Source organism: Pseudomonas sp. P42 (genome assembly GCF_017973755.1).
Lineage (GTDB): Bacteria > Pseudomonadota > Gammaproteobacteria > Pseudomonadales > Pseudomonadaceae > Aquipseudomonas > Aquipseudomonas iridis.
In genome coordinates, this window is the sequence record NZ_JACOPU010000003.1 from 115,344 (window position 1) to 173,014 (window position 57,671).

At 59.8% G+C, this 57,671-nt stretch carries 49 protein-coding genes (1 of these 49 only partly in view); 25 read left to right on the forward strand and 24 right to left on the reverse strand.

Features of this window, described 5'->3' with window-relative positions; genetic code table 11:
- Positions 1-97: 97 nt before the first annotated feature.
- From purU to H8B20_RS09935, 7 genes are all read right to left on the reverse strand, one after another.
- A complete protein-coding gene (gene purU, locus H8B20_RS09905) occupies positions 98-955 on the reverse strand; it encodes a formyltetrahydrofolate deformylase (protein WP_042561445.1) in 858 nt (285 codons plus the stop codon).
- Between the two features lie 200 nt (positions 956-1,155).
- Positions 1,156-1,788, reverse strand: coding sequence for a sarcosine oxidase subunit gamma (locus tag H8B20_RS09910; protein ID WP_042561446.1), 633 nt, complete (start codon positions 1,786-1,788; stop codon positions 1,156-1,158).
- A 144-nt stretch (positions 1,789-1,932) separates the two neighbouring features.
- Positions 1,933-4,950: a sarcosine oxidase subunit alpha gene (locus H8B20_RS09915; RefSeq protein ID WP_210623042.1), complete on the reverse strand. Its 3,018-nt coding sequence runs from the start codon at positions 4,948-4,950 to the stop codon at positions 1,933-1,935.
- Positions 4,947-5,276: a sarcosine oxidase subunit delta gene (locus H8B20_RS09920; RefSeq protein WP_042561448.1), complete on the reverse strand. Its 330-nt coding sequence runs from the start codon at positions 5,274-5,276 to the stop codon at positions 4,947-4,949. The genes H8B20_RS09915 and H8B20_RS09920 overlap by 4 nt, the downstream gene beginning before the upstream one ends.
- A 13-nt stretch (positions 5,277-5,289) precedes the next feature.
- Positions 5,290-6,540 carry a sarcosine oxidase subunit beta gene (locus H8B20_RS09925; protein ID WP_210623043.1) on the reverse strand — a complete coding sequence of 417 codons (1,251 nt, stop codon included), beginning with the start codon at positions 6,538-6,540 and terminating at the stop codon, positions 5,290-5,292.
- Positions 6,541-6,560: 20 nt separating this feature from the next.
- Complete coding sequence (gene glyA, locus H8B20_RS09930; protein ID WP_042561450.1) at positions 6,561-7,814, reverse strand: serine hydroxymethyltransferase; 1,254 nt, start codon at positions 7,812-7,814, stop codon at positions 6,561-6,563.
- Between the two features lie 274 nt (positions 7,815-8,088).
- Entirely contained in the window at positions 8,089-8,799 is a 711-nt protein-coding gene (locus tag H8B20_RS09935) for a TraX family protein (RefSeq protein ID WP_210623044.1), read from the reverse strand.
- A 127-nt stretch (positions 8,800-8,926) separates the two neighbouring features.
- Here H8B20_RS09935 and H8B20_RS09940 point away from each other — a divergent pair, with 127 nt between their 5' ends.
- Together H8B20_RS09940 and H8B20_RS09945 are read left to right on the forward strand one after the other, a co-directional pair.
- Complete coding sequence (locus H8B20_RS09940) at positions 8,927-9,967, forward strand: threonine aldolase family protein (protein ID WP_042561452.1); 1,041 nt, start codon at positions 8,927-8,929, stop codon at positions 9,965-9,967.
- A 165-nt stretch (positions 9,968-10,132) separates the two neighbouring features.
- Positions 10,133-10,957 (forward strand): SDR family oxidoreductase, encoded by an 825-nt coding sequence (locus H8B20_RS09945; RefSeq protein WP_042561453.1) that lies wholly within the window; start codon positions 10,133-10,135, stop codon positions 10,955-10,957.
- Between the two features lie 121 nt (positions 10,958-11,078).
- Here the strand turns inward: H8B20_RS09945 and gbcB are convergent, their stop codons facing one another.
- Positions 11,079-12,179 (reverse strand): glycine-betaine demethylase subunit GbcB, encoded by a 1,101-nt coding sequence (gene gbcB, locus H8B20_RS09950; protein ID WP_042561454.1) that lies wholly within the window; start codon positions 12,177-12,179, stop codon positions 11,079-11,081.
- A gap of 296 nt (positions 12,180-12,475) precedes the next feature.
- Between gbcB and gbcA the strand changes: the two genes are divergently transcribed.
- The gene (gene gbcA / locus H8B20_RS09955) at positions 12,476-13,771 is read left to right on the forward strand and encodes an aromatic ring-hydroxylating oxygenase subunit alpha (RefSeq protein WP_210623045.1); all 1,296 of its coding nucleotides are present in this window, start codon (positions 12,476-12,478) and stop codon (positions 13,769-13,771) included.
- A gap of 68 nt (positions 13,772-13,839) precedes the next feature.
- Here the strand turns inward: gbcA and H8B20_RS09960 are convergent, their stop codons facing one another.
- Positions 13,840-14,127, reverse strand: coding sequence for a hypothetical protein (locus H8B20_RS09960; protein ID WP_210623046.1), 288 nt, complete (start codon positions 14,125-14,127; stop codon positions 13,840-13,842).
- A gap of 26 nt (positions 14,128-14,153) precedes the next feature.
- Positions 14,154-14,780 (reverse strand): hypothetical protein, encoded by a 627-nt coding sequence (locus H8B20_RS09965; protein WP_210623047.1) that lies wholly within the window; start codon positions 14,778-14,780, stop codon positions 14,154-14,156.
- Positions 14,781-15,247: 467 nt separating this feature from the next.
- Here H8B20_RS09965 and H8B20_RS28075 point away from each other — a divergent pair, with 467 nt between their 5' ends.
- Positions 15,248-15,379, forward strand: a complete 132-nt coding sequence (locus H8B20_RS28075) for a hypothetical protein (protein WP_274611384.1) — start codon at positions 15,248-15,250, stop codon at positions 15,377-15,379.
- A 618-nt stretch (positions 15,380-15,997) separates the two neighbouring features.
- Here H8B20_RS28075 and etfB read toward each other — a convergent pair.
- The 6 genes from etfB to H8B20_RS09995 all read right to left on the reverse strand — a co-directional run bounded on the left by etfB (position 15,998) and on the right by H8B20_RS09995 (position 23,792).
- On the reverse strand, positions 15,998-16,768 hold the full coding sequence (gene etfB / locus H8B20_RS09970) for an electron transfer flavoprotein subunit beta (protein ID WP_210623048.1): 771 nt from the start codon (positions 16,766-16,768) through the stop codon (positions 15,998-16,000).
- A 9-nt stretch (positions 16,769-16,777) separates the two neighbouring features.
- Positions 16,778-17,998 carry an electron transfer flavoprotein subunit alpha gene (etfA, locus tag H8B20_RS09975; RefSeq protein ID WP_210623049.1) on the reverse strand — a complete coding sequence of 407 codons (1,221 nt, stop codon included), beginning with the start codon at positions 17,996-17,998 and terminating at the stop codon, positions 16,778-16,780.
- The gene (gene dgcB / locus H8B20_RS09980; protein WP_210623050.1) at positions 17,998-19,947 is read right to left on the reverse strand and encodes a (Fe-S)-binding protein; all 1,950 of its coding nucleotides are present in this window, start codon (positions 19,945-19,947) and stop codon (positions 17,998-18,000) included. The genes etfA and dgcB overlap by 1 nt, the downstream gene beginning before the upstream one ends.
- Before the next feature lie 155 nt (positions 19,948-20,102).
- Positions 20,103-22,163 (reverse strand): NADH:flavin oxidoreductase, encoded by a 2,061-nt coding sequence (gene dgcA / locus H8B20_RS09985; RefSeq protein WP_210623051.1) that lies wholly within the window; start codon positions 22,161-22,163, stop codon positions 20,103-20,105.
- A 15-nt stretch (positions 22,164-22,178) separates the two neighbouring features.
- Positions 22,179-22,709, reverse strand: a complete 531-nt coding sequence (locus H8B20_RS09990; protein ID WP_047303843.1) for a DUF5943 domain-containing protein — start codon at positions 22,707-22,709, stop codon at positions 22,179-22,181.
- A gap of 105 nt (positions 22,710-22,814) precedes the next feature.
- On the reverse strand, positions 22,815-23,792 hold the full coding sequence (locus H8B20_RS09995; RefSeq protein ID WP_034153590.1) for a dipeptidase: 978 nt from the start codon (positions 23,790-23,792) through the stop codon (positions 22,815-22,817).
- A gap of 234 nt (positions 23,793-24,026) precedes the next feature.
- On the opposite strand from H8B20_RS09995, the gene H8B20_RS10000 reads away from it, so the two are divergent.
- Together H8B20_RS10000 and H8B20_RS10005 are read left to right on the forward strand one after the other, a co-directional pair.
- Positions 24,027-24,428: a lysozyme inhibitor LprI family protein gene (locus H8B20_RS10000; RefSeq protein WP_210623052.1), complete on the forward strand. Its 402-nt coding sequence runs from the start codon at positions 24,027-24,029 to the stop codon at positions 24,426-24,428.
- A gap of 47 nt (positions 24,429-24,475) precedes the next feature.
- Complete coding sequence (locus H8B20_RS10005) at positions 24,476-24,892, forward strand: DUF3010 family protein (protein ID WP_150593657.1); 417 nt, start codon at positions 24,476-24,478, stop codon at positions 24,890-24,892.
- A 90-nt stretch (positions 24,893-24,982) separates the two neighbouring features.
- Here the strand turns inward: H8B20_RS10005 and H8B20_RS10010 are convergent, their stop codons facing one another.
- Positions 24,983-25,927, reverse strand: a complete 945-nt coding sequence (locus H8B20_RS10010) for a GlxA family transcriptional regulator (RefSeq protein ID WP_042561464.1) — start codon at positions 25,925-25,927, stop codon at positions 24,983-24,985.
- 192 nt (positions 25,928-26,119) lie between these two features.
- Between H8B20_RS10010 and H8B20_RS10015 the strand changes: the two genes are divergently transcribed.
- The 5 genes from H8B20_RS10015 (at position 26,120) to H8B20_RS10035 (ending at position 30,476) form a co-directional block, all read left to right on the forward strand.
- Positions 26,120-27,064 carry a choline ABC transporter substrate-binding protein gene (locus H8B20_RS10015; protein ID WP_210623053.1) on the forward strand — a complete coding sequence of 315 codons (945 nt, stop codon included), beginning with the start codon at positions 26,120-26,122 and terminating at the stop codon, positions 27,062-27,064.
- A 75-nt stretch (positions 27,065-27,139) separates the two neighbouring features.
- Positions 27,140-28,027 (forward strand): 3-dehydrocarnitine:acetyl-CoA trimethylamine transferase CdhC, encoded by an 888-nt coding sequence (gene cdhC / locus H8B20_RS10020; RefSeq protein ID WP_042561466.1) that lies wholly within the window; start codon positions 27,140-27,142, stop codon positions 28,025-28,027.
- A gap of 129 nt (positions 28,028-28,156) precedes the next feature.
- Positions 28,157-29,122 carry an L-carnitine dehydrogenase gene (locus tag H8B20_RS10025; protein ID WP_115147146.1) on the forward strand — a complete coding sequence of 322 codons (966 nt, stop codon included), beginning with the start codon at positions 28,157-28,159 and terminating at the stop codon, positions 29,120-29,122.
- Positions 29,123-29,350: 228 nt separating this feature from the next.
- The gene (locus H8B20_RS10030; protein ID WP_210623054.1) at positions 29,351-29,827 is read left to right on the forward strand and encodes a thioesterase family protein; all 477 of its coding nucleotides are present in this window, start codon (positions 29,351-29,353) and stop codon (positions 29,825-29,827) included.
- Between the two features lie 385 nt (positions 29,828-30,212).
- Positions 30,213-30,476: a hypothetical protein gene (locus H8B20_RS10035; RefSeq protein ID WP_042561469.1), complete on the forward strand. Its 264-nt coding sequence runs from the start codon at positions 30,213-30,215 to the stop codon at positions 30,474-30,476.
- A 112-nt stretch (positions 30,477-30,588) separates the two neighbouring features.
- Here H8B20_RS10035 and gbdR read toward each other — a convergent pair whose 3' ends face one another.
- The gene (gbdR, locus tag H8B20_RS10040) at positions 30,589-31,692 is read right to left on the reverse strand and encodes a choline metabolism transcriptional regulator GbdR (protein WP_007949927.1); all 1,104 of its coding nucleotides are present in this window, start codon (positions 31,690-31,692) and stop codon (positions 30,589-30,591) included.
- Between the two features lie 565 nt (positions 31,693-32,257).
- Positions 32,258-33,634, reverse strand: coding sequence for an L-serine ammonia-lyase (locus tag H8B20_RS10045; RefSeq protein WP_210623055.1), 1,377 nt, complete (start codon positions 33,632-33,634; stop codon positions 32,258-32,260).
- Between H8B20_RS10045 and H8B20_RS10050 the strand changes: the two genes are divergently transcribed.
- From H8B20_RS10050 to choV, 4 genes are all read left to right on the forward strand, one after another.
- Complete coding sequence (locus H8B20_RS10050; RefSeq protein WP_210623056.1) at positions 33,597-33,863, forward strand: hypothetical protein; 267 nt, start codon at positions 33,597-33,599, stop codon at positions 33,861-33,863. The two genes, H8B20_RS10045 and H8B20_RS10050, sit on opposite strands and share 38 nt — an antisense overlap.
- A 205-nt stretch (positions 33,864-34,068) precedes the next feature.
- Positions 34,069-35,016 (forward strand): choline ABC transporter substrate-binding protein, encoded by a 948-nt coding sequence (locus H8B20_RS10055; protein ID WP_042561471.1) that lies wholly within the window; start codon positions 34,069-34,071, stop codon positions 35,014-35,016.
- Between the two features lie 66 nt (positions 35,017-35,082).
- Positions 35,083-35,928 (forward strand): choline ABC transporter permease subunit, encoded by an 846-nt coding sequence (gene choW / locus H8B20_RS10060; protein ID WP_210623057.1) that lies wholly within the window; start codon positions 35,083-35,085, stop codon positions 35,926-35,928.
- Positions 35,925-37,103 (forward strand): choline ABC transporter ATP-binding protein, encoded by a 1,179-nt coding sequence (gene choV / locus H8B20_RS10065; protein WP_042561473.1) that lies wholly within the window; start codon positions 35,925-35,927, stop codon positions 37,101-37,103. The genes choW and choV overlap by 4 nt, the downstream gene beginning before the upstream one ends.
- A 184-nt stretch (positions 37,104-37,287) precedes the next feature.
- Here choV and betT read toward each other — a convergent pair whose 3' ends face one another.
- On the reverse strand, positions 37,288-39,285 hold the full coding sequence (gene betT, locus H8B20_RS10070; RefSeq protein ID WP_042561474.1) for a choline BCCT transporter BetT: 1,998 nt from the start codon (positions 39,283-39,285) through the stop codon (positions 37,288-37,290).
- Between the two features lie 429 nt (positions 39,286-39,714).
- Between betT and betI the strand changes: the two genes are divergently transcribed.
- From betI to yccS, 9 genes are all read left to right on the forward strand, one after another.
- A complete protein-coding gene (gene betI, locus H8B20_RS10075; protein WP_042561476.1) occupies positions 39,715-40,308 on the forward strand; it encodes a transcriptional regulator BetI in 594 nt (197 codons plus the stop codon).
- 108 nt (positions 40,309-40,416) lie between these two features.
- Complete coding sequence (betB, locus tag H8B20_RS10080) at positions 40,417-41,889, forward strand: betaine-aldehyde dehydrogenase (protein ID WP_210623058.1); 1,473 nt, start codon at positions 40,417-40,419, stop codon at positions 41,887-41,889.
- 137 nt (positions 41,890-42,026) lie between these two features.
- Entirely contained in the window at positions 42,027-43,730 is a 1,704-nt protein-coding gene (gene betA / locus H8B20_RS10085; RefSeq protein ID WP_210623059.1) for a choline dehydrogenase, read from the forward strand.
- A 279-nt stretch (positions 43,731-44,009) separates the two neighbouring features.
- Positions 44,010-45,452 (forward strand): TldD/PmbA family protein, encoded by a 1,443-nt coding sequence (locus H8B20_RS10090; RefSeq protein WP_042561478.1) that lies wholly within the window; start codon positions 44,010-44,012, stop codon positions 45,450-45,452.
- Positions 45,452-46,789 (forward strand): TldD/PmbA family protein, encoded by a 1,338-nt coding sequence (locus tag H8B20_RS10095; RefSeq protein WP_210623060.1) that lies wholly within the window; start codon positions 45,452-45,454, stop codon positions 46,787-46,789. The genes H8B20_RS10090 and H8B20_RS10095 overlap by 1 nt, the downstream gene beginning before the upstream one ends.
- Positions 46,790-46,929: 140 nt before the next feature.
- Positions 46,930-48,357 carry a multidrug transporter subunit MdtD gene (mdtD, locus tag H8B20_RS10100; protein WP_042561480.1) on the forward strand — a complete coding sequence of 476 codons (1,428 nt, stop codon included), beginning with the start codon at positions 46,930-46,932 and terminating at the stop codon, positions 48,355-48,357.
- A gap of 128 nt (positions 48,358-48,485) precedes the next feature.
- A complete protein-coding gene (dbpA, locus tag H8B20_RS10105) occupies positions 48,486-49,823 on the forward strand; it encodes an ATP-dependent RNA helicase DbpA (RefSeq protein ID WP_230679722.1) in 1,338 nt (445 codons plus the stop codon).
- Positions 49,824-49,965: 142 nt separating this feature from the next.
- A complete protein-coding gene (locus tag H8B20_RS10110; protein WP_115147140.1) occupies positions 49,966-51,144 on the forward strand; it encodes a BaiN/RdsA family NAD(P)/FAD-dependent oxidoreductase in 1,179 nt (392 codons plus the stop codon).
- A 263-nt stretch (positions 51,145-51,407) separates the two neighbouring features.
- Positions 51,408-53,591, forward strand: coding sequence for a YccS family putative transporter (gene yccS / locus H8B20_RS10115; protein WP_210623061.1), 2,184 nt, complete (start codon positions 51,408-51,410; stop codon positions 53,589-53,591).
- Positions 53,592-53,739: 148 nt separating this feature from the next.
- On the opposite strand, the gene H8B20_RS10120 is transcribed toward yccS, so the two are convergent.
- A complete protein-coding gene (locus H8B20_RS10120) occupies positions 53,740-54,477 on the reverse strand; it encodes a substrate-binding periplasmic protein (protein ID WP_210623062.1) in 738 nt (245 codons plus the stop codon).
- 254 nt (positions 54,478-54,731) lie between these two features.
- Here H8B20_RS10120 and H8B20_RS10125 point away from each other — a divergent pair, with 254 nt between their 5' ends.
- Complete coding sequence (locus H8B20_RS10125; RefSeq protein WP_210623063.1) at positions 54,732-55,184, forward strand: GNAT family N-acetyltransferase; 453 nt, start codon at positions 54,732-54,734, stop codon at positions 55,182-55,184.
- Between the two features lie 123 nt (positions 55,185-55,307).
- Here H8B20_RS10125 and H8B20_RS10130 read toward each other — a convergent pair whose 3' ends face one another.
- The 3 genes in view from H8B20_RS10130 to H8B20_RS10140 are tightly spaced (at most 44 nt apart) and all read right to left on the reverse strand, a layout consistent with a single transcriptional unit that may run on beyond the window.
- Positions 55,308-55,604, reverse strand: coding sequence for a winged helix-turn-helix domain-containing protein (locus H8B20_RS10130; RefSeq protein WP_027610630.1), 297 nt, complete (start codon positions 55,602-55,604; stop codon positions 55,308-55,310).
- Between the two features lie 26 nt (positions 55,605-55,630).
- A complete protein-coding gene (locus H8B20_RS10135; protein ID WP_150601920.1) occupies positions 55,631-56,122 on the reverse strand; it encodes a M48 metallopeptidase family protein in 492 nt (163 codons plus the stop codon).
- 44 nt (positions 56,123-56,166) lie between these two features.
- Positions 56,167-57,671 carry the 3' portion of a putative bifunctional diguanylate cyclase/phosphodiesterase gene (locus tag H8B20_RS10140; RefSeq protein ID WP_210623064.1) on the reverse strand. Its footprint extends 619 nt past the window's final position, so 1,505 of the gene's 2,124 nt are visible here — the last part of the coding sequence; the start codon falls outside the window, past its right edge; it ends in the stop codon at positions 56,167-56,169.

Consider the following 57,671-nt stretch of genomic DNA (forward strand, 5'->3'; position numbering starts at 1 on the left):
CATCGCTGGCAAGCCAGCTCCCACAGGATTCGGGTTGGATTGAAATTTTGTAACCGACACAAATCCCTGTGGGAGCTGGCTTGCCAGCGATGGCGATCTAAAGAACGACTGTTCGATTGGCGTTGAGAAACACCCTTCTTTCGATGTGATACCCCACCGCGCGAGCCAAGGTCAGGCCTTCGATGTCGCGCCCCTTGGCAATCAAATCTTCCGGGTAATGACTGTGATCCACCGCCTCGACACCCTGGGCAATGATCGGCCCTTCATCGAGATCGTTGTTGATGTAGTGCGCCGTCGCGCCGACCAGTTTCACGCCTTTGTTGTAAGCCTGGTGATACGGTTTGGCGCCCTTGAAACCCGGCAGCAGCGAGTGATGAATGTTGATCGCCTTGCCATCGAGCTTGCGACACAGCTCTGGCGACAGCACCTGCATATAGCGGGCGAGGATGACCAACTCGGCGCCAGACTCTTCGATCACCTGCCAGACCTGGCGCTCTTGCGACGGTTTGTCGTTGGGATCGAGGGGAAAATGGTAGTAGGGAATCTGGTGCCAGTCGGCCAACGGCTTGAGATCCGGGTGATTGGACACCACCGCTGCCACGTCCATCGACAATTGACCGATGCGCTGGCGGTAGAGCAAATCGTTGAGGCAGTGATCAGCCTTGGAAACCATGATCACTACCTTTGGCCGGTAGTTCGGCGCAGTCAGCTCGAAGATCATGCCAAACGCCTGACCCCGTTCTGCGAGGCCGGCGCGAAAGGCTTGTTCGTCGAAGCCGTCGGGCTGGCGGAATTCCACGCGAATGAAGAAGCGGCCGGAGAGCCGGTCATCGAACGAGTGGTGCTCGGTGACGTAGCAACCCTGCTCGAACAGAAAACGCGTGACCGCGTCCACAGTGCCGAGGACGCTTGGGCAGTCGGCGGTCAGAATCCATGTGTCTGGGGCGCGGCTCATGGTGCGGTGACTCCTGTTCTTTGTGCGGGGTGTCAGGTTTTCCCCTCACCCTAGCCCTCTCCCGGAGGGAGAGGGGACTGACCTAAGTGTCTGCCGAGTTACATCGAGCTGAAATCTCGCGGGTGAATACAGATCGCAAAAACACCCGAGATCGGCTCCCTTTCCCTCTCCCCCTTGGGGGAGAGGGCTGGGGGGGCTTTTCATGCCTGAACGCTCAACCCGTATTCAGCCGAAGCATCCTGCAACCACAACCACCAGTAATCCGAGAAGCTGCGGCGGATCAGCAGTTCCCAGGTGTCTTCAGCGGTATGGCGAATCATCAGTTGCGACTTGGCGAACACCGTGCCCACCGCTTTACCGACCGGGAAGCTGTTCGGATGCACGTCGTAGCTGGTGGACTTCATCAGCACCTGACGCACGTTCGGCCCGCTCAGTTCGAGCAGTTGCTGGCCACCGCTGACGTTGACGATCGCGATGTGCAGATCGCCCAGCGCTTCACGCAGTTTCTGTTCAGCGGCGAACTCCTCACCGCTTGGCACGATCAGCAGCCATTCATCCGGGCCCATCCATTGCAGGCTGGTTTCGCCTTCGACGATCACGCTCAGGGCGCCGGGCAATTCGATGCCCAGTGCTTTGTGCACGCCAGCGGCGAACGCTGGATCATGACCGTCGCCACGAATGGTCAGGTGGCCGAGGAGTTTGCGCTCACGCACGATCACGCCGGCGTTCTTGCGGCCCTTGCCGACCAGGCTGGCGAGGTCGGCATGGTGCAGCGACGACTCGGCACGGGCACCGGTGGTCGGGCGTTGTTGGTACACGTTGGCTGTGGTCATAAAGCACCTTTGCTGAATTCTGTTGGTTCCTGTGGTGGCTGATCTGCCGCTTTCGCGAGCAGGCTCGCTCACCCAGGTGAACGCGGTCGAATGTGGGAGCGAGCCTGCTCGCGAATAGCCGCCCGCCCACAGTTCTCGAGACCATCAAATGTTCTGGCGATCACCCTTCGGATCGAAGAACACCGAAGAAACGATTTCCGCCTCGATCACGCTGCCGTCCGCCAACGGTGCAAACACCCGCTCGCCAAGACGCTTCAAACCGCCCTTCACCACGCCCATCGCAAACGAATAGCCCAGGGAGTTGTGCGCATAGCTGGAAGTCACGTGGCCGACCATGGTCATCGGGATCGTCTGTTTAGTGTTGAACACCAACTGCGCACCTTCCGGCAGCCACTTGGTCGGATCGATCGGCTTCAGGCCCACCAACTGTTTGCGCTGATCACGCACGCAGTCTTCACGGTTCATGCCGCGCTGGCCGATCCACGAGAACGGTTTGGTGCGACCGACACACCAGCCCATGTTCAAGTCGTCCGGGGTCATCGAGCCGTCAGTGTCCTGGCCGACGATGATGAAACCTTTCTCGGCGCGCAGGACGTGCATGGTTTCGGTGCCATACGGCGTCAGGTTGTACTGCTTGCCGGCCTCGACGATTTTCTCCAGCACGCCCATCGCGTAGTCGGCCTGCACGTTGACTTCGTACGACAGCTCACCGGTGAACGAGATACGGAACACCCGCGCCGGCACGCCGCCGACCTCGCCTTCTTTCCAGGTCATGAACGGGAACGCTTCGTTGCTCAAATCGATATCAGTGACAGCGCTGAGCAGCTTGCGGCTGTTCGGGCCGGACAGGGTCATGGTCGCCCAGTGGTCGGTCACGGAGGTGAAGTACACCTTCATGTCCGGCCATTCGGTCTGGTGGTACAGCTCCAGCCATTGCAGGACGCGAGCGGCGCCGCCAGTGGTGGTGGTCATGACGAAATGGTTGTCGGCCAGGCAAGCCGTCACGCCGTCGTCGAAGACCATGCCGTCTTCTTTGCACATCAAACCGTAACGGGCCTTGCCCACATCGAGTTTGGTCCAGGCGTTGGTGTACACGCGGTTAAGGAACTCGCGGGCATCCGGGCCTTGAATGTCGATCTTGCCCAGCGTCGAGGCGTCGAGCAGGCCGACGCTGTCGCGCACGGCTTTGCATTCGCGCTTCACAGCGGCATGCAGGTCTTCGCCGTTTTTAGGGAAGTACCACGGACGCTTCCACTGGCCGACGTCTTCGAACTCGGCGCCGTTTTTCAGGTGCCATTGATGCAGTGCGGTATAACGCACCGGCTCGAAGATATGCCCGCAGTGGCGGCCGGCGATCGCGCCGAAAGTCACTGGCGTGTAGTTCGGGCGGAACATCGTGGTGCCCATCTGCGGGATGGTCACGTTCAGCGAACGGGCGGCGATGGCCAGACCGTTGACGTTGCCCAGTTTGCCCTGATCGGTGCCGAAGCCCAGCGCGGTATAGCGTTTGACGTGCTCGACCGACTCGAAACCTTCGCGAGTCGCCAGTTCGATGGCGGCGGCGGTCACATCGTTTTGCAGGTCGACGAATTGCTTCGGCGCCCGTGCGGTGCCCTTCTCATGCGGCACCTGGAACAGCGCCAGCGTCGGCTCTTCGTGACGGCTCAAGGCTTTTGGCAGCACGCCTTCAACGGTCTGGAAACCGGCTTCGGCAGCGGCGCGCACGCCACCTTCAAAACCGTCAGCCAGCGAATCGCCGAGACCGTAGACACCGTTGATGCCACCGACGCACACGCGTTTCTGCGGTGCTTCGCCCGGCACGAAACCGAGGATGTCTTCACGCCAGGTCGGCTTGCCGCCCAGGTGCGAGGCCAGGTGAACTACCGGGCTGTAGCCGCCGGAGCTGGCGACCACGTCGCAGTCGAGCCATTCGCCCGGACTGGTCACGGCGTGCGCTTTGACATCAATCGCGGCGACGCGGGCAGCAGTGACGCGCTTGCTGCCTCGGGTCTCGATCACGGCGCTGCCGGTGAGGATGCGGATGCCTTTAGCGCGAGCCTCCTCAACCAGTGCGCCACGCGGATTGCTGCGAGCATCGGCGATGGCCACCACTTGCAGGCTGGCGTCGAGCCAATCGAGCGCCACGCGGTAGGCGTGATCGTTGTTGGTGCTGAGGACCAGTTTCTTGCCCGGCGCCACACCGTAGCGGCGCACGTAAGTCGATACCGCACCGGCGAGCATGTTGCCCGGCACATCGTTGTTGCCGTAGACCAGCGGACGCTCGCAAGCGCCAGTGGCCAGCACCACACGCTTGGCGCGAACGCGGTGGATGCGCTGACGCACCTGACCGATTGGCGCACGGTCGCCGAGGTGATCGGTGAGGCGTTCGTGAATGGTCAGGAAGTTGTGGTCGTGGTAACCGTTGACCGTGGCGCGCGGCAGGATCAGCACGTCCGGGGAGTTTTTCAGTTCGGTGATGACGCTGGCAACCCACTCCAACGCAGGCTTGCCGTCGAGGCTTTCGCGCGAATCAAGCAGGCTGCCGCCGAACTCTTCCTGCTCATCGGCGAGGATCACGCGAGCACCGCTACGCGCAGCGGCCAGTGCTGCAGCGAGACCGGCCGGGCCACCGCCAACAATCAGCACGTCGCAGTGCTGGTTCATGTAGTCGTAGGTGTCCGGATCATTCTCGGTCGGCGAGCGGCCAAGACCTGCAGCCTTACGAATGTACTTCTCGTAAGTCATCCAGAACGATTGCGGGTACATGAAGGTTTTGTAGTAGAAACCCGGCGGCATCAGCTTGCCGCCGACCTTGCCGAGAATCCCCATCATGTCGTTGTTGACGCTCGGCCAGCCGTTGGTGCTGGTCGCGACCAGACCTTGATACAGCGCCTGTTGCGTGGCGCGCACGTTGGGGATCTGCGTGGCTTCGGTAGCACCGATCTGCAGCACCGCGTTCGGCTCTTCGGCACCGGCAGCAAAGATGCCGCGTGGGCGCGAATACTTGAAGCTGCGGCCGATGATGTCGACGCCGTTGGCGATCAGCGCCGAGGCCAGCGAGTCACCCTCGAAGCCTTTGTAGCTCTGACCGTTGAAGGTGAAGCTCAGCACTTTGTTGCGGTCGATCCGTCCACCGTTGGACAGGCGATTGGTCTGGCTCATACCTTCTCTCCCAGCGCCGTCGTGGCTGTTTTCGCAGCATCAGCCTTGTCGGTGAATTGCGGCTTGGTGCCGATCTTGTAGGTTTCGAGAATCTCGTAGGTCACGGTGTCGCGGGTGACGTTGAAGTACTGGCGGCAACCGGCGACGTGATCCCACAGCTCGTGGTGCAGACCGCGTGGGTTATCGCGGAAGAACATGTAGTCGCCCCACTCCGCATCGGTGCAGCTTGCAGGGTCCAGCGGACGCGGGATGTGCGCCTGACCGGATGCATGGAATTCCTCTTCGGAGCGCAGCTCGCCGCAGTGAGGACAGAAGATATGCAACATGGGATTTCTCCTGTTAGTGGGCAACCGCAGCAGCGCCGTGTTCATCGATCAACGCACCGTTGTGGAAACGGTCGATGGAGAAAGGTGCGGCCAACGGGTGCATTTCACCCTTGGCCAGGCTCGCGGCAAACACGTTGCCCGAGCCAGGTGTTGCCTTGAAGCCACCGGTGCCCCAACCGCAGTTGAAGAACATGTTCGGCACCGGGGTTTTAGAAATGATCGGGCAAGCATCCGGCGTGGTGTCGACGATGCCGCCCCACTGACGGTTCATGCGTACACGGGACAACACCGGGAACATCTCGACGATGGCCTGAATGGTGTGCTCGATCACCGGGTACGAACCACGCTGGCCGTAACCGTTGTAGCCGTCGATACCGGCGCCGATCACCAGGTCGCCCTTGTCGGACTGGCTGATGTAACCGTGCACGGCGTTGGACATGATCACGCTGTCGATAATCGGTTTGATCGGCTCGGACACCAGTGCTTGCAGCGGGTGGGATTCGATCGGCAGACGGAAACCGGCGAGTTTGGCCATGTGCCCGGAGTTACCGGCCGTCACCACGCCGACGCGCTTGGCGCCGATAAAACCCTTGTTGGTTTCAACGCCGATGCACACGCCGTTTTCTTTGCGGAAACCGATGACTTCGGTCTGTTGGATCAAGTCCACGCCCAAAGCATCAGCAGCACGGGCAAAGCCCCACGCCACGGCATCGTGACGGGCGACGCCGCCGCGACGCTGGACGGTTGCGCCGAGCACTGGGTAGCGAGTGTTTTTCGAGCAATCGAGGTACGGAATCTCGTTGGCGACTTGCTCAGTGTTGAGCAACTCGCCATCGACGCCGTTGAGGCGGTTGGCGCTGACCCGGCGTTCGGAATCGCGGATATCCTGCAAGGTGTGGCACAGGTTGTAGACGCCGCGCTGGGAGAACATCACGTTGTAGTTCAAGTCTTGCGACAGGCCTTCCCACAATTTCATCGCGTGTTCGTACAGATGCGCCGACTCGTCCCACAGATAGTTGGAGCGCACGATGGTGGTGTTGCGCGCGGTGTTACCGCCGCCCAGCCAGCCCTTCTCGACCACGGCGACGTTGGTGATGCCGTGCTCTTTTGCCAGATAGTAAGCAGTCGCCAGACCGTGCCCGCCGCCGCCGACGATGACCACGTCGTAGACCTTTTTCGGGGCCGGCGTGCGCCACATTTTCTGCCAGTTTTCGTGGTGGCTGAGCGAGTGTTTGAAGAGGCCGAAGCCCGAATAGCGTTGCATAGTCATGTACTCCAGAACGCTCAGCGATAAACCGGGAAGTCAGCGCACAGGGCCGCGACGTTTTTCGCCACATCCGCCTCAACATCGGCATCGCCAAGGTTATCGAGGATGTCGCAGATCCAGCCGGCCAGTTCAGTGCACTGCGTCACTTTGAAGCCGCGAGTCGTGACGGCCGGGGTGCCGATGCGCAGACCGGACGTCACGAACGGCGACTGCGGATCGTTCGGCACCGCGTTCTTGTTGACGGTGATGTGTGCACGGCCGAGGGCGGCATCGGCGTCTTTGCCGGTCAGGCCCTGACGGATCAGGCTGACCAAGAACAGATGGTTGTCAGTCCCGCCGGACACTACATCGTAGCCACGTTTGATAAATACGCTCGCCATCGCCTGGGCGTTGTCGATCACTTGTTGCTGATATGCCTTGAAGCCAGGCTCCAGCGCTTCCTTGAAGCACACGGCTTTACCGGCGATGACGTGCATCAGCGGGCCACCCTGAGCGCCGGGGAACACCGCAGAGTTGAGTTTCTTTTCAATTTCTTCGTTGGACTTGGCCAGGATCAAGCCACCACGCGGGCCGCGCAGGGTTTTGTGCGTGGTGGTGGTGACCACGTCGGCGTACGGCAGCGGATTCGGGTACAGACCGGCCGCGACCAGCCCGGCGACGTGAGCCATGTCGACGAACAGCAGCGCACCGACCTTGTCGGCGATCTGGCGGAAGCGCGGGAAATCCAGCGTCTTGGAGTAAGCCGAGAAACCGGCGATGATCATTTTCGGCTGGCACTCGACGGCCAGACGCTCGACCTCGTCGTAATCGATCAGGCCGGTATCGGTGTTGATCCCGTACTGCACGGCGTTATAGAGCTTGCCCGAGGACGACACTTTGGCGCCGTGGGTCAAGTGACCACCGTGGGCCAGGCTCATGCCCAGAATGGTGTCGCCCGGCTGGATCAACGCCAGGTACACGGCGCTGTTGGCCGAGGAACCGGAGTGCGGCTGGACGTTGGCGTAATCGGCGCCGAACAGTTGCTTGGCGCGCTCGATGGCCAGCGCTTCGACTTTATCCACATGCTCGCAGCCGCCGTAGTAGCGCTTGCCCGGATAGCCTTCGGCGTATTTGTTGGTGAGGCCACTGCCCTGGGCTTGCATCACGCGTTTGCTGGTGTAGTTCTCCGACGCGATCAGCTCGATGTGATCTTCCTGACGTTGCTCCTCGGCATTCATCGCCGCCAGCAGTGCATCGTCGTAACCCTGGATCTGGTCTTGCTTGCTGAACATCGCGTCTCTCCCAGCGGCGGCGGTGCGCCATTCGTCTCGGTCAGGCACCTGCGTGCCCTTTGATGCGATGGTATGACCGGCGCAGACAGCTCAAATGCCTACGGACGCCACGCAAAGGTGCGTTTACGACATGGCGGGAAAAGCCCTTGCCAGACTCGATCTCAAAAACACTGGAGAACCCTGTGGGAGCTGGCTTGCCAGCGATGGCGGTGGCACATCTGGCATTAATGGAGGCTGACCCACCGCTATCGCTGGCAAGCCAGCTCCCACAGGGTTAGGCGGCGATCTGGCGGATAAGTAGTAGCAGGAGAAAATGTGCGGGATAGAGGACGTAGGCCCAGCGCCGCATCGGAGGCGGCTTAGCGGTTTGGGCATGTCGCAAAAGCAACATCCCAAGCAACGGCGCAATCAGGCAAATGATAAGGCCGAAGATCGCCAACTCATTGCCGAACCGCGCAGATTCAAACAACACCCGCCACTGATTCGCCGCCAGGCACACCAGCCCCGGCAACACCGCGAAATACCACGGGCGACGAATCACCCACAACGTCGTCAGCGGCAGCAAAACACCAAAGAAACCGAACATCAGCCGTTCCGAGAACAACGCAGAAAGCAGCAGCGCGCCGGCGCCGAGCACGCGCGATGCCAAGGTCCGATCCTGCCAGCCTCGCGCCACCAGCAATCCCAACGCCAGCGTCGGCATCACGTTCAACGTGTCGGGATCAGGAATGTACAACCGATACGGAATCTCGCTGACCAGGCTGAACAACAGCAACCAGCCCAGATACCGCCACTCGGTCTTGCGCGCCCCCGCACGATCAAGATTCGCTGCCATCGCCAGACAAAACCATGGAAACGCCAACCGCCCAGGCACATACAGCCAATCGACGGAGAACCCGACATATCGCAGGTGATCGAGCAACATGCTCAACAGTGCCAGCCACTTGAGCAGATCCAGCGCGCCGTCGCGATTGCTCAGGTGCATAATCGGCCCGTGTCCTTGTAGAGTTTTGACAGCGACATCTCGTGTGCTCCCCGGAAGATCTTCGGTAAAGTGCGCACCATCATTGACCAACGAAGCGCCACAAGCGTTTCGATCACGGAAGCCGGCCATGACCGACAAGAGCCAACAATTCGCCAGCGACAACTATTCCGGTATTTGCCCTGAAGCCTGGGCTGCCATGGAACAGGCCAACCACGGCCACCAACGCGCTTACGGCGATGATGAATGGACCGCTCGCGCGGCCGACCATTTCCGCAAGCTGTTCGACACCGATTGCGAAGTATTCTTCGCCTTCAACGGCACCGCCGCCAACTCGCTGGCCCTGTCGTCGCTGTGCCAGAGTTATCACAGCGTGATCTGCTCGGAAACCGCCCACGTCGAAACCGACGAATGTGGCGCCCCGGAATTCTTCTCCAACGGCTCGAAACTGCTGATCGCCGGCACTGAAAACGGCAAGATCACCCCGGCCTCGATCCGCGAAGTCGCGCTCAAGCGTCAGGACATTCACTACCCCAAACCGCGCGTCGTGACCCTGACCCAGGCCACTGAAGTCGGTAGCGTCTACACCCCGGAAGAAATCCGCGCCATCAGCGCCACCTGCAAAGAGCTGGGCCTGAACCTGCACATGGACGGTGCGCGTTTCTCCAACGCCTGCGCGTTCCTCGGCTGCTCGCCAGCGGATCTGACCTGGAAGGCCGGTGTTGATGTGTTGTGTTTTGGTGGCACCAAAAACGGCATGGCCGTCGGTGAAGCGATCCTGTTCTTCAACCACAAACTGGCCGAAGACTTCGATTACCGCTGCAAACAGGCCGGACAACTGGCCTCGAAGATGCGCTTTCTGTCGGCACCGTGGGTGGGCATCCTCGAAAACGACGCCTGGCTCAAATACGCCCGCCACGCCAACCACTGCGCGCAACTGCTGGCCGAACTGGTCAGCGACATTCCGGGTGTCGAGCTGATGTTCCCGGTCCAGGCCAACGGCGTGTTCCTGCAACTGTCCGAGCCGGCCATCGCCGCGCTGACGGAACGCGGCTGGCGCTTCTACACCTTCATTGGCAAGGGCGGGGCACGTTTCATGTGCTCGTGGGATACCGAAGAAGAGCGCGTACGCGAACTGGCCCGTGACATCCGCGAAGTCATGAGCGCCTGACCTGACATAACCCCCCCCTCTCCCTGTAGGAGCTGCCGCAGGCTGCGATCTTGAATCGCAACCTTCGGCAGTTCTGCACGGTCCCTTCGTCGTTTGCCTTTCTGCGCTTGGTCTACATTGTTTGTCGAGCCCTCCGCTCAGATAACAATAAGCAGGAGCATCGGCATGTCGTTACAAGGCAAAACCCTGTTCATCACCGGCGCCAGCCGTGGCATTGGCCGTGAGATTGCGCTGCGAGCCGCCAGGGACGGAGCAAATGTTGTCATTGCGGCGAAAAGCGCCGAACCCCACGCCAAGTTGCCCGGCACCATCCACAGCGTCGCCGCGGAAGTCGAAGCGGCGGGCGGCAAAGCCTTGGCGTTGCAACTGGATGTGCGTGACGACGACGCAGTGCGCCAGGCGTTGGCGCAGGCCAACGAACATTTCGGCAGCATCGATGCGCTGGTGAACAACGCCGGGGCGATCAAATTGACCGGCGTGCAACACATCGAACTCAAGCGTTTCGACCTGATGCACCAGATCAACACCCGTGCAGTGCTGCTGTGCAGCCAGGCCGCCCTGCCCTATCTGAAGAAATCCGCCGGGCACATTCTCAACCTGTCGCCGCCACTGAACCTGGCGACCAAGTGGTTCGCCCAGTACAGTCCGTATACCGTGACCAAATACGGCATGAGCATGCTGACACTGGGCATGAGCGAGGAATTCGCCGGGTATGGGATCAGCGTCAACTCACTGTGGCCGCAGACGATGATTGCCACGGCAGCGATTGAGTTTCAGTTGGGCAACAGAGAGTCGTTCAAGCATGCGCGCACACCCGAGATCATGGCGGATGCGGCGTATGTGATTTTGAGTAGCAGCAAGCGGCAGATCACGGGGCGATTGCTGATTGATGAGGAGATTTTGCGCGAGAGCGGTGTGAGCGAATTCAATCACTATCGCTTCGAGCCGGACAGCGACGCAACCCTGATGCCCGACCTCTTCGTAGATTGAAATCCATAACCCCTGTGGGAGCGAGCCTGCTCGCGAATAGGCCGTGTCAGAAAACGCAGATGCTGAATGACATGTCGCATTCGCGAGCAGGCTCGCTCCCACATTGGATTTGCGCCAATCTTTAGAACTCGATGCGCACGTCGCCCTTCGGCACGCTGCAGCACGACAAGATAAATCCTTCCGCCTCGTCGTCCTCGGTAATCCCGCCGTTGTGCTCCATCTCCACTTCGCCCCCAAGCTTGAGCACCTTGCACGTCCCGCAAATCCCCATGCCGCAGGCTTTCGGGATCATCAGGCCGAGCTTGGCCGCCGCCGCATGCACGGTCTCGCCCGGTGCCACACGAATGCTCTTGCCGGACGAAGTGAATTCCACCTGATGCAGATCCGCCGCGTCGATTTCTGGGGCGTCGGCTGCCTGCTCGGCCTGTTCGACAGCATCGGCGCGAGCCTCGGGGGGCGTGGCACCGAAGGATTCTTCGTGGTAGCGCGACATGTCGTAACCGGCGGCTTCCAGCAGCCGCTTGACGGCGTGCATGTACGGCGTCGGCCCGCAGCAGAACACTTCGCGCTCGAGGAAGTCCGGCACCATCAATTCGAGCATCTTGTGATTGAGATAACCGCGATACCCGGCCCACGGCTCACCCAAGCCGTGCTTCTCACAGATCAGGTGCAGGCTGAAGTTGTCGATCCGCGAGGCCATGTGTTCCAGCTCGCGGTGGTAAATGATGTCTTTGGGCGAGCGCGCGCTGTGGACAAAGGTCATGTCGACGTTGGCGTTGGTGTCGTAGAACCAGCGCGCCATCGACATGCACGGCGTAATACCGACGCCGCCGCTGAGGTACAGGACTTTCGGACTCGGATAGTCCATGGCATTGAACAGCCCGACCGGCCCATGCACCGCCAGCTCCTGGCCTTCATGCAGCGTGTCGTGCAACCAGTTGGAAACCTTGCCGCCCGGCACCCGTTTGATCGTCACCGAAAAGCTGTAAGGCACCGACGGCGAACTGGAAATGGTGTACGAACGCATGATCGGCTGGCCTTCGATTTCCAGCTCCAGGGTGACGAACTGCCCGGGCTTGAAGAAGAACAGGATCGGCTGATCGGCCATGAAGCAGAAGGTGCGCACGTCCCAGGTTTCCTGGATGACTTTGACGCAACGGACAATGTGTCGACCATTGGCCCAGGTCTGGGTGGTGACCGGATTCAGGAAGCTGTTGGACATGCTGTTCTCCACGGCCGACTGTCGGCCTTCATGTGGCGATTCTGCGTATAGCGCAGACCGCCCGTTTACCTATCCGCGACATCGGCATACTTATCGCGACCAGCCCCCAACCACCGGGGGTTGCGCGTCGGGAACAGATTGCACCATGTCGCCCATGGATAAGGTTCCGCCCTGCGCCGGGCCCACACTCGCCCCAACACCAAGACAGATTCTTTACACCTTGCGTAGCAACCGTTAGCAGCACACCTGATTAGCCACTTTCGCCGGCCACGCAGATGGCCATGAGGATCACATCGATGGACGTCACCGCAAAAATCAGCCTGGGCGATCCGCTGGAACCCGCACGCAAGGCCACCGCCCAAATGTTGCAGGAGCGCGAGCGCACCTTCTCGCTGCCGCAACCGTTCTACAGCGACGAGCGGCTGTTCGATATCGACATGCAGGAGATCTTCCAGAAAGAGTGGTTGATCGCCGGCATGACCTGCGAAATCCCGACCAAGGGCAACTACCTGACCCTGCAGGTCGGCAAAAACCCGATCATCGTCATCCGTGGCGCCGAAGGTGTGGTGCATGCGTTCCATAACGTCTGCCGCCACCGTGGCTCGCGCCTGTGCACCAGTGAAAAGGGCAAGGTCGCCAAACTGGTCTGCCACTACCACCAGTGGACCTATGAGCTGGACGGTCGCCTGCTGTTCGCCGGCATCGAAATGGGCGCCGACTTCGACATGAAGCAGTACGGCCTCAAACCGGTGAACGTAAAGACCGCTGGCGGCTACATCTTTATCAGCCTGGCGGAGAATCCACCGGCCATTGATGACTTCCTGTCGACGCTGAACCACTACATGGAACCGTACGACATGGAGAACACCAAGGTGGCAATCACCACCACCCTGGTGGAAAAGGCCAACTGGAAACTGGTGCTGGAAAACAATCGCGAGTGCTACCACTGCAACGCCTCGCACCCGGAACTGCTGAAAACCCTGCTGGAGTGGGACGACGTCACCGACCCGCGCGCCGATCAGGCGTTCAAGGATCACGTCGCGGCCTCCGCCGCGGCCTGGGAAGCCGAAAAGATCCCGTACGCCCACGCCAGTTTCGGCCTGCGCAACCGCATCGTGCGCATGCCGCTGCTCAAGGGCACCGTGTCGATGACCCTCGACGGCAAACAGGGCTGCGCCAAACTGATGGGCCGCATCAAGAACCCGGATCTCGGCTCAATGCGCATCCTGCACCTGCCGCACTCGTGGAACCACTGCATGGGCGATCACATCATCGTCTTCACCGTGTGGCCGATCAGCGCCCAGGAAACCTTGGTTACCACTAAGTGGATCGTGCACAAGGATGCGGTTGAAGGCGTCGATTACGACGTAGAACGCATGCGCCAGGTGTGGGATGCGACCAATGATCAGGATCGGCGTCTGGCCGAAGAAAACCAGCGCGGGATCAACTCCACGGCTTACCAGCCGGGGCCATACTCGAAGACCTATGAGTTTGGTGTGGTGAATTTCGTCGATTGGTACAGCGAGCGGTTGTTGAGCAACCTTGGGGCTGAGCCTGCGCCGTATCTCAAGGGTGTGCCCGTTCAAGGTTGAAGAAGGCGAACTGTAAATAAGAAAAACCGCGAGCATGCTCGCGGTTTTTTATTGCCATTACAAAACGGCTACCAGTTCCACGATTTGATAATACGTTGCGCTGCCTCAAAGATATTATCTATGTCGGAAGCGCTCGGCGGTCGTTTATAGTCTGGATCGATTTTTCGCTGCAACTCATCGTACAAACTATCAATCTTCTCCTCGGTACGTTTCTTATCGCGCTGACGAAGAACGTCGAGCTTTGCTTTATTATCGTCAAGCGCTCTGTTCTCTTCGATATTGAAAGCACGACACCACTCACCTTCGATTGGATCGATAAACGGTGGAGGTCCGATCGGTTTGAAAGGCTTGATCATTAATCACCTCACAACCTTCAAACAGATCAGGAAAACCAACCACTGATCCAGTTCACGACCGAATTGAATGTATTGGTGATCTTCTCCCAGACATTTTTTAACCAGCTCAGGATTTTCTGGCCAATTTCGACAAAAAACGCAGTAATCTTATCGAGCACGCTATTGAACAGACCGCCGAAAAGATCCATAAACCCAACAACCGCGTCCGCGCTGCCAGGAAACTTTTCGACCTCTCCAATGGCAGCGTCGTACATCTTATCGATACGCTCCGCCGCTGCTTTATGATCGCGGTTACGCAACTCCTCAAGTTTATCTTTATAGGATTTGGTATCGGTGGAGCCTGAATTCTGGAACGTCTCGGTCGCTTTGGTCAGCTCCTGCTCCGACTGGTTCGACTGCTCCTCGCCAACCTCCTTGGCCAGCGGCTCCAGCCTTTTTACGGCTGGGTCATTGGAACTGGTGTTCAGATAAAGACTACGCAGGTGAAGATGCTGCAGGTGCGGCGAAGCCATTAAAACGCCTCGGGCCGTACCCGTGGAAAGTTGCTTCGCATGCACGCGCATCTCGTTCAGCAGTTCGACATAAGCCTCTTTCGACGGAGCAACAGCGGCGTCGGCGACTGATTTGATTTTAGACTTGGCAGCTTCAGACATTTTAGAACTCCTTGTAGTGTCATATGAATTGCACTTTTACTGTGCTCAGGCTGATAAGCGCTTGCCGCCTCGCACGTCGGCAGCACTCGTCAAAAACTTTGATTAAGCCCACGCAAACTTACGTGAGCATTACATTATATTCAGGTGCAAAATCCCCATGTACCGGCTCGAGCCGAACATATCGAAAGTTCGCAGAAAAAGAATTTTTCAAAATGAAGAATGTAAATGAGCGCGAACGCCTTCCATAGCCAAACCCCTGTACTGTGACAAGAATAAAACAATGAACAACCTTGTTCATTTAATCGCGTGAAGCCAATTAAAGCTGTGGCAATCAACCCTGTCAAACCACTCGATAGAACTATCGGAAGCTGAGCATCGTAAAATTAATTATATGGAGAAGCCCATTCAAAAATGATCGCGCACGGCGGGAGTGCAGTCTTGTTGTGCGCGGAGATGTCGGAAACTGTATGAAATTTGATCAATTGCCTTTTGGACTATATCTGCCGGGGCTTGCAGGGTTTGGCGAACAAGTTATCCACATAGCCACCCACAGCAAACGGGGACAACTGTGGATGAATGAGAAAAACAGCGGTGAATAAGTGAAGAAAAACCGTGACTTATCCAGAAGGGCAGTCTGAGACATGGATTGTACGTTTTTTAATCAAACCCCTATAAGCCACGTATTTAAAGACCTGTAGAGGATGGCGAACACGTTATCCACAGAAGCGCCAACAGACTTCGGGGGTAACTTTGCAGGCGCTGTGGAAAAATGCCTGCGACTGTGAAAAACCGGGCTTTACAGAGAGTCACCACGGTGAGAATTAATGATTTGATCAGTTTTTAGTCAAATCCGTGCAAGCCACGTTTTATATGGCTCTTGGGGGATAGCGAACATCTTATCCACAGAAGCGCCAACAGAGATTGGGGGCAACTTGTGTCGTTATCCAAGGGGAAAAGCCAGTAAAAACCGTTAGTTAAGCTGGTTGTTTTTTGATCTGAGGGCTGGAGGCCTTGATTGGCGTAGGGTGCAGGGATGGGCGAACACGTTATCCACAGATTCGCCAACAGGGATTGTGGGTAAACAGCGCAATATCTCGATGCGCTCGGCTCATATGTAGGAGCTGCGGCACGCTGCGATCTTTTGATCTTGATTTTTGAAGATCAAAAGATCGCAGCCTCGTTTCACTCGACAGCTCCTACAGGGGCTTTGCAGGGTGTCAGCGGACAACGCCTTCTTCGATCAGCAGCTTGAGGATGGCTTCGGCGCCGGCTTGCGCCGTGACGCCTTTGAGCACTTGCCCGCCACCGCCACTGGCCTTGGCCGTAGCAGCCTTCATCCGATCAGCACCACTTTTGGCCTTGATCACTTTCAAGCGCTTCGGTCGCGGCTTGGCCGGTTGCAGCGTGGCGACAGACAAAAGCTCATCGTCGATAACTTCGACGTCATCAGCCTCCAACTGCCCACGCCGCGCCGGCCCATACGCACTCTGCCTCGGCTTCGGCGCCGCGTTATCCACAGTCGCCAGAAACGGCAGCTTCACCTTCAAACGGCGACGTTGCCCACGCGGTAGCGCTTGCAGCACCAGCGCCGAACCATCATTGATCGACTCGACCTGGGCCAATCCGACCACCAGTGGCCAACCCAACCCTTCCGCCAGCAGAAACGGCAACATGCCCGAGCCTTCACCGGTTTCCGCCTGGCTACCGGTCAGCACCACTTGAGCACCGGCCTCACGCAAATAAGCCGTCAGCGCCGGCAGCGCATCAGCGTCCGCCGGTTGCTCCAGCACGTGCATCTGCTCCAGGCCCATGCCCAGATAGGCGCGCAATGCGGGTTCCGCGACATCGCCGGCATGCAGCACTTGCAGGTTGTCCCCAGCCAGTTGCAAACCCAGTTCCACTGCCCGTGCATCCTGCTCCGCCCGGCGTGGGCGGCCGGAGGTCGGGTGGGCGCCGATTGAAACCAGACTGATGATTTTCGTGTTCATAGCGTTTCCTTAAGCCGCATCGCGCTTGGCGTCGTTGCGGTAGGCCGCTACCGCCGCGATCAAGGCTTGAAGAATCTCTGCGCTCTCGCCGATCACTGACAGGTCGGCACGTTTGATCATGTCGCAACCCGGATCGAGGTTGATCGCCACCACTTTGTCGCAGGCGCCAATGCCTTGCAGATGCTGGATCGCGCCGGAAATCCCCACCGCCACATACACCCGCGCAGTGACCCAGGTACCGGACGCGCCAACCTGACGATCGCGCGCCATGTAGCCGTCGTCCACCGCCACCCGCGAAGCGCCTTCGGTGGCACCCAGTGCGGCAGCAGTCTGGTGGAACAGCGCCCAGTCCTTGACCCCGTTACCGCCAGAGAAGATGAACTCGGCCTCGGCCATCGGAATGGCCGCAGGGTCCACCGCCACCGCGCCCAGATCCTCGATTCGCGACAAGCTGCGCGCGACGCTTGTGGATAACTCCACGGGCAGCGCTTCGTGGCGAGTTTCGCTGACCGGTTCGGCGCATTCGGCCGAGGCCAGAATCAATCGAGCGACCGGACGCGCCAGGTCTTGCAGCCCCGCACCGGCGCGGCCGATGCATTGCTCATCCTTGACCTGCCAGACCCGGGTGGCCGGGCGTTCTCCCAACGCTGCAGCAAAGCGACGGCCGAGCTCACCGCCACCGCTGCGACTGTCCGGCAGCAGCCAGTGGCGCGGACTGAACTGGTTATCCACAGCCCGCAGCCCTAGCACCCGTTGTTCCGGTGCATAACCGTTGAATTCTTCGCCATCGAGTACCAGCAAGCGGTCAACGCCCGCCGTGGCAAATGCGCTTTCCTTGTGCTCGCCGAATACCACCGCCAACACCGCCCCATCCTTGCCGGCCAACTCATGGGCAAGCCCCAGCAAGTCGCGGTCGTGGCTGCTCAAGCGACCACCGACCATGTCCGGCACCACGCTGATGTAGAACGCCGGGGCCGGCACCTGATGCAGCGGCAATTGCACCTCTACAGCGGCTGAACGCTTAGTCGCCCCGCCCTGTTGCGCGCCGCTGCGGTCGATACGCTTGATGCCGTTGGGGCCAATAAAACCGATGCCGTGCAGGTTTTTACGGATGACGCCATTCGGCCCCATCCAGCTGTGTTGTGCCGGTTGCATCGCCGCGTGCAGCGGATGCAGTCGGTTGCGGGCGATCCATTCGGCGCGCGGATCGCGGCGGATAATGTCGCTCATCAGTGGGCCTCCGCGGGTTCACGTTTGGCCGGAGTGGTCGGCTTGCTTGGTGCGGCGTCTTCGAGCAGCGCGTCGGCGACCAGTTCGGCAATGTCCTTGATCAGCGGACGCGGTTCGACCACGCCTTCGAGCATCGCCGTGCACTGTGGACAACCCACGGCCACCAGTTCAGCGCCGGTTTCGCGGATGTCGTCCATGCGCATGTCGGGGATACGCTGTTTGCCCGGAATGTCGGTGATCGGCGCACCGCCACCGCCGCCGCAGCAACGCGAACGGAAGCCGGAACGTTGCATCTCTTTGACTTCGATACCGAGCGCACGCAGCACTTCACGCGGCGCTTCGTACTCACCGTTGTAGCGGCCGAGATAGCATGGATCGTGATAGGTCACGCTGTTGCCTTTGTGCTGCCCGAGGTTGAGCGCGCCGGCCTGAATGATTTCCGCCATGTAGGTGCTGTGGTGCTGCACCAGGTAATTGCCGTCGAACGCACCGTACTCGTTTTTCAGCACATGAAAACTGTGCGGATCACAGGTGACGATGCGGTTGAAACTGTATTTGGCCAAGGTCTGGATATTGCGTTTGGCGAGCTGCTGGAACGTCGCTTCGTCGCCGAGACGGCGGGCCACGTCGCCGCTGTCGCGTTCCTCAAGACCGAGTACGGCGAAGTCGACTTTCGCTGCCTTCAGCACTTTGACGAAGGCGCGCAAGGTGCGCTGGTTGCGCATGTCGAAGGCGCCGTCACCGACCCAGAACAGCACGTCGGTGGATTTCTTTTCGCTGAGCAGGTTCAGGTTCAAATCCGCCGCCCAGTTCATCCGCCCGCCCGGTGCGAAACCGCCGGGGTTGTCGGTGGCGATGAGGTTTTCCAGCACCTCGGCGCCCTTGTTCGGTGTTGCGCCTTTTTCCAGGGTGAGGTGGCGGCGCATGTCGACGATAGCGTCGACGTGCTCGATCATCATCGGGCACTCCTCCACGCAGGCGCGGCAGGTGGTGCACGACCACAGGGTCTCGGCATCGACCAGACCGTTGACGATCGGTTGATGCGGATTGCCTGCATGCTCGCCGACTGGTTTGCCTGGATACGGGCTGCCAGCGAACTTGGCATCGGTGCCGCCAGCGAGGCCGACGACCATGTCCTGAATCAGTTTTTTCGGGTTCAGCGGCTGGCCGGCAGCGAACGCCGGGCACGCGGCTTCACACTTGCCGCACTGCACGCAGGCGTCAAAACCGAGCAACTGGTTCCAGGTGAAATCCTTGGGTTTTTCCACGCCCAGCGGTGCGCTCGGGTCGTTGAGGTCCAGCGGTTTCAAACCGGTGGAACGACCGCCGCCGAAACGTTCGGCACGACGGTGCCAGGCCAGATGCAGCGCGCCAGCGAAGGCGTGCTTCATCGGCCCGCCCCAGGTCATGCCGAAGAGCAATTCCGAAACGCCCCACAGCACGCCAATGCCGAGAATCACTGCCAGCAGCCAGCCACCGAAGTTCTCCGGGAATATCCCGGCCACCGGCAACGTCACCAGAAAGAATGACGCCGAGAAGGCCAGCAGGCTTTTCGGCAGGCGCATCCACGGGCCTTTCGACAACCGTGCCGGCGGGTTGCGCCGGCGCAGGTAAACGAAGATCGCGCCGACGAACATCACCGCCGACATCAGCAGCAAGGCGTAACCGAGGATGCGGTTATGCAGGCCAAAGCCATGCACCAGAATCGCCAGCACAATCGACGCCACCGCGCCGCCGGCCGTGGCCACGTGGGTGTTGGCGATGTATATGTCCCGCGCCACCACATGGTGAAGATCGACCATGTACCGCTTGGGCATGGCCAGCAGGCCGCCGATCAGATCGACCTTCGAGGCCCGGCCCCGACGCCACATCGCCACCCGCCGCAACGCGCCAAGGACAGCGAGGCCCAGGGCTGCGAACAACAGGATTGGAAGAAGGGTGTTCAACATAGGTGAAGCTCCCACCAGTGCAACCTGGAGAAACACGATCCGCTTTACTGTGGGAGCGAGCCTGCTCGCGAAAGCGGTGAGTCAGTCGACATCATCGTCAACTGACAGATTGCATTCGCGAGCAGGCTCGCTCCCACAGGGTTTGGTGCAAGCCGTCAGAAATCCTTGCACAACCGCAGTGCGTCGTAGATCGCGGCGTGTGTGTTGCGCTGCGCCACGCAGTCGCCGATGCGGAACAGCAAGTAGCCGTCACCCGTGGTACTCAGCGATGGCTGCGGTTTGATCGCAAACAACGCATCGATATCGATCTGGCCCTTGTTGCGCGATCCTTCCTTGAGCCCGTAATACAGCTCTTCGTCCGGGCGCACGCCGTTTTCCACGACCACCTGATCGACCACCCGCTCCTCTTTGGCACCGGTGTATTCGTTCTCCAGCACCGCGATCAGTTTGTCGCCCTCGCGGTAGACCTTCTCCAGCATCATGTCGCCGGTCATGATCACTTCTTTCGGATACATGCTGCGGTAGTAGGTCGGGAACGACGTACCGCCAACGGCCACGCCGGGTTTGATGTCGTCGGTGACGATCTCGACCTGGCTGCCCTTGTCGGCGAGGAAGTCGGCAACCGACATCCCGGTGAACTCGCAAATGGTGTCGTAGACCAGCACGTTCTTGCCCGGCGCAACCTTGCCGTCGAGCACGTCCCAACTGCTGACTACCAACCCTTCGGCCGCGCCCCAGTGTTCGTTCTGCTCAAGAAACGGGTGTCCGCCAACCGCCAGCACCACGACGTCCGGACGCAAATCCATGATCGTCGCGGCATCAGCCGCAGTGCCCAGACGCAGGTCGACTTTCAGCCGCGCCAGTTCCAACTGGAACCAGCGCGTAATGCCGGCGATCTGGTCGCGCTGCGGTGCTTTCGATGCAGTAGTGATCTGCCCGCCGATGAATTCTTTCTTCTCGAACAGCGTCACGTCGTGGCCGCGTTCAGCGGACACCCGCGCCGCTTCCATCCCGGCCGGGCCGGCACCGACGACCACGACTCTGCGCTTGATGCCGGTGGATTTTTCGATGATGTGCGGCACGCCCATGTATTCACGGGACGTCGCGGCGTTCTGGATACAAAGCACGTCCAGACCTTGGTATTGACGGTCGATGCAATAGTTGGCGCCCACACACTGTTTGATCTGGTCGATCTGGCCCATCTTGATCTTGGCGATCAGGTGCGGGTCGGCGATGTGCGCGCGGGTCATGCCGACCATATCGACATAACCGCCCTCAAGAATCCGGGTGGCCTGGTTCGGGTCCTTGATGTTCTGCGCATGCAGAACCGGCGCTTTCACCACCTCTTTGATCCCGGCCGCCAAGTGCAGAAACGGCTCCGGTGGATAACTCATGTTGGGGATAACGTTGGCCAGGGTGTTGTGGGTGTCGCAACCCGAACCGACTACGCCGATGAAGTCGAGCATGCCGGTGTCGTCGTAGTACTTGGCGATCTGTTTCATGTCCTCGTGGGACAAGCCGTCCGGGTGGAATTCGTCGCCGCACAAGCGGATGCCGACGCAGAAATCGTCGCCGACTTCCTTGCGCACAGCCTTGAGCACTTCCAGACCGAAACGCATGCGGTTCTCGAAACTGCCGCCCCATTCATCGGTGCGCTTGTTGACGCGCGGACTCCAGAACTGGTCGATCATGTGCTGGTGCACGGCAGACAACTCAACGCCGTCCAGACCACCGGCCTTGGCGCGGCCAGCAGCGGTGGCGTAGTTGCCGATCACCCGCCAGATTTCTTCCGGCTCGATGGTTTTGCAGGTCGCGCGGTGCACCGGTTCACGGATGCCCGACGGCGACAGCAGGGTTGGCCAATGCTCGCCGTCCCAACGCGAGCGACGGCCCATGTGGGTAATCTGGATCATGATCTTGGCGCCATGCTTGTGCATGGCGTCGGCGAGGTTCTGGAAGTGCGGGATGATCCGGTCATCCGCCAGGTTCACCGATTTCCACCAGCCTTGCGGGCTGTCGATGGCCACACTGGACGAGCCGCCGCAAATCGCCAGGCCGATGCCGCCCTTGGCTTTCTCTTCGTAATACTTGACGTAGCGGTCGGTGGTCATGCCGCCGTCGGTCGCGTAGACCTCGGCGTGCGCGGTGCTGAGCACACGGTTGCGGATGGTCAGTTTGCCGATCTGGATCGGCTGGAACATTGCTTCGAAAGCCATGACGGGTTCCTCGACTTACAACGGCTTGACGGTGAACAAGCCGTCTTCGTGGCCTTCTTCGGAGCCACCGTACACTTGCTCGGCAACCGTGCGAATCTTGCTGCCGCGAGCCTCAAGAATCTGATCCATCGCGCCGGCAAACCAGCCGGTGAACATGTAGTCGACCTTGCGCCCGACCTTGCCGTAGACGTAGACAAACGCCGAGTGCTCGAGCTTGACGCTGGCGGTGCCTTTATCGAGGTCGATGTCCTGAATCTTGAACAGGCCCCAACCGCGCTGCGACAAGCGCTTCATGTAGTGCTCGAACACCGCAACGCCCTCCAGGCCGTGGCATTCAGCTTCTTTTTCGCACCAGTGCCAGGCAGATTTGTAGCCGGCCTTGTAGAGGATCTCGGCGTAGGCTTCGGCGCCCAGCACTTCCTCGATGCCCATGTGGTTATTGACGAAAAAGTGACGCGGCACGTACAGCATTGGCAGGGCGTCGGAAGTCCAGACACCGGTTTCGCTGTCGACTTCGATAGGCAATTGCGGGGCGATCTTGGCCATGGAAACTTAACTCCAGAAAAGTTTTAGATTCAGTATTGGCCGCAGCCCTCACCCCAGCCCTCTCCCACAGGAGAGGGGGCAGTTCGGCGGCGGTCTTGGAAAGCGTTACTCGCCCCAGACGTCTTTCAAGACGTTGACCCAGTTTTCGCCCATGATCTTGCGCACCACACGTTCGGGATGGCCGCGCTTGAGCAAGGTTTCAGTCAGGTTCGGGAACTCGCCGACAGTGCGGATGCCCAGCGGGTTGATGATCTTGCCGAAGCTGGTCAGACGGCGGGCGTAGCCCTTGTCGTGGGTCAGGTATTCGAAAAAGTCCTGGCCGTGGCCCTGAGTGAAATCGGTGCCGATGCCGATGGCGTCTTCGCCGACGATGTTCATCACGTATTCGATGGCTTCGGCGTAGTCGTCGATGGTCGAATCGATGCCCTTGGCGAGGAACGGCGCGAACATGGTCACGCCGACGAAACCGCCGTGGTCGGCAATGAATTTGAGTTCTTCATCGGACTTGTTGCGCGGGTGCTCCTTGAGCCCCGACGGCAGGCAGTGGGAGTAGCAGACCGGTTTTTTCGATTCGAGGATGACTTCTTCGGAAGTCTTGGAACCGACGTGGGACAGGTCGCACATGACGCCAACGCGGTTCATCTCGGCGACGATCTCGCGACCGAAACCCGACAGCCCGCCATCACGCTCGTAGCAACCGGTGCCGACCAGGTTCTGGGTGTTGTAGCACATCTGCACGATGCCGACGCCGAGCTGCTTGAACACCTCGACGTAACCGATCTGGTCTTCAAACGCATGGGCATTCTGGAAGCCGAAGAGGATGCCGGTCTTGCCCTGCTCCTTGGCGCGACGGATATCGGCGGTGGTGCGCACCGGCATCACCAGGTCGCTGTTCTCGCGGATCAGCTTCTGGCTGGCGGCGATGTTGTTGACGGTCGCCTGAAAGCCTTCCCACACCGACACAGTGCAGTTGGCCGCCGTCAGACCGCCCTTGCGCATGTCTTCGAACAGCTCGCGGTTCCATTTGGCAATGATCAGACCGTCGATAACGATGCTGTCGGCGTGTAATTCGGCTGGGCTCATCAGGCGTCCCCTTATTGGCGATTCATGCGCCGAATCGTCTGCCGGCGCTTTGGGGCCAGCATATGCCTCGGTGCAGGGGCGACCGGGTGCAAAAACGACAGGGGAATTGCCGAAAGCGTCAATCCGCGACAAAGGGTCATCAGGCGGCCCGACCAGCCACCTGTTCAAGCCCGCCAGCTTGAGCCAGAATCCCCCGCATCTTGGATACACCACTGGATGAGAGCGGCGACCTCAATGAAATCGATCTTCCTGGCCCTGGCACTGATTGCGACCGGCGTACACGCCGCCGAAGAGTCCGACAACAACCCGTGCGACGCAGTCGAAAACGACGTGCAGACCCTGGAGTGCTCAGCGTACAGCCGCACCGCGGCCGAAGACCTGCTCAAGGACAACTACGCCAGCCTCACCGAACGCATGCAAACCGCATACGGCAAGAACCCGACGCAACTGTCTGACATCACCGCCAAACTCAAAACTGCCCAGCAGCAATGGCTGAAGACGCGGGACGCCGACTGCGCGGTAGAAGCCTTCCCGGCAACGGCGGGAAGCAAGGCCTTTACGATTGCGCAGAATGATTGCGTGGCGCGGATGAGTGACGAGCGGTCGGAGTTTTTGGAGTCGATTGGTCAGGAGTGAGTGTCTGATCTGTAAGCTGCACATCTATAGCTAATCAAAGGACACCCATGAACATCTGCGGCATCGAAATCAAAGGCAGCGAAGCGATCATCGCCGTGGCCGCTCTCGACGGTTCGACCCTGAGCCACATCCCTCTCGCCACCAAGAAAATCGCCCTCGACGATGACGACGAGGCAGCCAACGTCAAACGCTTCGCCGCGCAGGTCGCGTCGTTTGTGCGGGAGAACTCGATTGACCGGATTGCGATCAAGAAGCGCAGCAAGAAGGGTGAATTTGCCGGTGGGCCGACGACGTTCAAGATCGAGGGTGTGTTTCAGTTGCTCGATGGGTGTGAGGTGACGCTGCTGTCGCCGCAGACGATCAATGCACAGGCCAAGAAGCACAATTTCGAGCTGCCGGGGACGCTGAACAAGTATCAGCATGAGGCTTATAAAGCGGCGTGCTCGGCGTTGGTGAAGAAGTAAGCAAACAGCAAGATCAAAAGATCGCAGCCTTCGGCAGCTCCTACAGGGGATCTCATGTAGGAGCTGCCGAAGGCTGCGATCTTTTGATTTTCAGGCTTGGGCAGTACGGCGGTCTTCTCGCGGACAGCGTGCAAACTTCGCCCGGTAGCTGCGAGTGAAATACGACGGTGATTCAAACCCGCAGGCAATGCTGACTTCGAGCACGCTCATATCCGTCTGGCGCAACAACTGCCGAGCCTTCTCCAGCCTTAAGCGCAGATAGAAATTGCTCGGCGTGTCGTTCAGATGCAGCCGGAACAAGCGCTCCAGTTGTCGCCGCGTGACCTTGATCGATTCCGCCAGTTGCAGCGTGCTCAGCGGCGGTTCGCTGTGTTGTTCCATCTCGCCAATCACCTGCACCAGTTTCTTGTTGCTGATGCCATAACGCGTGGCGACCTCCATGCGCTGGTGGTCTTTGCGCGGGCGGATGCGGCCTAACACAAATTGCTCGCTGACCTGGATCGCCAGTTGCGGGCCGTGGGCCTGGGCGATCAGGTCGAGCATTAAATCGATGGAAGCGGTGCCACCGGCCGAGGTGATGCGCCGCCGGTCAATCTCGAACAGTTCCTGCGTCACGCTGAGCTGTGGATAAGATTCCTTGAACGCGTCGATCGCCTCCCAATGCAAGGTCAGGCGATGGCCCTCAAGCAGGCCCGCCTCGGCCAGGACGAAGCTGCCGGTGTCGATGGCGCCGAGGGTGACGCCTTCGTTATCCAGGCGGCGCAGCCAGTGCTCAAGCGTTGGCGTGGCGAATTTCAGCGGTTCGAATCCGGCGACCACCAACAGCGTCGCGCCCTTCTTCAGCGGCTCCAGCGCCGCGTCAGCGTTGACCGACATGCCATTACTCGCCAGCACTGCCCCGCCATCGGCGCTCAGAACATGCCAGCGGTACAGCTCGCCGCGAAAACGGTTGGCCACCCGTAGAGGTTCGATCGCGGAGATAAAGCCGATCGCGGAAAACCCCGGCATCAGCAAAAAGTAAAAATCCTGGGACATGGGCGCACTCGGTTGGCGGGTAGCGTGGGTCGTTGATACGCCGATTGTCGTCAGCGTTCAAGCGCACAGGTCGCTACAGTGCAAGTGCCGGTCGCCGTAGTGCGCTTTCACGGGCGCATTGCTGCGTAACTTTGCATCACCGGCGCATCAGACGCCGGGAACCACAATAAACGACCTGCCGAGGAACCCGACATGAAACGACTGATCAGCAGCTGTGTTCTTGCACTCAGCGGTACCGCTTTCTTGAGCGCCAGCGTCATGGCGGCCGAACCCGCGTCTTGCCAGAACGTACGCATGGGCGTGGTCAACTGGACCGACGTGATCGCTACCAGCGCCATGACACAGGTTCTGCTCGACGGCCTCGGCTACAAAACCAAACAAACCAGCGCATCCCAGCAAATCATCTTCGCCGGGATACGCGATCAGCGTCTGGACCTGTTCCTCGGCTACTGGAACCCGCTGATGACCCAGACCATCACGCCGTTCGTCGACGCCAATCAGGTCAAGGTCCTCGAAGCGCCTAGCCTCAAAGACGCCCGCGCCACCCTCGCTGTGCCGACTTACCTGGCTGACAAGGGCCTGAAAACCTTCGCCGACATCGCCAAATTCGAGAAAGAACTGGGCGGCAAGATTTACGGCATCGAGCCGGGTTCGGGCGCCAACACGCAGATCAAGGCAATGATCGCCAAGAACCAGTTCGGCCTCGGCAAATTCCAACTGGTCGAATCAAGCGAAGCCGGCATGCTCGCGGCGGTTGATCGCGCCGTGCGCCGCAAAGAGGCTGTGGTGTTCTTCGGCTGGGCGCCGCACCCGATGAACGTCAACGTGCAGATGACTTACCTCACCGGCAGCGAAGACGCCCTCGGCCCGAACGAAGGCATGGCCACCGTATGGACGGTCACGTCGCCCAAGTACGCCGAACAGTGCCCGAACATCGGTCGCCTGCTGACCAATCTGACGTACACCGCCGAAGACGAGAGCCGGATGATGCAACCGCTGCTCGATCACAAGGACGCCTTCGAGTCCGCCAGGCAATGGCTCAAGGATCACCCCGAAGACAAGCAGCGCTGGCTTGAAGGTGTGACCACTTTCGATGGAAAACCGGCCGCTGAAAACCTGCAACTGACCAGCAAGTAAATCACCCCTGAATCACCGCTTCGCAGCCCGACAAGGGCTGCGGACAGACCCATCACGCCTGAAGGAAACCGCACCATGAACCACGACGTCATCATCACCTGCGCACTCACCGGTGCTGGCGACACGACCGCCCGCAGCCCGCACGTGCCGGTCACCCCGAAACAGATCGCTGCAGCCGCCGTGGAAGCCGCCAAGGCTGGCGCCACTGTGGTGCATTGCCACGTCCGTGATCCACAGACCGGCAAGTTCAGCCGTGACGTAGCGCTGTACCGCGAAGTGATGGAGCGGATCCGCGAATCGGACGTCGACATCATCGTCAACCTCACGGCCGGCATGGGTGGCGACCTGGAAATCGGCGCTGGCGAGAACCCGATGGAGTTCGGCCCGAACACCGATCTGGTCGGTCCGCTGACCCGCCTCGCTCATGTCGAAGAACTGCTGCCGGAAATCTGCACACTCGATTGCGGCACGCTGAACTTCGGCGACGGCGACACCATTTACGTTTCCACCCCGGCGCAATTGCGCGCAGGTGCCAAGCGCATCACTGAACTGGGCGTTAAGGCCGAACTGGAAATCTTCGACACCGGTCACCTGTGGTTCGCCAAGCAGATGATCAAGGAAGGCCTGCTCGACAACCCGTTGTTTCAGCTGTGCCTGGGCATCCCGTGGGGCGCGCCGGCCGACACCACCACCATGAAAGCCATGGTCGACAACCTGCCGGCGGATGCCGTGTGGGCCGGGTTCGGCATTGGCCGCATGCAGATGCCGATGGCGGCGCAAGCGGTGTTGCTCGGCGGCAACGTGCGGGTCGGCCTGGAAGACAATCTGTGGCTGGACAAGGGCGTGCTCGCGACCAACGGCCAACTGGTCGAACGCGCCACCGAAATCCTCAGCCGCCTCGGCGCCCGCGTGCTGACTCCGGCGGAAGGTCGCAAGAAAATGGGCCTGACCCAGCGCGGCTGAACGAACTCACCTCAGAACCCTGTGGGAGCGAGCCTGCTCGCGATCCGAAGCATCTTCATCAGCAGAGCCACCGCTTCGCGAGCAGGCTCGCTCCCACAGTTGATCGCCGAACTATTCAGGAACGTCGCCATGAGCTTTATCACCGAAATCAAAACCTTCGCCGCTCTCGGCAGCGGTGTCATCGGCAGCGGCTGGGTCGCGCGCGCCCTCGCCCACGGCCTCGACGTGGTGGCCTGGGACCCGGCGCCCGGCGCGGAAGCGGCATTGCGCAAACGCGTCGCCAATGCCTGGGGTGCGCTGGAGAAAAACGGCCTGGCGCCGGGCGCCTCGCAGGATCGTCTGCGCTTTGTCGCGACCATCGAAGAATGCGTGCGTGATGCCGATTTCATTCAGGAAAGCGCTCCGGAACGTCTGGAACTGAAACTGGAATTGCACAGCAAAATCAGCGCATCCGCCAAGCCGAACGCGTTAATCGGTTCCAGCACTTCTGGCCTGTTGCCGAGCGAGTTTTACGAGAGCTCAACCCACCCGGAACGCTGTGTGGTCGGCCATCCATTCAATCCGGTCTACCTGCTGCCGTTGGTGGAAGTGGTCGGCGGCAAGAACACCGCGCCTGAAGCCGTGCAAGCGGCTATGAAAGTCTACGAATCCCTCGGCATGCGCCCGCTGCACGTGCGCAAGGAAGTGCCGGGATTTATTGCCGACCGTTTGCTTGAAGCGCTGTGGCGTGAGGCGCTGCACCTGGTTAACGATGGCGTCGCCACAACGGGCGAGATCGACGATGCGATCCGCTTTGGCGCGGGTCTGCGCTGGTCGTTCATGGGCACGTTCCTGACATACACGCTGGCCGGTGGTGATGCCGGGATGCGCCACTTCATGTCGCAATTCGGCCCGGCCTTGCAGTTGCCGTGGACCTATCTGCCGGCCCCGGAACTGACTGACAAGTTGATTGATGACGTGGTCGATGGCACCAGCGAGCAGCTTGGCGAACGTAGTATTTCGGCATTGGAGCGCTATCGTGATGATTGCCTGCTGGCGGTATTGGAGGCGGTCAGGACTACCAAGGAAAAGCATGGAATGAGTTTCAGCGAGTAATGCGTTTGGCATGACATTGCCTGCCCTCACCCTAGCCCTCTCCCAGAGGTAGAGGGGACTGACCGAGGTGCTCTTGCGAGTGACGCCGACTTGCACCACCGAGCCGAACTCAAGTTTTGAATTGCATAAAGATCGGCTCCCTTTCCCCCTCGCCCCCCTGGGGGAGAGGGCTGGGGTGAGGGGGTAGCTTTTGATCCTGAAGACCATCCAACTGCCCGGAACCCAATCATGCCCACCCTTACCACCTACCAAACCCGCATCATCCCCGACTGGGTCGACTACAACGGCCACCTGCGCGATGCCTTTTACCTGCTGATTTTCAGCTACGCCACCGACGCCCTGATGGATCGCCTCGGCATGGACAGCAACAACCGCGAAGCCAGCGGCCACTCGCTGTTTACGCTCGAACTGCACCTCAACTACCTGCACGAAGTGAAGCTCGACGCCGAGGTCGAAGTGCACACGCAAATCATCGGCCACGACAGTAAGCGCCTGCACCTCTATCACAGCCTGCACAAAGTCGGCGATCCCCAGGAACTGGCCGGCAACGAGCAAATGTTGCTCCATGTCGATCTCGCCGGCCCACGCTCGGCACCTTTCACCCCCGACACGCTGAATCACCTGCAAGCCATCGTCGCCGCGCAAACCGATCTGCCCGCCCCCGCTTACATAGGCCGCGTCATCGCCCTGCCGCCTGCCCGGTAGACCGCGTCATCGTTCATCGCGGGCAAGCCCGCTCCCACAGGGTTAGGCGTTGGTCACAAAAAGGTGTCCAGATCCAAAACCTGTGGGAGCTGGCTTGCCCGCGATGAACGATGACGCGATCTTGCTGATTTACAGCCAAAAAAAACCCGATACCAGCCGTGACTGGATCGGGGCAGAGGCTACTGTTGAGGAGCTGCGATGCGAGGGTGACCAAACCTTCGTGCTGCAAGCTGAGTTCAGTGTGCCGACTCCCCTGCACAGCGAGTTAGCCGAAAACGACCTGTTCATAGCCGTCGCGGCCACTGCGACAAATCGCTCTTGCCGTCACTTCACCCGCCTACCAGAATCGAACCACGACCTCCGTTGCCGAAGAAGGATTCGCCTCATGATGTACGCCGACTTGATTGATCAGGAAGACCTGTTGGGACAGCTCAAGGCATTGGGGTTTCAGGTGCCAAGTGGCTCCACGGCCGAGCAGGCCTGTGAGTGTGCGGTGCGTGGGCTGGATAATGTAAGGGCATCCGAGCTGCGCAAGATGGTCAAGGACATGTACACCAGTGGTGCCAGTATCCAGCCCGCAGTACGTCAGGCCATCGACAAACAGTTGCTGCCAGCGTTGGCGGACTATCAGCAAAGCCATAGCGCCTGATAAACCGCCATCGCTGGCAAGCCAGCTCCCACAGTGATCCGGGTGAACACAACATTTGTGTCCAACACAGATCCTGTGGGAGCTGGCTTGCCAGCGATGAAAGCGCCTCGGTCTAGAGCCTTACACTGGCAAACGTCGACTCATTGCGCGCCTGGCTCAACGCCGACATCGGACCCGACAGCGGCGACATCACAATCGCTTGCGGCAGCGGCAGCATCGCCACTTGCTGGGTGGTGTTGGACCCTACGCGCTCGTCACGCGGCGGAATGCCGAAGTATTCGCGGTAGCACTTGGAGAAGTGCGGCGTCGACACAAAACCGCACACCGATGCCACTTCGATGATCGACATCGGCGTCTGCTTGAGCAATTGCCGGGCGCGAATCAGGCGCAGCTTGAGGTAGTAGCGCGACGGCGAACAGTGCAGGTATTTCTGGAACAGGCGCTCGAGCTGCCGACGCGACACGGCGACGTACACCGCCAGTTCATCAAGGTCGATTGGCTCTTCCAGATTGGCTTCCATCAGCGCGACGATTTCCTGCAATTTCGGCTGGTTGGTGCCGAGCATGTGCTTGAGCGGCACACGCTGGTGATCCTGCTCGTTGCGGATACGCTCGTAGACGAACATTTCCGAGATCGCGGCGGACAGCTCACGGCCGTGATCGCGGCTGATCAGGTGCAGCATCATGTCCAGCGGCGCGGTGCCGCCGGAGCTGGTGAAACGGTTGCGGTCGAGGGTGAACAAGCGGGTGCTCATCGCCACGCGAGGGAAAGCTTCCTGCATCGCCGCCAGACATTCCCAATGCACGCTGCAATCGAAACCGTCGAGCAGGCCGGCGCAGGCCAGGGCCCAACTGCCGGTGCACACGGCACCGAGACGCTTGGACTGACGCGCCTGGCTTTGCAGCCATGAGACGTGTTCACGGGTAACGGTGCGCTGGATGCCGATGCCACCGCAGACGATCACAGTGTCCAGCGGTGGTGCTTTGTGCATGGAGGCGTCAGGGGTGATTTGCAGACCGTCACTGGCCCACACCTGGCCGCCATCGACGGTGAGGGTGCTCCAGCGATACAGCTCGCGACCGGACAATTGGTTGGCCATGCGCAGAGGTTCAACTGCGGAGGCCAGAGAAATCAGCGTGAAATTGTCCAGCAGCAGAAAGCCGATGGATTGAGGCGCACGGTTCTGGGGTTGGGCCCCGGAGTTGAACGACGTCATCGCGGTATCTCCTCACACAAAGCGGGTGATGGCCTCAGGCGGAGGCTCTTGTTATTGCCGGCGTTCTCGCAGGGGAGACGGGCTTTGTTATGACAGAGCAATTGCCATGCCTAAAATTGAATGGCCGTTCAACAACTCCTGAAAACGACGTCGCGACGCGTCTATTCGAGACGTCCGACGAAGGGTATTTCGAAGTGCTATCGACGCCAGTGAAAGCCCTGCCCCGATGGGTGTGAGCATATCGGTAGCACTTGTGGGAACTGGCCTACGCACGGTTGCCGGGGAATGTCACCTAAGGCACGGGGGACGGACGGTAGGGATGCCGATTGCCTGTAACAGCTGGGAAAGACTCTTATCTGATTGCGACGCGCTAAAAGGTGGCGTGATTGATTAGCCGTGTTCACTTAGCGCGCAGTTTTGACTGGTCTGGCCCCTTCGCGAGCAGGCTCGCTCCCACAGTAGATCTCCAGTGAACACAAAAATGTATGAACGCCAGGTTCCAATGTGGGAGCGAGCTTGTCTCCGGGCGGCGTTCCGACGAAGAATTCACCTCGGTGGAGCTGACTCAGCACTCAACCGCGCTCACCGCCAAGCCACCGCGCGACGTTTCTTTATATTTGTCATGCATATCGGCGCCGGTATCGCGCATGGTGCGAATCACCCGGTCCAGCGAGATAAAGTGCTGCCCGTCGCCACGCAGCGCCATCTGCGCTGCATTGATTGCTTTCACCGCCGCAATCGCATTGCGCTCGATGCACGGCACTTGCACCAGACCACCTACCGGGTCGCACGTCAGCCCAAGGTTGTGTTCCAGGCCTATCTCCGCCGCATTGCACAGTTGCTCGGGTGTCGCGCCAAGAATCTCCGCCAGCCCCGCCGCCGCCATCGCGCACGCCGAGCCGACTTCGCCCTGACAGCCGACTTCAGCACCGGAGATCGACGCATTCTTCTTGCACAGAATCCCGACCGCCGCCGCACCGAGGAGGTAATCGACGACATTGGCGTCAGTCACCGCCTCGCTGAACTTCATAAAGTAGTGCAACACCGCCGGAATGATCCCCGCCGCGCCATTGGTCGGCGCCGTGACCATGCGCCCACCCGCGGCGTTCTCTTCATTCACGGCGAGGGCGAACAGGTTGACCCACTCCATTGCGCTCAGCGTCGAACCAATCACATTCGGCTTGCCCAGCTCCTGCAGGCTACGGTGCAACTTCGCCGCGCGGCGACGCACATTCAAACCGCCGGGCAGGATGCCCTCGTGCTTCAAGCCCTGTTCGACGCAATCCTGCATCGCCCGCCACAGCGTCATCAGCCCGGCGCGAATCTCTTCTTCACTGCGCCAGACCTTCTCGTTGGCCATCATCAATTCGGCAACGCGCAGGTTGTTCTTTTTGCACAGCTCCAGCAGTTCGACGGCGCTGGAAAAGTCATAAGGCAACTCGGTGCGATCCAGGTCAACCACACCGCTGGACGCCTGCGCCTCATCCACGACAAATCCACCACCGACTGAATAGTAGGTATCGCGATGCAACTCGCCGTGATCGCCTTCGGCAACCAGGGTCATGGCGTTGGGATGGAACGGCAGGTTTTCCTCGATCAGGCGCATGTCGCGGGCCCAGACAAACGGCACCGACAAGCGACCATCCAAGAGAAGTGTGTGGGTTTCACGCAAGGCCTGGATGCGCGGGCCGATCTGCGACGGATCGATCGCGTCCGGCCACTCGCCCATCAACCCCATGATCACCGCGTTGTCGCTGCCGTGACCGATACCCGTGGCCGACAGCGAACCGAAAAGCTGAACCTCAATGCGCCGCACCTGTTCCAACTGATGCCTGTCACGCAGCGACTCAACGAACAATGCCGCCGCGCGCATTGGCCCGACGGTGTGGGAACTGGAAGGGCCGATGCCGATTTTGAACAGGTCGAAAACGCTGATAGCCATTGCTGCAGAGCTCCTGAAGATGCTGATCCGGGGCGTTAAGCGCCCGCTGGCGGAGCTGCTACGCTCAAGCTGCGATCCGCCGGAATGCCCGCATCATCAGGCTTTTGATGGCTTGCACGGCGTCTGGCACCGACGCACTCATGTCCACGAACGCCGTACCGGTTTTCACGCCTGTTTGCGCCGTTTTTATGCAGTTCAGATGGCCAGACAGGGCAGAAAAAAGCTGTAAACGACGTCACTGACACTGGATGCGACCATCCCTGTACTGGATACGACCCCCCCTGTAGGCGTCAGATTTTCACTGGTACATGATCGTTATGACTCGATTGCAAGGCGACGTGGTAGAGCTGTCTCCAGAACGCCATCCAACCGCAACCCATAAGTGCGGTGGTCCAGTCGGAACACTGCCAAAAAAAACACCAAGGAGTCCATCCATGAAAGGTTCCCCGTCGTTGTTGTTGGCCGCCATGCTGAGTCTGCCGTTACTGGCGCAAGCTGCAGAACCGGCACAGTGCAGTACCGTAAATTTCTCCGATGTTGGCTGGACCGACATCACCGCCACCACCGCTACCACCTCCGTCGTCCTCAATGCCCTCGGCTACAAGACCAAGACCACCATGATCTCCGTACCCGTGACCTACAAGTCGCTGGCCGACGGCAAGAACATGGACGTGTTCCTCGGCAACTGGATGCCGACCATGGAAAACGACATCAAGGCCTACCGCGACGCCGGCACCGTGGAAACCGTGCGCACCAACCTCACCGGCGCCAAATACACCCTCGCCGTGCCGCAAGCCCTGTATGACAAAGGTCTGCATGACTTCGCCGACATCGCCAAATTCAAGAAAGAACTCGACGGCAAGATTTACGGCATCGAGCCTGGCAACGACGGCAACCGTCTGATCCAGAGCATGATCGACAAGGACGCCTTCGGCCTGAAAACCGCCGGGTTCAAAGTCGTCGAATCGTCTGAAGCGGGCATGCTCTCGCAGGTTGACCGCGCGTCGCGCCGTGGCACCGAGGTGGTGTTCCTCGGCTGGGCGCCGCACCCGATGAACAAGCGCTTCAAGATTCAATACCTGACCGGCGGCGACGAGTTCTTCGGCCCCGATTTCGGTGCGGCCACTGTAGCGACCAACACCCGCAAGGGTTACGCCACGGAATGCAGCAACGTCGGTCAGTTGCTGAAGAATCTGGAGTTCACCGTCGATATGGAAAGCGAACTGATGGGCAACATCCTCGACGACAAGATGAAGCCTGACGCGGCCGCCAAGGCCTGGCTGAAAAAGAATCCACAGGTGCTCGATACCTGGCTCGCTGGCGTGACCACCATTGACGGTAAGCCTGGCCTGGAGGCCGTGAAAGCCAAGTTAGCCCAGTAATCGCTTATGCCGGGCAGGTTCGCCTGCCCGGGCTGTTTATTTCCTTGCATGCGGACGTTCACTACCATGCTGATTGATCAGAAACTACCTTTAGGCCAGTACATCGCGGCATTCGTTGAATGGTTGACGCAACACGGCGCCAACACGTTCGACGCAATTGCCGTGACGCTGGAAACGATGATCCACGGCGTGACGTTTGCGCTGACCTGGTTCAACCCGCTGGTCTTGATCGGCCTCATCGCCCTGATTGCGCATCTGATCCAGCGCAAATGGGGGCTCACCGCTTTTGTAGTCGCTTCGTTTCTGCTGATCCTCAATCTGGGGTACTGGCAGGAAACCATGGAAACCCTCGCCCAGGTGTTGTTCGCCACCTTTGTCTGCGTGCTGATCGGTGTGCCGCTGGGCATCATCGCCGCGCACAAGCCGATGTTCTACACGGTGATGCGCCCGGTACTCGATCTGATGCAGACCGTACCGACCTTCGTTTACCTCATTCCTACCCTGACCCTCTTCGGGCTGGGTGTGGTGCCGGGCCTGATCTCCACGGTGGTATTCGCCATCGCGGCGCCCATCCGCCTGACCTACCTGGGCATCCGCGATGTCCCGCAAGAACTGATGGACGCCGGCAAGGCCTTCGGCTGCTCGCGTCGCCAATTGCTCTCACGGATCGAATTGCCTCACGCCATGCCGAGCATCGCTGCCGGCATCACTCAATGCATCATGCTGTCGTTGTCGATGGTGGTGATTGCGGCACTGGTGGGCGCCGACGGACTCGGCAAACCGGTGGTCAACGCACTGAACACTGCTGATATCGCCCTGGGCTTCGAAGCAGGCCTGGCGATCGTACTGCTGGCGATCATGCTCGACCGTATCTGCAAACAACCCGAAGCCAAAGTAGGGGGTGACGCATGAGCATAATTCGCTTCGAAGACGTCGACGTAATCTTCTCCAAAGACCCGCGCGAGGCACTCAAGCTGCTGGATCAGGGCATGACCCGCAACGAGATCCTGAAAAAGACCGGGCAAATCGTTGGTGTGGAAAAAGCCACGCTGGACATCAACAAAGGCGAAATCTGCGTGCTGATGGGCCTCTCGGGCTCCGGCAAGTCGAGCCTGCTGCGCTGCATCAACGGCCTCAACACCGTGAGCCGCGGCAAGCTGTTCGTCGAGCATGAAAACCGCCAGATCGACATCGCCTCCTGCACGCCTGCCGAACTGAAAATGATGCGCACCAAACGCATCGCCATGGTGTTCCAGAAATTCGCCTTGATGCCTTGGCTGACGGTGCGCGAGAACATCAGTTTCGGTCTGGAAATGCAGGGGCGCCCGGAGAAGGAACGCAAGAAACTGGTCGATGAAAAACTCGAACTGGTGGGCCTGACCCAATGGCGCAACAAAAAGCCTGACGAACTCTCCGGCGGCATGCAGCAACGTGTGGGCCTTGCCCGGGCGCTGGCCATGGATGCCGATATTCTGCTGATGGACGAACCGTTCTCGGCACTCGACCCGTTGATCCGCCAGGGTTTGCAGGATGAACTGCTGGAGCTGCAACGCAAGCTCAACAAGACCATCGTGTTTGTGAGTCACGACCTCGATGAGGCGCTCAAACTGGGTAGCCGCATCGCGATCATGAAGGACGGCCGGATCATTCAATACAGCGTGCCGGAAGAGATTGTGCTGAACCCGGCGGACGACTATGTGCGCACCTTCGTCGCGCACACCAATCCGCTCAACGTGCTGTGCGGTCGCAGCCTGATGCGCACGCTGGACAAGTGCAAACGCATCAACGGCTCGGTGTGTCTCGATCCGGGCGGCGATTCGTGGCTGGACCTGGCCGAAGGCAACACCATCAAAGGCGCGCGGCAGAACGGCGCGGCCCTCGACTTGCAGAATTGGGCACCGGGGCAAGCGGTGGAAGGACTGGAGCGCCGGCCGACGCTGGTCGACTCGAATATCGGCATGCGCGATGCGTTGCAGATTCGTTACCAGACCGGCAACAAACTGGTGCTGCACGATAACAATCATGTGGTGGGGATCTTGGGCGACAGCGAGCTGTATCACGCGTTGCTGGGCAAGAACCTGGGGTAAGCCCCGCAGACACAAAAAACGCCGCGAGAGGATCGCGGCGTTTTTGTTTGAGTGAAGATCAAGAGCTCGCAGCTTTCGGCAGCTCCTACAGGGGGATGCGATCAATGTAGGAGCTGCCGAAGGCTGCGATCTTTTAAAGGAGGCAACGCGGTGCTTCAGACAGAAACACCGCCTCCTTCATTACTTAGCTGTACACCCGGCCAAGGAGCTGCCGATGGCTTTCAAACTGATCGAGCACATCCCGCGTGATCTGATCCTGGGTGAAGCCCATCAGGTCGTAATCCTGGCTGCCGTTGTGCAGGTACACCTCGGCGCGGTAGTAGCGCTGGCGCGCCTCTTCAGAGTCCACAGATTCAGTCGGCGTCGCGAGGTAGCCCTCCAGGCTCACTTCATAAACGAAAGGGTTACCCTCTTCCATCTCGATGCGCACGCCCATGCAACGCTTGGATTTACCCAACAGCGTCTGTACTTCCAGACCCTGCGCACGCATTTGCGCGGCCGCGTCTTCCAGCGCCGGGCTGACTTGCTTGTCCATGAAACGCTGAACCACCGATTGGCTCGGCTGCAGATCCAGTTGCGTCAGACGCTCACTGAAACCACGACGACCACGCTCGGCCAGTTGCGCTTGCTCCTGTTCGATCTGCACGTCCTGACGCATCGCCTTGTGCAGGCCGAACATGAAGAACACCAGCACCACCGAGAACGGCAGACCGGCCAGCACCACCATGGTTTGCATGGCTTCGAAGTTACCGGCAAACAGCAGACCGATGGTCACCAGCGTGATAACTGCCGACCAGAAAATCCGCAGCCAGTGCGGCGCATCTTCGTCGACGTTGCCGCCCTTGCACGAAAGGTTGGCCATCATCACCGCACCGGAGTCGGCCGGGGTCAGGAACAGTACGAAGCCCACGAAGATCGACACACCAATGACAATCTTCGACGCCGGGTAATGCTCAAGCAGCTGATAGATCGCCATCGACGGCTGTTCCAGCGCCGTCTTGCCGAGCTCCACCGCCCCATGGTTCATCACCAGATCCAGTGCCGAGTTACCGAAAATCGACAACCAGGCCAGCGTGAAGCCCAGCGGAATCAGCAGCACACCGGCGACCAGTTCACGCACGGTCCGACCACGGGAAATCCGCGCGATGAACATGCCGACGAATGGGGCCCAGGAAATCCACCACGCCCAGTAGAACAGCGTCCACAGGCCCATCCAGCGTTCGGTTTTCTCGGCGCTGCCTTCATACACGTAGAGGTCGAAGGTTTTCAGCACGATGCCGTTGAGGTAGTCGCCGATGTTCTGCACGAAGCCATTGAGCAAGTGCAAGGTCGGGCCGAACAGCAGCACGAAAATCAGCAGACCGCTGAACAGCACGATGTTCAGGTTGGACAGACGGCGGATGCCGTTTTCCACGCCCGACACAGCCGCGATGGTCGCCACGGTGCTCATCACAATGATCACGATCAGCAGGTTGGTGTTGCTGTGTTCCATGCCGAACAGGTTTTCAAGGCCCGACGACACTTGCAGCGAACCAATCCCCAGGTTGGTCACCAGACCCAAAAGGGTCACGAACATGCCGAAGCCGTCCACCGCATGACCGGCCGCGCCTTTGACCCAACGCTCGCCTACCAGCGGATACAGCGCCGAACGCAGTGCCAGGGGCTGGTTATGACGATAAGCAAAGTACGCCACGGCCAGACCAACCAGTGCATAGATCGCCCAGCCGTGCAGGCCCCAGTGCAGGAAAGTCAGCTGTACAGCCTGACGCGCCGCCATGTTGGAGCCGGCAGTGCCTTCAGGCGGATTGAAGTAGTGATCCAGCGGTTCGGAGGCGCCGAAGTACAACAGCGAAATACCGATACCCGACGAGAACAGCATCCCCGCCCAGGCGCCGTAACTGAAATCAGGGGTGTCGTCCTTGCTGCCCAGTTTGAGTTTGCCGTAGGAAGAAAACGCCAGGCCCACCACAAACACCAGGTAAGCGGCGATCACCACCATGTAGTACCAGCCGAAGCTGCGCGACAACCAGGCCTGAGCCACACCCAACATCCTGCCGGCCTCTTGCGGGGCGATAATCAGAATGGCGGTCAACAACAGAATCAGCGCGGTAGAGGTGTAAAACACCCAACCGTTGACCGTCACCTTCTCGGGCGGGGTCTTTATTAGAGAGGCAGAACTCATGGCACAAATGCTCCAGGCAGTGCGAGAGAAGAACACAAGGCAACACGGAACCCGACCAATCGGTTAGTTGGCAGCCGACCGGCGGGTGATATAAAGACACCCCGAAAAAAGCCTGAACCTGCCGAAATGGCGCTGCGAATCGCTAGCGTGGCCGAAGATGTACGGACGTTCATCCGAAACCTGGCCCTGAGCGTCTTGCCCTTTCAACACGTCCTTCAAATAGCGAACCGCGCCATGCCCCATAAAGGTTTCGAGCATTTTCGGATGTCGGTTTTATCGCCACTTACACGTAGGAAAAAGCTGTAGGCAGCGACGATTTGTCGCAGATCTTATTCTTTGTTGATTGAACGTTCAATCAAAACAAAATAGACTGGCCCTCAATCCGATAAGCGTTATTCGCCCGTCGGAAGGCCTAAGGAGATGTGCAAGATGCCCAAGGTCGGTATGCAACCCATCCGCCGCCAACAACTGATCGAAGCCACTTTGCAGGCGGTCGATCAGGTCGGAATGGGGGACGCCAGCATTGCGCTGATCGCCCGTTTGGCCGGTGTCTCGAATGGCATCATCAGTCACTATTTTCAGGACAAGAATGGCCTGATTGCCGCCACGATGCGGTATCTGATGACCGCCCTCAGCGAGAGTGTCACCGCACGTCGTCAGGCGTTGGCAGATGACAGCCCACGGGCGCATCTGCAGGTGATCATCGAAGGCAACTTCGACGCCAGCCAGGTCAATGGCCCGGCAATGAAAACCTGGCTGGCCTTTTGGGCCACCAGCATGCACCAGCCGTCTTTGCACAGGTTGCAGCGGATCAACGATCACCGCTTGTATTCCAACCTGTGCTGCCAGTTCCGCCGTGTGTTGCCGCTCGAAGATGCGCGCAGCGCTGCCCGCGGTCTGGCAGCCCTCATTGACGGGTTGTGGTTGCGCGGCGCGCTGTCGGGAGACGCTTTCGACACAGCGCAGGCGCAACAGATCGCTTACGAATACATGGATTTCCAATTGGCCAAGCAGGTGAGCTAGAGCACTCGAAAAAAGCTCGGCCCCTGAACTGTCACCGATCAGCGATGCCACAGCTACATGGCTCACCCGGTGACCAACGCCAACCACTTATGCACTTGCGAGGACACTATGGCCCGTTTCGAACTGCAAAAACTCTATATCGATGGCGCTTACTCCGACGCCTCCAGCGACGCCACCTTCGAAGCCATCAACCCGGCAACTGGTGAAGTCCTCGCACAAGTACAACGTGCGACCAAAGAAGACGTCGAGCGCGCTGTGGTCAGCGCCGAAAAGGGCCAGAAAGTCTGGGCCGCGATGACCGCCATGGAGCGTTCGCGCATCCTGCGTCGTGCCGTCGACATCCTGCGCGAGCGCAACGATGAACTGGCTGCTCTGGAAACCCTGGACACCGGTAAAGCCTTCTCCGAAACCAAGTACGTCGACATCGTTACCGGCGCCGACGTGCTGGAATACTACGCAGGCCTGGTACCCGCCATCGAAGGCGAGCAGATCCCGCTGCGTGACACCGCATTCGTTTACACCCGTCGCGAGCCGCTGGGCGTTGTCGCCGGTATCGGCGCGTGGAACTACCCGATCCAGATCGCTCTGTGGAAATCCGCTCCAGCGCTGGCCGCCGGTAACGCGATGATCTTCAAGCCAAGCGAAGTCACCTCGCTGACCACCCTGAAACTGGCTGAAATCTACACCGCAGCCGGCGTTCCGGATGGCGTGTTCAACGTCCTGACCGGCAGCGGCCGTGAAGTCGGCACCTGGCTGACCGAACACCCGCGCATCGAGAAAATCTCCTTCACCGGCGGCACCGACACCGGCAAGAAAGTCATGGCCAGCGCTTCGGCATCGTCCCTGAAAGACGTGACCATGGAACTGGGTGGCAAGTCGCCGCTTATCATCTTCGACGACGCCGACCTCGATCGCGCCGCCGACACCGCGATGATGGCCAACTTCTACAGCTCGGGTCAGGTCTGCACCAACGGTACTCGCGTGTTCGTGCCGAGCCACCTGAAAGCTGCTTTCGAAGCCAAGATCGTTGAGCGCGTTGCGCGCATCCGCATCGGCAACCCGGAAGACGAAAACACCAACTTCGGTCCGCTGGTGAGCTTCGCGCACATGGAAAGCGTGCTGGGCTACATCGCCAAGGGTAAAGAACAAGGTGCCCGCGTCCTGTGCGGCGGCGAGCGTCTGACCGACGGCGAATTCGCCAAAGGCGCGTTCGTGGCGCCGACCGTGTTCACCGACTGCACCGACGACATGACCATCGTTCGTGAAGAAATCTTTGGCCCGGTCATGGCGATCCTGTCTTACGAGACCGAAGAAGAAGTGATCCGCCGTGCCAACGACACTGACTTCGGCTTGGCCGCCGGTGTCGTCACCAAAGACCTGAACCGCGCGCACCGCGTGATTCATCAGCTCGAAGCCGGTATCTGCTGGATCAACGCCTGGGGCGAGTCCGACGCAAAAATGCCGGTTGGCGGTTACAAGCAGTCGGGTGTTGGCCGTGAAAACGGGATCAGCTCTCTCAATAACTTCACGCGCATCAAGTCCGTGCAAGTCGAACTGGGCGATTACGCCTCAGTGTTCTGAGGAGCCACAAGCGGCAAGCTTTAAGCTGCAAGTAAAAGCAGTTTGGGCTTGCCGCCCTCCCCCGATTTCGAAGACACAGCTCGCTGCTTTTTCTTGCAGCTTGAAGCTTGTGACTTGTAGCTCCCCCAGGAGAATTTATGACTACAGAATACGACTACATCATCATAGGGGCCGGCTCTGCAGGTAACACACTTGCGACCCGTCTGACTGAAGACGAAGGCGTCACCGTTCTGCTGCTCGAAGCAGGCGGCCCGGATTATCGTCTCGACTTCCGTACGCAAATGCCGGCCGCACTGGCGTTCCCGCTGCAAGGTCGTCGCTACAACTGGGCTTACGAAACCGATCCAGAGCCACACATGGACGGTCGCCGGATGGAATGCGGTCGCGGCAAAGGCCTTGGCGGCTCTTCGCTGATCAACGGCATGTGCTACATCCGCGGCAACGCGATGGACTACGACAACTGGGCCAAGCTGCCGGGCCTTGAAGATTGGGATTACCTGAACTGCCTGCCGTATTTCCGCAAAGCGGAAACCCGTGACATCGGCCCGAACGATTACCACGGTGGCGAAGGCCCGGTCAGCGTGACCACGCCAAAGGCTGGCAACAACCCGCTGTTCCACGCGATGGTTGAAGCCGGCGTGCAGGCCGGTTACCCGCGTACCGAAGACTTGAACGGTTATCAGCAGGAAGGCTTCGGCCCGATGGACCGCACTGTAACGCCGAACGGCCGCCGTGCTTCCACCGCCCGTGGTTACCTCGATATCGCCAAAAAGCGTTCGACCCTGACCATCGTCACCCACGCCCTGACCGACAAGATCCTGTTCGAAGGCAAGCGTGCCATCGGCGTGCGATATCTGGTTGGCGACGCTGAAGAGCGCGTTGAAGCCAAAGCCCGCAAGGAAGTCCTGCTGTGCTCCGGCGCCATCGCCTCGCCGCAGGTTCTGCAGCGTTCCGGCGTAGGCCCGGCAAAACTGCTGGAAAGCCTCGACATCCCGGTCGTACACGATTTGCCGGGCGTCGGTGAAAACCTGCAGGATCACCTTGAGCTGTACCTGCAATATGCGTGCACCCAACCGGTTTCGCTGTACCCGTCGCTGCTCTGGTACAACCAGCCGGCCATCGGTGCCGAGTGGCTGTTCAACGGCACCGGCATCGGCGCCAGCAACCAGTTCGAGGCCGGCGGTTTCATCCGTTCGCGTCCGGAATTCGAATGGCCGAACATCCAGTACCACTTCCTGCCGGTAGCGATTAACTACAACGGCAGCAACGGTGTGAAAGAGCACGGTTTCCAGGCGCACATGGGTTCCATGCGTTCGCCGAGCCGTGGCCGCATCCAGGTGAAGTCCAAGGATCCGCGTCAGCACCCGAGCATCCTGTTCAACTACATGGCCACCGAGCAAGACTGGCAGGAATTCCGTGACGGCATCCGCCTGACCCGTGAAATCATGCAACAGCCGGCGCTGGATCAATACCGTGGCCGTGAAATCAGCCCGGGTATCGACGTGCAAACTGATGAGCAGCTGGACAAGTTCATCCGCGAACACGCCGAAACCGCGTTCCACCCGTCCTGCTCGTGCAAGATGGGCACCGACGAGATGGCTGTGGTCGATGGCGAAGGCCGCGTGCATGGCATGCAGGGTCTGCGGGTGGTCGATGCGTCGATCATGCCGATCATCACCACCGGCAACCTGAACGCGCCGACGATCATGATCGCCGAGAAAATCGCCGACAAGATCCGTGGCCGCAAGCCGCTGCCGCGCAGCACCGCCGACTACTACGTAGCGGGCGATGCGCCGGTGAAGGGCAAGCCGATGCGTGATATCACGCCTGTTGCTCAGTAATACTTGATACCGCGTCACGGCTAATCGCTGGCAAGCCAGCTCCCACAGGGTTTTGCGTCGTTCACACCTATTGTGTTCAGCAAAAAACCTGTGGGAGCCTGGCTTGCCAGCGATGGGGCCCTCACATTCAGCACAAATTCTCCCGCTGCACAGTAAAACCTCCTACCCCCCCTCTTCACTTGATCCTACCCCCACGCAGGCCTACTCTAGACCTCGCGCAATCGTTTCACCCCTCCCCGCCGTCGCTTTACCGCTTCCCCCTAACAAGGAGGTTCCCGAATGTTCGATTTCCACCCCCAGCTCAAGCAGCGCTTCGCTGCCTTGCGCACGGGCGCCGAGTTCTTTTCCCTGCGGTATGTACGCGAGTCCGGCCAATACCTGTCGGTGCGCAAGAACGTTGCCGAGCCGCCGAGCCTGAGCCGCGACGAAGGTGCGATGCTCACGGTGCGGGTTAACGGCGTCGAAGCCTACGCTGCGACCAATGACCTCTCGCAACGGGGCCTGCAAGCCGCCCTTGAGCGCGCCGAACAGCAGGCCCGGCGGCTCAAGCCCCACGCCTTGCTCGACCTGCGTGATCAAGCGGTTTCCAGCGACCGCGCGGATTACTTTTCGCCCAATCTCGAACAACCCTTCCCGTCCCTGAGCGAATGCTTTGAGCTGCTCGGCGCGGAATCCGCCTCGGTGCCAAAGGATGAGCGCCTGGTGAATTGGGAAGTCAGCATTGGCATCACCCATGTCGAACAGATCTACCTGAGCAGCGCCGGCGCCGAATTGCGCCAGGCCCAGCGCTTCGTCTACCCAAGCCTCGACGTCACCGCCTACGATGGCAACGACAGCCAGACTCGCAGCCTCGGCCGCGAAAACTTTGGCCAACAGGGTGGCGCAGACGTGATCAGTCGTTGCGGGCTGATCGGTGCCGGTCCGCTGGTCGCCGATCAGGCGCTGCAACTGTTGCTCGCGCCAAACACTCCACAAGGCCCGCGCGATCTGCTGTTGATGCCTGACCAGATGATGCTGCAAATCCACGAATCCATCGGTCACCCGCTGGAGCTCGACCGCATCCTAGGCGATGAACGTAATTACGCCGGTACCAGCTTCGTCAAAGCATCTGACTTCGGCAGCCTGCAATACGGCTCGAAACTGCTCAACGTGACGTTCGATCCAGGCATCCCCGAGGAACTCGCCAGCTACGGCCATGACGACGACGGCACCAAAGCCAGCAAACAATTCCTGATTCGTGATGGCCTGCTGCTGCGCCCACTCGGCGGTGCGCTGTCGCAGTTCCGTGCCGGGATGGATGGCGTCGCCAACAGCCGCGCCTGCGGCTGGAACCGTCCACCGATCGATCGCATGGCCAACCTCAACATCGAGCCGGGCGATCAGCCGCTGAACAAACTCATCGAAAGCATCGAAAACGGCATCCTGATGAGCACCAACCGCTCATGGTCGATTGACGATGCGCGCAACAAATTCCAGTTCGGCTGTGAATGGGGCCAGTTGATCGAAAACGGCGAACTCAAAGGCGTGGTCAAAAATCCCAACTATCGGGCGATTTCCGCGCACTTCTGGAAAAGCCTGCGCGCCGTCGGCGATGCCAACACCGTCAAGGTGCTCGGCACGCCGAACTGCGGCAAGGGCGAACCGAACCAGGTGATCCGCGTCGGCCACGCTTCGCCGGCCTGCGTATTCAGCAACGTTGATGTATTTGGGGGAGACGCCTGATGAGCATTTCGAAGAGTCAGTCCGACGCCTTCAAGGACATGGTCAATTGGCTGCGCGACAGCGTCCGCGAGCCGGAACAGTTCACCCTCAGCTACGCCGCTGAATCTTCGGCGTTCGTGCGTTTCAATCACGCCAAGGTGCGCCAGGCCGGGCAGGTGCAGCAAGCCAACATCGTCCTGAAACTGATCAACGATGGTCGCCACGCCGACCTGCAAGTCACCCTCTCCGGCGATCAGGAAGGCGATCTGCAGCGGCTGGCCGAAGGCCTGCAACAACTGCGCGAAACCCTGCCGCTGCTGCCGCAGGATCCGTATCTGCTGCTCAACCACAATGGCTGGCAGAGCAGTAAAGTGCAGGATCATCCGCTGCCGGATACCGAGCAAGTGGTCGATGAAATCTGCGCCGCCGCTGAAGGTCTGGATCTGGTTGGTTTCTATGCCGCAGGCCCGATCAGCCGTGGTTTCGCCAGTTCCTCAGGCGCGTTTGGCTGGCATCAGGCCAACAGTTTCAATTTCGACTTCAGCCTGTTCCACGAAAATGGTGAAGCGGTGAAAGCCAGCTACGCCGGGCACGACTGGAGCAGCGAAGACTTCGCCAAACGCTTCCGGCAGGCTCGCGAACAACTGGAGTTTCTCGGTCGCCCACTGCGCACCTTGCCGCCAGGACAATACCGCGCTTATCTGGCGCCAGCCGCGCTGGAAGAAATCATGGGCATGCTGAGCTGGGGCGGCTTCTCCGCGCAGTCGATTGCCAGCAAAAGCAGCCCGTTGCAAAAACTGTATGTCGGCGATCAGGCTTTCAGTCCGCTGGTATCGCTGGATGAAAAAGTCAGCGATTCGCTGAGTCCGGCGTTTTCCGGCGAGGGTTATCCGCGCAGTGATTTGCGCCTGATCGTCGAGGGCAAGGCTGGAGATCAGTTGGTCGGTTCGCGCAGCGCGGCCGAGTATGGTCTGACGGCCAATGGTGCCAGCGGTGGTGAATCACCCAGTGCGCTGAACATGGCCGCCGGGGATTTGCCACAAGCGCAAATCCTCAAGCAGTTGGGCACCGGGCTGTACATCAGCAACCTGTGGTACCTGAACTTCTCGGATCAACCGGCGGCACGCATGACCGGCATGACCCGCTTTGCGACATTCTGGGTCGAAAACGGCGAGATTCAGGCGCCGGTCAGCACCATGCGATTCGACGACAGCGCCTACAGCCTGCTGGGTTCGCAGCTGGAAGCGTTGACGGCCGAGCGGGAGTTGCTGCTGTCGGCGAGCACGTATAGCCAGCGCAATACGTCGTCAGCATTGCTGCCGGGGGCGCTGGTGAGCCGACTGACTTTAACCTTGTAACACCGCAGCACCTGTGGGAGCTGGCTTGCCAGCGATGAGGACGGCAGATTCAACATCGTGCTCGTCTGAAAGTCCGCCATCGCTGGCAAGCCAGCTCCCACAGGTTCGCATTCCGCCTGACCCATACTCTCAGAGGTCCCATGCCCGACCGCCCGCCTCTCGACGCCATTACCGCACGCTGGTTGCCGTGGGTCGTCGCCATTGCGTTCTTCATGCAGTCCCTCGACGGGACCATCCTCAACACCGCCCTGCCGGCCATGGCCCGGGATCTGGCCGAAGACCCCTTGCGCATGCAGGGCGTGGTCATCGCCTACATGCTCACCGTGGCCCTGCTGATCCCCGCTTCCGGCTGGATCGCCGACCGTTTCGGCACCAAGAAAATCTTCTTCGGCGCGATCCTGCTGTTCAGCATCGGCTCGCTGCTCTGTGCACTGTCGAGCACCCTGAGCATGCTGATCGGCGCCCGGGTGATTCAGGGCCTGGGTGGTGCATTGATGTTGCCGGTCGGGCGACTGGTGGTCTTGCGCGCTTATCCGCGTTCCGAGCTGGTGCGGATCATGGGGTTCATCACCATTCCCGGATTACTCGGCCCGCTGCTCGGCCCGACCATGGGCGGCTGGATGGTCGAATACCTGACGTGGCACTGGATCTTCCTGATCAACCTTCCGGTCGGCGTCATCGGCTGCTACGCGGTGTGGAAATTCATCCCCGACCTGCGCGGCACCGAACGCACGCGTTTCGACAGCCTCGGTTTCCTGTTGTTTGGCGCAGCGATGATTCTGATCACCATCGCCATGGAAGGCCTCGGCGAATTGCATCTGCCGCACTTGCGCGTGATGTTGCTGCTGTTCGGTGGCTTCGCCTGTCTGGCCGCGTACTGGCTGCGCGCCGGGCATATCGAAAACCCGCTGTTCTCCCCGTCGCTCTTCAAGACCCGCACGTTTGCCGTCGGCATTCTCGGCAACCTGTTCGCCCGTCTGGGCAGCGGCGCCCTGCCGTTTCTGGTGCCGTTGCTGCTGCAAGTGGCGCTGGGTTACTCACCGTCGCAAGCGGGGATGAGCATGTTGCCACTGGCCGCTGCGGCGATGATCGCCAAGTGGGTCGCGCGACCGCTGATCGAACGCCTCGGCTATCGCATCGTCCTCACCGGCAACACGCTGCTGCTGGGGATCATGCTGGCCAGCATGGGCCTGGTCAGCGAACAGACGCCGTACTGGCTGCTGCTGTGCCTGCTGGCGGTTCTCGGCGCGATCAACTCGCTGCAATTCACCGCGATGAACACCGTGACCCTGATCGACCTCGACGACGCCAGTGCCAGCAGCGGCAACAGTTTGCTGTCGGTGGTCGCGCAGTTGTCGCTGAGTCTGGGGGTTGCCTGCGCCGGTGCCTTGTTGGGCGGGTTTACCGCCGAGGTCGGCAACGACGGTGTCGAGACGGTGCTGGGCGCATTCCAGTTGACCTTCGTGACCGTCGGGATCATGGCGATGCTGGCCGCGACGATTTTCTCGCAACTGTCGAAAGAAGACGGAAGGCGCGCAAAAAGGCCGGAAGAACACATCGAACATTAAGCGCTGTTCGTCCAGAACTTTCGAGAAAAGTGGCACGGGGCTGCTACACTGCGCGACATTTTGTTTTGCAGGCCCGTCCCGTGACCACCATCGCCACCGCTTTTAACACTCTGCCGCTGTCCGCTGCCATGCTGGCTAACCTCGAATCACTCGGTTATGCGCAGATGACGCCGATCCAGGCGCAGAGCTTGCCGGTGATCCTCAAGGGGATGGACCTGATTGCCCAGGCCAAGACCGGCAGCGGCAAGACCGCTGCGTTCGGCATCGGCCTGCTCAACCCGATCAACCCGCGCTACTTCGGTTGCCAGGCGCTGGTGATCTGCCCGACGCGCGAGTTGGCCGACCAGGTGGCCAAGGAAATCCGTCGCCTGGCCCGTGCCGAAGACAACATCAAGGTCCTGACCCTGTGCGGCGGCGTGTCGTTCGGCCCGCAGATCGCTTCGCTGGAACACGGCGCGCACATCATCGTCGGCACCCCGGGACGCATCCAGCAGCACTTGCGCAAAGGTTCGCTGGTACTCGATGGCCTGAACACGCTGATCCTCGACGAAGCCGACCGCATGCTCGACATGGGGTTCTACGACGCCATCGAAGACATCATCGTCAAAACCCCTGAGCGTCGTCAGACCTTGCTGTTCTCGGCAACTTACCCGGTGGGCATCAAGCAGCTTGCGTCGAAGTTCATGCGCGATCCGCAAACGGTGAAAGCCGAAGCGTTCCACGATGACACCCAGATCGAGCAGCGCTTCTACGAGATTTCCCCGGAAGAGCGCATGAGCGCGGTGACCAAGGTCCTGCACCACTTCCGTCCGGCATCCTGCGTGGCGTTCTGCTTCACCAAGCAGCAAGTGCAGGAAACCGTTGACCACCTGACGGCCAAAGGCATCTCCGCCGTCGGCCTGCACGGTGATCTGGAACAGCGTGACCGCGACCAGGTGCTGGCGATGTTCGCCAACCGCAGTACTTCGGTACTGGTTGCCACCGACGTTGCCGCCCGTGGTCTGGACATTGATGCGCTGGACATGGTGATCAACGTCGAACTGGCGCGCGATTCGGAAATCCACATTCACCGCGTTGGCCGTACCGGTCGTGCGGGCGAGAAAGGCATTGCCATCAGCCTGGTTGCACCGAGCGAAGCGCACCGCGCGCAAGCCATCGAGCAACTGCAAAAGTCGCCGCTGAACTGGGATCAGGTAGACAACCTCAAGTCCCAGGGCCTTGCTCCGCTGCAGCCGCCGATGACCACCCTGTGCATCGGTGCCGGCCGTAAAGACAAAGTGCGTCCGGGCGACATTCTTGGCGCATTGACTGGCGATGCCGGCATTCCGGGCGCACAGGTCGGCAAAATCGCGATCTTCGACTTCCAGGCGTATGTGGCCGTGGAACGTACCGTGGCCATGCAAGCCTTGCAGCGCCTGAACGACGGCAAGATCAAGGGCCGTTCGCTGCGCGTGCGTATCCTGTAAAAACAACGTACTCCCCTGTGGGAGCGAGCCTGCTCGCGAAGGCAATCTGTCAGCCAACATCAATGTTGAATGGCATACCGCTTTCGCGAGCAGGCTCGCTCCCACAATTGGTTTTGTGGTGACATTTTCAGAGGACACCGTTTTGCGCTCTACCGAAGTCGTGATCATTGGCGCTGGCGCCGCGGGTTTGATGTGTGCACTGACCGCCGCCGGGCGCGGCCGTCAGGTATTGCTGCTCGACCATGCGAACAAGGCTGGCAAGAAAATCCTGATGTCGGGCGGTGGCCGCTGCAATTTCACCAACATGTACACCGAACCGAGCAATTTCCTCTCGCAGAACGCGCACTTCTGCAAATCCGCACTGGCGCGCTACACCCAGTGGGATTTCATCGGCATGGTCGGCAAGCACGCCGTGCCGTATCACGAGAAGAAGCTCGGTCAGCTGTTCTGCGATAACAAATCCAGCGACATCCTCGAAATGCTCCTCACCGAATGTGATCAGGTCGGCGTCGAGCTGCACCTCGACACCTCGATCCAGACGATCGAGAAAGTCGAAAGCGGTTACCTGCTCGACACCACCCTCGGCCAGATCCAGTGCCAGTCGCTGGTGATCGCCACCGGCGGTCTGTCGATCCCGACGTTGGGCGCCACCGGTTTCGGCTACCAGGTCGCCAAACAGTTCGGTCACGAACTCCTGCCGACCCGCGCCGGGCTGGTGCCGTTCACCATCACCGATCAGCTCAAGGAACTGTGCACAGAGTTGTCCGGTACGTCGGTGGATTGCCTGGTCAGCTGCAACGATCAGAGTTTTCGCGAGAACATCCTGTTCACTCACCGCGGCCTCAGCGGCCCGGCGATTTTGCAGATCTCCTCGTTCTGGGAATCCGGCGACACGGTGGAGATCAACCTGCTGCCGGATCACGACGCCGCCAGCTGGCTGCAACAGCAAGTGGCCGAGCGTCCGAACAGCGAGCTGAAAACGCTGCTCGGTGAGATCTTCACCAAGAAGATGGCCAATCTGCTGGCGGATAACTGGTTCGTGTCCAAGCCGATGAAGCAGTACACCCATGCGGAACTGGCTGAGATCGCCGAGAAGCTGGGCAGCTGGAAAGTCGTGCCGGCAGGCACTGAAGGTTATCGCACGGCCGAAGTGACACTGGGTGGTGTGGACACGCGCGAAGTGTCGTCCAAGACCATGGAATCGCTGAAAAGCCCGGGCCTGTATTTTGTCGGCGAAGTGCTCGACGTCACCGGGCATTTGGGCGGTTTCAACTTTCAGTGGGCCTGGGCATCGGGTTACGCGGCTGCGCAGTACGTTTGATCCACGTCTTTCAAATTTGAAATGCAATCCCTGTGGGAGCTGGCTTGCCAGCGATGAGGCCGGCAGATCCAACATCATTGTTGACTGTCAGGCAGCCATCGCTGGCAAGCCAGCTCCCACAGGGTTATATGCCAGCCATGAATTTGAGTTCGTCATAAAAGCAGTAAGGAACACTTTTTGCTGTCAGATGTGATCGGCGCCATTGCGTCGGCGTCATTACTGGCTCAATTTAGCGGCATCGCCTCGGAAGGCCTTCGCACTTCATGTCCTCGACTTCGTTTCGTCAGTCTTTGCGGCGCCTGTGGGCGCTGGATAAATTCAGTTATAGCGTGCGGGTGTTCATCGCCCTGACCGGCAGCATGGCGCTGTGCTGGTATCAGGATGAAATGGGCCTGCTGATCCCGTTGTTCCTGGGGATTATCGCCAGCGCCCTGGCCGAGACCGACGACAGTTGGCAGGGTCGCCTCAACGCACTCGCCGTGACGCTGGTGTGTTTCAGCATCGCCGCACTGTCGGTGGAACTGCTCTTCCCCTACCCCATCATCTTTGCGATAGCGCTGGCGTTGGCCAGTTTCGGCCTGACCATGCTCGGGGCGCTGGGCGAGCGTTATGGGGCGATTGCCTCGGCAACCCTGATTCTTTCCGTGTACACGATGATCGGCGTCGACCAGCGCGGCGGCGCAGTGCTCGATTTCTGGCATGAACCGATGCTGCTGGTGGCTGGCGCCGCGTGGTACGGCTTGCTTTCTGTGCTGTGGCAGGCGCTGTTTTCCAACCAGCCGGTGCAACAGAGTCTGGCGCGGTTGTTCCGTGAATTGGGTTTTTACCTGAAGCTGAAATCTTCGCTGTTCGAGCCGATCCGGCAGATGGACGTCGAGGCCCGACGCCTGGAACTGGCGCAGCAGAATGGTCGCGTGGTGGCGGCACTGAACAGCGCCAAGGAAATCATCCTGCATCGGGTCGGCAACGGTCGCCCCGGCTCGAAAGTCAGCCGTTACCTGAAGCTGTACTTCCTCGCCCAAGACATCCACGAACGCGCCAGCTCTTCGCACTATCCGTACAACGCGCTGGCCGATGCATTTTTCCACAGCGACGTACTGTTCCGCTGCCAGCGCCTGCTGCGCCAGCAGGGTAAAGCCTGCCGCGCGCTGGCCGAATCGATCCAGATGCGTCAGCCGTTCATTTACGACGCCAGTTTTGCCGAAGCCCTGAGCGACCTCGACGCCTCCCTCGAACACCTGCGCATCCAGAGCAACCCGGCATGGCGCGGCCTGCTGCGCTCACTGCGTGCACTGGCGGCCAACCTTGGCACCCTCGACCGTTTGCTCAGCGATGCGAGCAACCCCGATGCCTTGGCCGACGCCACCGACAGCAGCCTGCTCGACCGTTCGCCGCGCAACTTCAAGGACGTGTGGATTCGCTTGCGCACACAACTGACACCGACCTCTTTGCTGTTCCGGCATGCGCTGCGTCTGCCGCTGGCCTTGAGCATCGGCTACGGCATGGTGCATTTGATTCACCCGTCGCAAGGCTACTGGATCATCCTCACCACGCTGTTCGTCTGCCAGCCGAACTACGGCGCGACGCGGCGTAAACTCGGCCAGCGGATTCTCGGTACTGCCATCGGCCTGACCGTGGCGTGGGCGTTGTTCGATCTGTTCCCAAGTCCGCTGGTGCAATCGTGCTTCGCCATCGCCGCCGGGGTCGTGTTCTTTACCAACCGCACCACTCGCTACACCCTGGCGACCGCCGCGATCACCATCATGGTGCTGTTCTGCTTCAATCAGGTCGGCGACGGTTACGGGCTGTTCCTGCCGCGACTGTTCGATACCTTGCTCGGCAGCCTTATCGCCGGTCTGACGGTGTTCCTGTTCCTGCCGGACTGGCAAGGCCGGCGCCTGAACAAAGTGCTGGCCAACACCCTGACCTGCAACAGCATCTACCTGCGCCAGATCATGCAGCAATACGCGGCGGGCAAGAGTGACGACCTCGCCTATCGCCTGGCCCGACGCAACGCACACAACGCTGATGCAGCGCTGTCGACGACGCTGGCGAACATGCTCATGGAGCCTGGGCATTTTCGTAAGGAAGCGGATGTCGGTTTCCGTTTTCTGGTGCTGTCGCACACCTTGCTCAGCTATCTGTCAGGGCTGGGTGCGCACCGCGAAACCCAGTTGCCCGCGGATGTGCGTGAGCAGTTGATCGAAGGCGCCGGGGTGAAACTGGCGGCGAGCATCGATGAAATCGCCCAAGGCCTGGCGAGCAAACAACCGATTGCGATTCAAAGTGACGAAGAAGAAGCGCTGGCCAATGAGCTGGAGCAGATGCCGGATGAAATCGATGAAGGGCAGCGACTGGTGCAGACACAACTGGCGCTAATCTGCCGACAGTTGGGGCCGTTGCGGACGTTGGCGGCGCATTTGATCAAGGATACCTCTGAAGCTTGAGTTGGCCCGACTGGCCCCATCGCTGGCAAGCCAGCTCCCACAGTGGGTAGGGTTGATTCACAAAATTGTGCTTCACCAAAGAACCCTGTGGGAGCTGGCTTGCCAGCGATGAGGCCCTCAGCAACAACACAACTCCGGGATCAGAAACCTACATCCCATGCTGGCGCAGCAACTTGTCATAACTCCCATCCGCCTTCATCGCTGCAATTGCCTTGTCAAATCCCGCGACAATCTGCGCATGCTGCGGATTCTTCAGACTCACCAATATGTGCAGGCTGTTCTCGCTCAACGGCTTGGGCAAAAACTCCACCGCACTGCGGACCTTCGATGATTCCCGCGCCAGGTAATACCGCGCGACATATTCATCCTCCAGCGTCAGCTTGACCCGATCCGCCGCCAGCATGCGCACGCCCATGGCAAAGTTATGCACAGGGACTTTCTGCAACGCCGTGTCGGCATCAAATGGCGGCGAATAGGCGTAGCCGCGCACCACCGCTATGGGATACGTGTGCAGTTGCTGCAGATTGTTGTATTCGAGTGGCGTGTCTTTGCGCTTGAGAAAGCGGATGCGGTTGACCAGATACTCACCGGAAAACTGCCCCAGTTTCGTCCGGTCTTCGTTGTACCAGGCATTGACCAGTACGTCGTAACGCCCCTCGCCAACCCCCAGCAGCGCCCGCGCCCAGGGCACTTGCTGATACCCGCTGGCAAAACCGGCCCGGGCCAGCGCGGTGGTGACGATGTCGGTGGCCAGACCGCCGTTGACCAGTGTGTCATCGGTAAAGGGTGGCCAGATATCAAACACCAGCCGCAGCTTCTGCGCCGCTGCGGTCTGAGCCAGCAAGAGCAATCCGATCAAAGCAAAGGCTCGATGCAAACGCGGCATGCTTGAAAATCCTTAGCGGGCCGGAGCCCTGCATGTTTTCAGTCAAAACCCCAAGGCCCCTTACCGGCAAAACCCAGGCACTAACATTAGCTCAATGGAGCCCGTGCACAGCGCTCACCCGCAGATTACACAAAGACAACCGTGATGCGCGAAAGGAATGATGGCATTTTGACCTTTGTCACAGACTCTTACGCCATACAGACATCTTGGGTGTCTGCGCTTAGTATCGGACGACGTATTCAAGGAATCGGAAAATGACAATCGATTGGGTCTGCAAACATCACAGCGATCTGGGCAAAGAGCAGCTGTACGCACTGTTGAAGCTGCGGTCGGAAGTGTTCGTGGTTGAACAGAAATGCGCCTACCCCGACCTCGACGGGCAGGATCTGGAGGGCGACACCTATCACCTGATGGGTTGGGAAGATGACCAGTTGATGGCTTACCTGCGCCTGCTGGATCCGGAGTCCCAGGGCAGCGACGTGGTCATCGGCCGCGTGATCACCGCGCCGCAAGCCCGCGGCCAAGGGGTGGGGCACGAAATGATGGAGCAGGCGCTGAAGCAGGCCGAGAAACACTGGCCGCAGGTGCCGATCTATCTGTCGGCGCAGGCGCATTTGCAGGGGTATTACGGCAAGTACGGTTTCGTGGTGGCGGGTGAGGAATATCTGGAGGACGACATTCCGCATATCGGGATGCGTCGTTCCTGAAAGCCCCATCGCTGGCAAGCCAGCTCCCACAAGGCATTGCGTCGTTCACAACTTATGTGAACACCAGAAAAACCTGTGGGAGCTGGCTTGCCAGCGATGGCGGCAGCCCAGTCCACTCAGGATTCAGGGATACTCAAGCACGGCCTTGATCTGCCGCAGATTGCGCTCGATCCACCCCCGATCAATCGCCCCCCACTCACGAATCCGATAACGCCCGGCATGGTTGCGGGCGCCCTCTTCCTGCTCGAACTCGCAAATGATATCCAGATCCGCCAGTGCGGCGATCGTGTCCTGCGCGGTGCGGCGGGGCATGCCGGTCACTTCGGTCAGCGCTGGCACGCTTGGGGCCAGACCGCTGTCGATCAGGTACGCGACGTACAAGCGTCGATAGAAACTGCTTTTGGTCTTGCTGACGTCCATCCACACCTTCCTGGTTGCGACTGTTGTTATTGCATATCTCGCCAGGTCAGATACACCCGCAGATCAAACTCGACCTGGTGATACCCCGGCAGCATGTGTTCGCACAATTTGTAAAACGCCTTGTTGTGATCCGACTCTTTGAAATGCGCCAATTCATGCACGACGATCATTTTCAGAAAGTCCGGCGCAGCGTCCTTGAACAGCGAGGCGATACGAATCTCTTTCTTGGCCTTGAGTTTGCCGCCCTGAACGCGCGAAACCGTGGTGTGCAACCCGAGAGCACGGTGGGTCAGGTCGAGGCGGTTGTCGAACAGCACTTTGTCGATGGCCGGGGCGTTGCGCAGGTATTCCTGCTTCAGGTCCAGCGCGTAGGTGTACAGCGCCTTGTCGCTCTGCACATCGTGGCGGCCCGCATAACGCTGGTCCAGGTATTCACCCAGACGCCCGTCGGCGATCAATTGGCGCACCTGATCCTGGAGTTGCGCGGGATAGGCCTGGAGGTACTTCAACACAGTCATGGACGGGCGACACGGTTCGAAAAAGGTGCGCCAGTGTAGCGAATTCAGCCGGGCAACGCGCTCCAGTCGAAAGGCTCGGCAAAGCTTGCGGCGTCTTCGGCAACCATCGGACGCGCCACGAGAAAGCCCTGTACGTACTCGCAGCCGTGGGCTTGCAGCCATTGATATTGCTCGATGGTCTCGACACCCTCGGCAATCACCAGCAAACCGTATTGCTTGCACAGATTGATCACCGTGCTCACCAGGTACGCATCCTTTTTGGAGTCCGGCAATCGAGCGATCAGATGGCGATCGAGCTTGAGTGTGTCCAGCTCCAGATCACGCAAATGCGTCAACGAACATGGCCCGGAGCCGAAGTCGTCGAGCGCCACCCGCACCCCGAGATTGCGCAGCAAGCGCAGCTGCTTGCGGGTTTCGTCGGGGTTTTGCATCAAGGCCTCCTCGGTGACCTCGACCTCCAGTTGCCGTGGCTGCAAGGTATGCCGCTCCATGACCTGACGCAACTCGGTGACCAGATTGGGCAGACCAAACTGTGTGTTGCTCAAACTAACGCCGAGCACCAGGTCTTCGGCAAACAAGGTTTCCCAAGCCTTTCGCTGCCCAGCGCCACGGTGATAAATCCAGCTGCCAAGGCGACTGATCAGCCGCGCCTCCTCCAGCAACGGCAGGAACAACCCCGGCGGCACATCACCCACGCTCGGGTGCTGCCAACGCAACAGCGCCTCGAAACCACGGATCTGCCCGCTATCAATCGCCACCTGCGGTTGATAGACCAGATTGAAATCACGGTTTTCGATGGCCGTGCGCACACTTTCTTCAAGCATCAACCGCGAGCGCGCACGGCCGTTCATTTCATGATCATAGAAACGATATTGCTGACGCCCGGCGCGTTTGGCTTCGTACATGGCGATGTCCGAGGCACGTAGCAATCCGTCGAGGTTCGATCCGCAGTCCGGATAAGTGGCGATGCCGATACTGGCGCCGAGGGCAATATCCATACCTTCGATTTGCTGACAGATCGAGACCCGTTCAATCAGTTTCTCGGCAATCTTCGCCGCCTGCTCGGGAAACTCCAGATCCAGCAGTGCAGTAAATTCATCACCGCCCATGCGCGCAAGAATATCGAACGGCCGCAAACACGCCTTCAACTGTTCAGAGACCCAGCGCAACACACGGTCACCCGCGTCATGCCCGAGGGAATCGTTGACGCGTTTAAAGCCGTCGAGATCCAGATAAAGCAGCACCCAACTGCCATCGCTGCGTTCGCCGCGCAGCAGCAGGTTTTCGACGGTTTGATAAAAGCCACGACGATTGAGCAACCCGGTCAGCGGATCAGTGACTGCCTGATATTCAAGCTGCTGGTGCAAATGACGCACCACCGACATGTCGAGCACCGTCACCACCATCCCATATTGCTCGGCAGGTAACGGCGCGCAGGACAGCGCCACCGGCACTTGCTGTCCGGGCGCGGTACGCAGCAAAGCGTCGCGCAGCCGCAAGGTTTCGCCGCGCTGGTAACTGCTTTTGAATTCGGAATCGGCCCACAACG

Coding starts and splice junctions, on each gene's coding strand:
- purU (WP_042561445.1), bottom strand. CDS start 955: ATGAGCCGCGCCCCAGACACATGGATTCTGACCGCCGACTGCCCAAGC.
- H8B20_RS09910 (WP_042561446.1), bottom strand. CDS start 1,788: ATGACCACAGCCAACGTGTACCAACAACGCCCGACCACCGGTGCCCGT.
- H8B20_RS09915 (WP_210623042.1), bottom strand. CDS start 4,950: ATGAGCCAGACCAATCGCCTGTCCAACGGTGGACGGATCGACCGCAAC.
- H8B20_RS09920 (WP_042561448.1), bottom strand. CDS start 5,276: ATGTTGCATATCTTCTGTCCTCACTGCGGCGAGCTGCGCTCCGAAGAG.
- H8B20_RS09925 (WP_210623043.1), bottom strand. CDS start 6,540: ATGCAACGCTATTCGGGCTTCGGCCTCTTCAAACACTCGCTCAGCCAC.
- glyA (WP_042561450.1), bottom strand. CDS start 7,814: ATGTTCAGCAAGCAAGACCAGATCCAGGGTTACGACGATGCACTGCTG.
- H8B20_RS09935 (WP_210623044.1), bottom strand. CDS start 8,799: ATGCACCTGAGCAATCGCGACGGCGCGCTGGATCTGCTCAAGTGGCTG.
- H8B20_RS09940 (WP_042561452.1), top strand. CDS start 8,927: ATGACCGACAAGAGCCAACAATTCGCCAGCGACAACTATTCCGGTATT.
- H8B20_RS09945 (WP_042561453.1), top strand. CDS start 10,133: ATGTCGTTACAAGGCAAAACCCTGTTCATCACCGGCGCCAGCCGTGGC.
- gbcB (WP_042561454.1), bottom strand. CDS start 12,179: ATGTCCAACAGCTTCCTGAATCCGGTCACCACCCAGACCTGGGCCAAT.
- gbcA (WP_210623045.1), top strand. CDS start 12,476: ATGGACGTCACCGCAAAAATCAGCCTGGGCGATCCGCTGGAACCCGCA.
- H8B20_RS09960 (WP_210623046.1), bottom strand. CDS start 14,127: ATGATCAAGCCTTTCAAACCGATCGGACCTCCACCGTTTATCGATCCA.
- H8B20_RS09965 (WP_210623047.1), bottom strand. CDS start 14,780: ATGTCTGAAGCTGCCAAGTCTAAAATCAAATCAGTCGCCGACGCCGCT.
- H8B20_RS28075 (WP_274611384.1), top strand. CDS start 15,248: ATGAAATTTGATCAATTGCCTTTTGGACTATATCTGCCGGGGCTTGCA.
- etfB (WP_210623048.1), bottom strand. CDS start 16,768: ATGAACACGAAAATCATCAGTCTGGTTTCAATCGGCGCCCACCCGACC.
- etfA (WP_210623049.1), bottom strand. CDS start 17,998: ATGAGCGACATTATCCGCCGCGATCCGCGCGCCGAATGGATCGCCCGC.
- dgcB (WP_210623050.1), bottom strand. CDS start 19,947: ATGTTGAACACCCTTCTTCCAATCCTGTTGTTCGCAGCCCTGGGCCTC.
- dgcA (WP_210623051.1), bottom strand. CDS start 22,163: ATGGCTTTCGAAGCAATGTTCCAGCCGATCCAGATCGGCAAACTGACC.
- H8B20_RS09990 (WP_047303843.1), bottom strand. CDS start 22,709: ATGGCCAAGATCGCCCCGCAATTGCCTATCGAAGTCGACAGCGAAACC.
- H8B20_RS09995 (WP_034153590.1), bottom strand. CDS start 23,792: ATGAGCCCAGCCGAATTACACGCCGACAGCATCGTTATCGACGGTCTG.
- H8B20_RS10000 (WP_210623052.1), top strand. CDS start 24,027: ATGAAATCGATCTTCCTGGCCCTGGCACTGATTGCGACCGGCGTACAC.
- H8B20_RS10005 (WP_150593657.1), top strand. CDS start 24,476: ATGAACATCTGCGGCATCGAAATCAAAGGCAGCGAAGCGATCATCGCC.
- H8B20_RS10010 (WP_042561464.1), bottom strand. CDS start 25,927: ATGTCCCAGGATTTTTACTTTTTGCTGATGCCGGGGTTTTCCGCGATC.
- H8B20_RS10015 (WP_210623053.1), top strand. CDS start 26,120: ATGAAACGACTGATCAGCAGCTGTGTTCTTGCACTCAGCGGTACCGCT.
- cdhC (WP_042561466.1), top strand. CDS start 27,140: ATGAACCACGACGTCATCATCACCTGCGCACTCACCGGTGCTGGCGAC.
- H8B20_RS10025 (WP_115147146.1), top strand. CDS start 28,157: ATGAGCTTTATCACCGAAATCAAAACCTTCGCCGCTCTCGGCAGCGGT.
- H8B20_RS10030 (WP_210623054.1), top strand. CDS start 29,351: ATGCCCACCCTTACCACCTACCAAACCCGCATCATCCCCGACTGGGTC.
- H8B20_RS10035 (WP_042561469.1), top strand. CDS start 30,213: ATGATGTACGCCGACTTGATTGATCAGGAAGACCTGTTGGGACAGCTC.
- gbdR (WP_007949927.1), bottom strand. CDS start 31,692: ATGACGTCGTTCAACTCCGGGGCCCAACCCCAGAACCGTGCGCCTCAA.
- H8B20_RS10050 (WP_210623056.1), top strand. CDS start 33,597: ATGCCGATTTTGAACAGGTCGAAAACGCTGATAGCCATTGCTGCAGAG.
- H8B20_RS10045 (WP_210623055.1), bottom strand. CDS start 33,634: ATGGCTATCAGCGTTTTCGACCTGTTCAAAATCGGCATCGGCCCTTCC.
- H8B20_RS10055 (WP_042561471.1), top strand. CDS start 34,069: ATGAAAGGTTCCCCGTCGTTGTTGTTGGCCGCCATGCTGAGTCTGCCG.
- choW (WP_210623057.1), top strand. CDS start 35,083: ATGCTGATTGATCAGAAACTACCTTTAGGCCAGTACATCGCGGCATTC.
- choV (WP_042561473.1), top strand. CDS start 35,925: ATGAGCATAATTCGCTTCGAAGACGTCGACGTAATCTTCTCCAAAGAC.
- betT (WP_042561474.1), bottom strand. CDS start 39,285: ATGAGTTCTGCCTCTCTAATAAAGACCCCGCCCGAGAAGGTGACGGTC.
- betI (WP_042561476.1), top strand. CDS start 39,715: ATGCCCAAGGTCGGTATGCAACCCATCCGCCGCCAACAACTGATCGAA.
- betB (WP_210623058.1), top strand. CDS start 40,417: ATGGCCCGTTTCGAACTGCAAAAACTCTATATCGATGGCGCTTACTCC.
- betA (WP_210623059.1), top strand. CDS start 42,027: ATGACTACAGAATACGACTACATCATCATAGGGGCCGGCTCTGCAGGT.
- H8B20_RS10090 (WP_042561478.1), top strand. CDS start 44,010: ATGTTCGATTTCCACCCCCAGCTCAAGCAGCGCTTCGCTGCCTTGCGC.
- H8B20_RS10095 (WP_210623060.1), top strand. CDS start 45,452: ATGAGCATTTCGAAGAGTCAGTCCGACGCCTTCAAGGACATGGTCAAT.
- mdtD (WP_042561480.1), top strand. CDS start 46,930: ATGCCCGACCGCCCGCCTCTCGACGCCATTACCGCACGCTGGTTGCCG.
- dbpA (WP_230679722.1), top strand. CDS start 48,486: ATGCTGGCTAACCTCGAATCACTCGGTTATGCGCAGATGACGCCGATC.
- yccS (WP_210623061.1), top strand. CDS start 51,408: ATGTCCTCGACTTCGTTTCGTCAGTCTTTGCGGCGCCTGTGGGCGCTG.
- H8B20_RS10120 (WP_210623062.1), bottom strand. CDS start 54,477: ATGCCGCGTTTGCATCGAGCCTTTGCTTTGATCGGATTGCTCTTGCTG.
- H8B20_RS10125 (WP_210623063.1), top strand. CDS start 54,732: ATGACAATCGATTGGGTCTGCAAACATCACAGCGATCTGGGCAAAGAG.
- H8B20_RS10130 (WP_027610630.1), bottom strand. CDS start 55,604: ATGGACGTCAGCAAGACCAAAAGCAGTTTCTATCGACGCTTGTACGTC.
- H8B20_RS10135 (WP_150601920.1), bottom strand. CDS start 56,122: ATGACTGTGTTGAAGTACCTCCAGGCCTATCCCGCGCAACTCCAGGAT.